Annotated in this window: 49 protein-coding genes, 1 tRNA gene and 2 pseudogenes (2 of these 52 only partly in view); 22 read left to right on the top strand and 30 right to left on the bottom strand. The window is 69.3% G+C overall.

Annotated elements, in window-relative coordinates:
• The 4 genes from LDO11_RS05360 to prmB all read right to left on the bottom strand — a co-directional run.
• Nucleotides 1–499 carry the beginning of a type IV pilus assembly protein FimV gene (locus LDO11_RS05360; protein WP_232140627.1) on the bottom strand. 1301 nt of this gene lie to the left of the window's left edge, so the window shows 499 of its 1800 coding nt (coding positions 1–499); its start codon is at nt 497–499; its stop codon lies beyond the left edge, outside the window.
• Between the two features lie 97 nt (nt 500–596).
• Nucleotides 597–1625, bottom strand: coding sequence for an aspartate-semialdehyde dehydrogenase (locus LDO11_RS05355; RefSeq protein WP_232140626.1), 1029 nt, complete (start codon nt 1623–1625; stop codon nt 597–599).
• Nucleotides 1626–1749: 124 nt separating this feature from the next.
• Nucleotides 1750–2850: a chorismate synthase gene (aroC, locus tag LDO11_RS05350; protein WP_232140625.1), complete on the bottom strand. Its 1101-nt coding sequence runs from the start codon at nt 2848–2850 to the stop codon at nt 1750–1752.
• 21 nt (nt 2851–2871) lie between these two features.
• Complete coding sequence (gene prmB, locus LDO11_RS05345) at nt 2872–3831, bottom strand: 50S ribosomal protein L3 N(5)-glutamine methyltransferase (RefSeq protein WP_232140624.1); 960 nt, start codon at nt 3829–3831, stop codon at nt 2872–2874.
• A gap of 101 nt (nt 3832–3932) precedes the next feature.
• Here prmB and LDO11_RS05340 point away from each other — a divergent pair, with 101 nt between their 5' ends.
• Nucleotides 3933–4571, top strand: coding sequence for an SCO family protein (locus LDO11_RS05340; protein WP_232140623.1), 639 nt, complete (start codon nt 3933–3935; stop codon nt 4569–4571).
• Between the two features lie 5 nt (nt 4572–4576).
• Complete coding sequence (gene asd / locus LDO11_RS05335) at nt 4577–5440, top strand: archaetidylserine decarboxylase (protein ID WP_232140622.1); 864 nt, start codon at nt 4577–4579, stop codon at nt 5438–5440.
• Nucleotides 5441–5478: 38 nt separating this feature from the next.
• On the opposite strand, the gene LDO11_RS05330 is transcribed toward asd, so the two are convergent.
• Nucleotides 5479–7044 carry a transglycosylase SLT domain-containing protein gene (locus LDO11_RS05330; protein WP_232140621.1) on the bottom strand — a complete coding sequence of 522 codons (1566 nt, stop codon included), beginning with the start codon at nt 7042–7044 and terminating at the stop codon, nt 5479–5481.
• A 124-nt stretch (nt 7045–7168) separates the two neighbouring features.
• Between LDO11_RS05330 and LDO11_RS05325 the strand changes: the two genes are divergently transcribed.
• The 3 genes from LDO11_RS05325 to greB are packed head-to-tail and all read left to right on the top strand — an operon-like array spanning nt 7169 to nt 9691.
• Nucleotides 7169–8665, top strand: coding sequence for a helicase HerA-like domain-containing protein (locus tag LDO11_RS05325; protein ID WP_232140620.1), 1497 nt, complete (start codon nt 7169–7171; stop codon nt 8663–8665).
• A 7-nt stretch (nt 8666–8672) separates the two neighbouring features.
• Nucleotides 8673–9170 carry a copper resistance protein NlpE N-terminal domain-containing protein gene (locus LDO11_RS05320; protein WP_232140619.1) on the top strand — a complete coding sequence of 166 codons (498 nt, stop codon included), beginning with the start codon at nt 8673–8675 and terminating at the stop codon, nt 9168–9170.
• Entirely contained in the window at nt 9170–9691 is a 522-nt protein-coding gene (greB, locus tag LDO11_RS05315) for a transcription elongation factor GreB (RefSeq protein WP_232140618.1), read from the top strand. Before LDO11_RS05320 ends, greB begins: the two co-directional genes overlap by 1 nt.
• A 15-nt stretch (nt 9692–9706) precedes the next feature.
• On the opposite strand, the gene LDO11_RS05310 is transcribed toward greB, so the two are convergent.
• Nucleotides 9707–10234 carry a type 1 glutamine amidotransferase domain-containing protein gene (locus tag LDO11_RS05310; RefSeq protein ID WP_232140617.1) on the bottom strand — a complete coding sequence of 176 codons (528 nt, stop codon included), beginning with the start codon at nt 10232–10234 and terminating at the stop codon, nt 9707–9709.
• Nucleotides 10235–10296: 62 nt separating this feature from the next.
• On the bottom strand, nt 10297–11682 hold the full coding sequence (gene rimO, locus LDO11_RS05305) for a 30S ribosomal protein S12 methylthiotransferase RimO (RefSeq protein WP_129136179.1): 1386 nt from the start codon (nt 11680–11682) through the stop codon (nt 10297–10299).
• Between the two features lie 140 nt (nt 11683–11822).
• Here rimO and LDO11_RS05300 point away from each other — a divergent pair, with 140 nt between their 5' ends.
• On the top strand, nt 11823–12089 hold the full coding sequence (locus LDO11_RS05300) for a hypothetical protein (protein ID WP_232140616.1): 267 nt from the start codon (nt 11823–11825) through the stop codon (nt 12087–12089).
• A 4-nt stretch (nt 12090–12093) separates the two neighbouring features.
• Entirely contained in the window at nt 12094–12522 is a 429-nt protein-coding gene (locus LDO11_RS05295; protein ID WP_232140615.1) for an HIT family protein, read from the top strand.
• 6 nt (nt 12523–12528) lie between these two features.
• On the opposite strand, the gene dcd is transcribed toward LDO11_RS05295, so the two are convergent.
• Complete coding sequence (gene dcd, locus LDO11_RS05290; protein ID WP_129136182.1) at nt 12529–13101, bottom strand: dCTP deaminase; 573 nt, start codon at nt 13099–13101, stop codon at nt 12529–12531.
• A 190-nt stretch (nt 13102–13291) separates the two neighbouring features.
• Between dcd and LDO11_RS05285 the strand changes: the two are divergent.
• Nucleotides 13292–16122, top strand: a pseudogene (locus tag LDO11_RS05285) (TonB-dependent receptor domain-containing protein); the annotation flags it as partial.
• A 102-nt stretch (nt 16123–16224) separates the two neighbouring features.
• Here LDO11_RS05285 and apbC read toward each other — a convergent pair.
• Nucleotides 16225–17073, bottom strand: coding sequence for an iron-sulfur cluster carrier protein ApbC (gene apbC, locus LDO11_RS05280; protein ID WP_129136184.1), 849 nt, complete (start codon nt 17071–17073; stop codon nt 16225–16227).
• 171 nt (nt 17074–17244) lie between these two features.
• On the opposite strand from apbC, the gene LDO11_RS05275 reads away from it, so the two are divergent.
• The 5 genes and pseudogenes from LDO11_RS05275 to rnfB form a co-directional block, all read left to right on the top strand.
• Nucleotides 17245–20058, top strand: a complete 2814-nt coding sequence (locus LDO11_RS05275) for a TonB-dependent receptor plug domain-containing protein (protein WP_232140614.1) — start codon at nt 17245–17247, stop codon at nt 20056–20058.
• Nucleotides 20059–20178: 120 nt separating this feature from the next.
• Nucleotides 20179–20607: a DUF2147 domain-containing protein gene (locus LDO11_RS05270; RefSeq protein ID WP_343226097.1), complete on the top strand. Its 429-nt coding sequence runs from the start codon at nt 20179–20181 to the stop codon at nt 20605–20607.
• 148 nt (nt 20608–20755) lie between these two features.
• Complete coding sequence (metG, locus tag LDO11_RS05265; protein WP_232140613.1) at nt 20756–22819, top strand: methionine--tRNA ligase; 2064 nt, start codon at nt 20756–20758, stop codon at nt 22817–22819.
• An 11-nt stretch (nt 22820–22830) separates the two neighbouring features.
• Nucleotides 22831–23436 (top strand): HAD family hydrolase, encoded by a 606-nt coding sequence (locus LDO11_RS05260; protein WP_232140612.1) that lies wholly within the window; start codon nt 22831–22833, stop codon nt 23434–23436.
• A 59-nt stretch (nt 23437–23495) separates the two neighbouring features.
• Nucleotides 23496–23903 (top strand): annotated as a pseudogene (gene rnfB / locus LDO11_RS05255) (Rnf electron transport complex subunit RnfB); the annotation flags it as partial.
• A 29-nt stretch (nt 23904–23932) separates the two neighbouring features.
• Here the strand turns inward: rnfB and LDO11_RS05250 are convergent.
• From LDO11_RS05250 to LDO11_RS05220, 7 genes are all read right to left on the bottom strand, one after another.
• Nucleotides 23933–25513, bottom strand: a complete 1581-nt coding sequence (locus LDO11_RS05250; protein WP_232140611.1) for a tetratricopeptide repeat-containing sulfotransferase family protein — start codon at nt 25511–25513, stop codon at nt 23933–23935.
• Nucleotides 25510–26472 carry a TraB/GumN family protein gene (locus LDO11_RS05245; RefSeq protein WP_232140610.1) on the bottom strand — a complete coding sequence of 321 codons (963 nt, stop codon included), beginning with the start codon at nt 26470–26472 and terminating at the stop codon, nt 25510–25512. The genes LDO11_RS05250 and LDO11_RS05245 overlap by 4 nt, the downstream gene beginning before the upstream one ends.
• Before the next feature lie 25 nt (nt 26473–26497).
• Nucleotides 26498–27442 (bottom strand): DUF1684 domain-containing protein, encoded by a 945-nt coding sequence (locus tag LDO11_RS05240; RefSeq protein ID WP_232140609.1) that lies wholly within the window; start codon nt 27440–27442, stop codon nt 26498–26500.
• Entirely contained in the window at nt 27442–29259 is a 1818-nt protein-coding gene (gene mutL, locus LDO11_RS05235) for a DNA mismatch repair endonuclease MutL (RefSeq protein WP_232140608.1), read from the bottom strand. The genes LDO11_RS05240 and mutL overlap by 1 nt, the downstream gene beginning before the upstream one ends.
• Nucleotides 29260–29326: 67 nt before the next feature.
• Nucleotides 29327–30940 carry an N-acetylmuramoyl-L-alanine amidase gene (locus LDO11_RS05230; protein WP_232140607.1) on the bottom strand — a complete coding sequence of 538 codons (1614 nt, stop codon included), beginning with the start codon at nt 30938–30940 and terminating at the stop codon, nt 29327–29329.
• A gap of 87 nt (nt 30941–31027) precedes the next feature.
• Nucleotides 31028–31519, bottom strand: a complete 492-nt coding sequence (gene tsaE / locus LDO11_RS05225) for a tRNA (adenosine(37)-N6)-threonylcarbamoyltransferase complex ATPase subunit type 1 TsaE (protein ID WP_435574602.1) — start codon at nt 31517–31519, stop codon at nt 31028–31030.
• Nucleotides 31516–33009 carry an NAD(P)H-hydrate dehydratase gene (locus LDO11_RS05220; protein ID WP_232140606.1) on the bottom strand — a complete coding sequence of 498 codons (1494 nt, stop codon included), beginning with the start codon at nt 33007–33009 and terminating at the stop codon, nt 31516–31518. The genes tsaE and LDO11_RS05220 overlap by 4 nt, the downstream gene beginning before the upstream one ends.
• 23 nt (nt 33010–33032) lie before the next feature.
• Between LDO11_RS05220 and queG the strand changes: the two genes are divergently transcribed.
• The gene (gene queG / locus LDO11_RS05215) at nt 33033–34109 is read left to right on the top strand and encodes a tRNA epoxyqueuosine(34) reductase QueG (RefSeq protein ID WP_129136194.1); all 1077 of its coding nucleotides are present in this window, start codon (nt 33033–33035) and stop codon (nt 34107–34109) included.
• Between the two features lie 94 nt (nt 34110–34203).
• Here the strand turns inward: queG and pgi are convergent, their stop codons facing one another.
• The 6 genes from pgi to pcnB form a co-directional block, all read right to left on the bottom strand.
• On the bottom strand, nt 34204–35727 hold the full coding sequence (pgi, locus tag LDO11_RS05210; RefSeq protein WP_232140605.1) for a glucose-6-phosphate isomerase: 1524 nt from the start codon (nt 35725–35727) through the stop codon (nt 34204–34206).
• Entirely contained in the window at nt 35727–36107 is a 381-nt protein-coding gene (panD, locus tag LDO11_RS05205) for an aspartate 1-decarboxylase (RefSeq protein ID WP_232140604.1), read from the bottom strand. The genes pgi and panD overlap by 1 nt, the downstream gene beginning before the upstream one ends.
• Nucleotides 36108–36207: 100 nt before the next feature.
• Nucleotides 36208–37059 carry a pantoate--beta-alanine ligase gene (panC, locus tag LDO11_RS05200; protein WP_232140603.1) on the bottom strand — a complete coding sequence of 284 codons (852 nt, stop codon included), beginning with the start codon at nt 37057–37059 and terminating at the stop codon, nt 36208–36210.
• A gap of 145 nt (nt 37060–37204) precedes the next feature.
• Nucleotides 37205–38005 (bottom strand): 3-methyl-2-oxobutanoate hydroxymethyltransferase, encoded by an 801-nt coding sequence (gene panB, locus LDO11_RS05195; RefSeq protein WP_232140602.1) that lies wholly within the window; start codon nt 38003–38005, stop codon nt 37205–37207.
• A 23-nt stretch (nt 38006–38028) separates the two neighbouring features.
• Nucleotides 38029–38583, bottom strand: coding sequence for a 2-amino-4-hydroxy-6-hydroxymethyldihydropteridine diphosphokinase (folK, locus tag LDO11_RS05190; protein WP_129136199.1), 555 nt, complete (start codon nt 38581–38583; stop codon nt 38029–38031).
• 6 nt (nt 38584–38589) lie between these two features.
• Nucleotides 38590–39942 carry a polynucleotide adenylyltransferase PcnB gene (pcnB, locus tag LDO11_RS05185; RefSeq protein ID WP_232140601.1) on the bottom strand — a complete coding sequence of 451 codons (1353 nt, stop codon included), beginning with the start codon at nt 39940–39942 and terminating at the stop codon, nt 38590–38592.
• Between the two features lie 153 nt (nt 39943–40095).
• Between pcnB and LDO11_RS05180 the strand changes: the two genes are divergently transcribed.
• Nucleotides 40096–40171: transfer RNA gene (locus tag LDO11_RS05180), tRNA-Glu, on the top strand.
• A 133-nt stretch (nt 40172–40304) separates the two neighbouring features.
• Nucleotides 40305–40628 carry a ferredoxin FdxA gene (fdxA, locus tag LDO11_RS05175; RefSeq protein WP_100322374.1) on the top strand — a complete coding sequence of 108 codons (324 nt, stop codon included), beginning with the start codon at nt 40305–40307 and terminating at the stop codon, nt 40626–40628.
• Between the two features lie 154 nt (nt 40629–40782).
• Here the strand turns inward: fdxA and LDO11_RS05170 are convergent, their stop codons facing one another.
• A complete protein-coding gene (locus LDO11_RS05170) occupies nt 40783–42120 on the bottom strand; it encodes a DEAD/DEAH box helicase (RefSeq protein WP_232140600.1) in 1338 nt (445 codons plus the stop codon).
• 434 nt (nt 42121–42554) lie between these two features.
• On the opposite strand from LDO11_RS05170, the gene LDO11_RS05165 reads away from it, so the two are divergent.
• Both LDO11_RS05165 and LDO11_RS05160 read left to right on the top strand, forming a co-directional pair.
• On the top strand, nt 42555–44663 hold the full coding sequence (locus LDO11_RS05165; protein ID WP_232140599.1) for a M13 family metallopeptidase: 2109 nt from the start codon (nt 42555–42557) through the stop codon (nt 44661–44663).
• Between the two features lie 149 nt (nt 44664–44812).
• Nucleotides 44813–46840: a M13-type metalloendopeptidase gene (locus LDO11_RS05160; protein WP_232140598.1), complete on the top strand. Its 2028-nt coding sequence runs from the start codon at nt 44813–44815 to the stop codon at nt 46838–46840.
• Nucleotides 46841–47087: 247 nt separating this feature from the next.
• On the opposite strand, the gene LDO11_RS05155 is transcribed toward LDO11_RS05160, so the two are convergent.
• Both LDO11_RS05155 and LDO11_RS05150 read right to left on the bottom strand, forming a co-directional pair.
• On the bottom strand, nt 47088–47741 hold the full coding sequence (locus LDO11_RS05155; protein ID WP_129136205.1) for a rhomboid family intramembrane serine protease: 654 nt from the start codon (nt 47739–47741) through the stop codon (nt 47088–47090).
• A gap of 71 nt (nt 47742–47812) precedes the next feature.
• On the bottom strand, nt 47813–48157 hold the full coding sequence (locus tag LDO11_RS05150; RefSeq protein WP_129136206.1) for an MGMT family protein: 345 nt from the start codon (nt 48155–48157) through the stop codon (nt 47813–47815).
• Between the two features lie 84 nt (nt 48158–48241).
• Here LDO11_RS05150 and LDO11_RS05145 point away from each other — a divergent pair, with 84 nt between their 5' ends.
• The gene (locus LDO11_RS05145) at nt 48242–48652 is read left to right on the top strand and encodes a hypothetical protein (RefSeq protein ID WP_129136207.1); all 411 of its coding nucleotides are present in this window, start codon (nt 48242–48244) and stop codon (nt 48650–48652) included.
• A 24-nt stretch (nt 48653–48676) separates the two neighbouring features.
• On the opposite strand, the gene LDO11_RS05140 is transcribed toward LDO11_RS05145, so the two are convergent.
• Both LDO11_RS05140 and LDO11_RS05135 read right to left on the bottom strand, forming a co-directional pair.
• Nucleotides 48677–49804, bottom strand: coding sequence for an inorganic phosphate transporter (locus LDO11_RS05140; protein WP_232140597.1), 1128 nt, complete (start codon nt 49802–49804; stop codon nt 48677–48679).
• 54 nt (nt 49805–49858) lie between these two features.
• Entirely contained in the window at nt 49859–50485 is a 627-nt protein-coding gene (locus LDO11_RS05135) for a DUF47 domain-containing protein (protein ID WP_129136209.1), read from the bottom strand.
• A gap of 365 nt (nt 50486–50850) precedes the next feature.
• Between LDO11_RS05135 and LDO11_RS05130 the strand changes: the two genes are divergently transcribed.
• Both LDO11_RS05130 and LDO11_RS05125 read left to right on the top strand, forming a co-directional pair.
• On the top strand, nt 50851–52185 hold the full coding sequence (locus LDO11_RS05130; RefSeq protein ID WP_232140596.1) for a hemolysin family protein: 1335 nt from the start codon (nt 50851–50853) through the stop codon (nt 52183–52185).
• Entirely contained in the window at nt 52175–52810 is a 636-nt protein-coding gene (locus LDO11_RS05125; protein ID WP_232140595.1) for an exopolysaccharide biosynthesis protein, read from the top strand. Before LDO11_RS05130 ends, LDO11_RS05125 begins: the two co-directional genes overlap by 11 nt.
• 9 nt (nt 52811–52819) lie before the next feature.
• On the opposite strand, the gene LDO11_RS05120 is transcribed toward LDO11_RS05125, so the two are convergent.
• The 3 genes from LDO11_RS05120 to LDO11_RS05110 form a co-directional block, all read right to left on the bottom strand.
• Nucleotides 52820–54946 (bottom strand): putative bifunctional diguanylate cyclase/phosphodiesterase, encoded by a 2127-nt coding sequence (locus tag LDO11_RS05120; RefSeq protein ID WP_232140594.1) that lies wholly within the window; start codon nt 54944–54946, stop codon nt 52820–52822.
• On the bottom strand, nt 54943–55848 hold the full coding sequence (locus LDO11_RS05115; RefSeq protein WP_232140593.1) for a phosphate/phosphite/phosphonate ABC transporter substrate-binding protein: 906 nt from the start codon (nt 55846–55848) through the stop codon (nt 54943–54945). The genes LDO11_RS05120 and LDO11_RS05115 overlap by 4 nt, the downstream gene beginning before the upstream one ends.
• Before the next feature lie 105 nt (nt 55849–55953).
• Complete coding sequence (locus tag LDO11_RS05110; protein WP_232140592.1) at nt 55954–56730, bottom strand: RNA methyltransferase; 777 nt, start codon at nt 56728–56730, stop codon at nt 55954–55956.
• A gap of 87 nt (nt 56731–56817) precedes the next feature.
• Between LDO11_RS05110 and LDO11_RS05105 the strand changes: the two genes are divergently transcribed.
• Nucleotides 56818–57162, top strand: partial view of an inositol monophosphatase family protein gene (locus LDO11_RS05105; RefSeq protein ID WP_100322360.1) — the 5' portion only. Its footprint extends 516 nt past the window's final position; the window shows 345 of its 861 coding nt (coding positions 1–345); its start codon is at nt 56818–56820; its stop codon lies beyond the right edge, outside the window.

The raw sequence follows: 57162 nt of genomic DNA, 5'->3' as shown, positions 1-57162 counted from the left end.
TTGCAGCGGCCGCTTCGGCCTCGCGCACGATGCGCCCTTCCGTCGTCGGCTGCGCCGGCCGCGGCGCCTGGATCGGCGGCTGCGCGGGCGCGGCGATGGTGTCGGGCGCATCCAGCAACGCGGAGTACTCGCGCACCAGCCGGCCCTGGCCCCAGTCGACTTCCACCAGGAAGGTCAGCAGCGGTTCCTGCACCGGCTGCAACGTGGTGACGCGGATGACCGGTCGGCCCTGTGCATCCAGCGCCACGTTGAACTGCAGGTCGGACACCGCGCCCTGCGGCGCCTGCAGGCCGATCCGCGCAAACGTCTCGGGCGATGCCAGTCGTGCGCGCAGCTGCTGCAGTTCGGCCGGATCGCTGGACACGACCGGAATTTCCGCCAGCAGCGGTTCGCCTGCCTGCGAACGCACCTGGATCTGCCCCAGGCCCAGCGCGAACGCCGGCGCACAGACGCACAGCGCCAGCCACAGCAGCAGGATGGACTGCCAGATCCTCGACATCACGACTCCCCTCGGGGCCCAGACTCTATCCGCGTGTGCCGACGCGGTGCAACGTCGGTCACGCCACGCCGCCGGGCAACGCTGCGACGGCAACCGCTCAACCGCCCTGCCCGGCCACCAGCTCGGCGATCTGCACAGCGTTGAGCGCGGCACCCTTGCGGATGTTGTCCGACACCACCCACAGGTTGAGCCCGCGCGGATGCGAGATGTCCTCGCGGATGCGGCCCACGTACACCGGGTCGTTGCCGGAGGCATGGGTCACTGGTGTCGGGTAGCCGCCCGGCGCGCGGTCGTCGACCACCACCACGCCGGGCGCGGCCTCGAGCAGTTCGCGCGCGCGCGCGGCGCCGAGCTTGTCGCGGGTTTCGATCGCCACCGCTTCCGAATGGCCGTAGAACACCGGCACGCGCACCGCGGTCGCGTTCACCTGGATGCTGTCGTCGCCGAGGATCCTGCGGGTCTCCCAGACCAGCTTCATTTCCTCGCGGGTATAGCCGTTGTCCTGGAACTCGTCGATCTGCGGGATCAGGTTGAAGGCGATCTGCACCGGGAAGCGTTCGGGCTCCGGCGTCTGGAAGCTCAGCAGCGCCGCGGTCTGGCGGCCGAGCTCCTCGAGCGCCGCGCGTCCCGCACCCGACGCCGACTGGTAGGTGGCGACATTGATGCGCTCGATGTGCGCTTCGCGGTGGAGGGGCGCCAGGGCAACCAGCATCTGCATCGTCGAGCAGTTGGGGTTGGCGATGATGCCGCGCGGGCGGTTGCCGATGGCTTCCGGGTTCACCTCGGCCACCACCAGCGGCACGTCGTCGTCCTGGCGGAACGCCGAGGAGTTGTCGATCACCACCGCGCCGGCCGCGGCGAACTTCGGCGCGTACTCGCGCGAGACGTCGCCGCCGGCCGAGAACAACGCGATGTCGATGCCGGCCGGATCGAAGCCCGCAAGCTCCTGCACCAGCACTTCGTCATCGCCGAAGTCGACATAGCCGCCGGCCGAGCGCCCCGACGCGAGCGCCACCAGCCGGCCCACCGGGAACTGCCTCGCGGCGAGGATGGACAGCATGGTTTCGCCGACGGCACCGGTGGCGCCAACGATGGCGACGTTGAAAAGACGGGATTGCTCGGACATGGGAAATCTCGAAGAAGCGGAGTTGCAGAAGTCCGGGCGGAAGCCCGGTAGATGCGGGACGCGCAGCGAGCGCGGAAGTTACTCCCCGCGGGCGCCTTGGCGTTCGTCAGCGTGGCAGAGCGGCTCAGCCACCGCCGGCAGCCGGTACGCGCGGGGGGACCACGCCCACATCCCCGCACTGCGCGCGGTGGCGCAACGCCTGGTCGATCAGCACCAGCGCCAGCATCGCCTCGCAGATCGGCGTGGCACGGATGCCGACGCAGGGGTCGTGGCGGCCGGTGGTGACCACGTCGACCACGTTGCCGTCCACGTCGAGCCCCTGCACCGGCAGCCGCAGGCTGGAGGTCGGCTTGAACGCCGTGCGGACCACGATCTGCTGGCCGGTGGAAATGCCCCCCAGCACGCCGCCGGCGTGGTTGCCCAGGAAGCCCTGCGGTGTCATCACGTCGCGATGCTCGCTGCCCTTCTGCGCCACGGCCGCGAAGCCTGCGCCGATCTCCACGCCCTTGACCGCATTGATCGACATCATCGCCGCGGCCAGTTCGGCATCGAGCTTGCCGTACACCGGCTCGCCCCAGCCGGGCGGCACGCCGTCCGCAACCACGGTGACCTCGGCGCCGACCGAGTCGCCGGACTTGCGCAGCGCATCCATATAGGCCTCGAGCGCCGGCACGTCGGCCGCGGCCGGCCAGAAGAACGGGTTGGCCTCGACCGCCGCCCAGTCGTGCGCGCTCGGCACGTGTTCGCCGAGGCGCGAGAGATGGCCACGGACCTCGACGCCATGGCGCTCGCGCAGCCACTTGCGTGCGACCACCGCGGCGGCAACGCGCATCGTGGTTTCGCGCGCGGACGCACGTCCGCCGCCGCGCGGATCGCGGATGCCGTACTTCTGCCAGTAGCTCCAGTCGGCATGGCCGGGGCGGAACTGCTGCGCGATCGCCGTGTAATCCCTGCTGCGCGCATCGGTATTGCGCACCAGTAACGCGATCGGCGTGCCGGTGGTCAGCCCTTCGTACACGCCGCTGAGGATCTCGACCGCATCGTCCTCGCGGCGCGCCGAGGTGTGGCGGCTGCGGCCGGTCGCGCGTCGTGCGAGGTCGTGGGCGAAGTCGTCGGCGGCGATCGCGATGCCCGGTGGGCAACCATCGATCACGCAGCCGATGGCCCGCCCATGCGATTCGCCGAACGTGGTAACGCGAAACAGCTGGCCGGTGGTGTTGGACATGCAGTCAGGACCGCGCGCGGATCAGAACAACGCGCCGGATGCAGCAGTCGGCGCCACCCCGGCGGCTTCCCGCTCGGCCGCCAGCGCACTGATGCGCGCGTTGTGGGTGACCAGGTCGCGGCGCTCGGCCACGAACACGCCCATCTGCCCGACCTTGAATTCCACCCACGCCAGCGGCAGCTCCGGCAGCAGCGCGTTGACCGCGCGCTCGGAATCGCCGACCTCGCAGATCAGCAGGCCGTGCTCGGTGAGGTGCAGCGGTGCATCGCGCAGGATCTTCAGCACCAGGTCCAGACCGTCGTCGCCGGCACGCAGCCCGAGCTCCGGCTCGTAGCCGTACTCGCGCGGCAGCGCGTCGGTCTCGTCGTTGGTGACGTAGGGCGGGTTGGTCACGATCAGGTCGTAGTGCTCGCCCTGCAGACCTGTGAACAGGTCCGAGTGCAGCAGCCGCAGGTTGTCGGCCAGCAGGCGCGCCCTGTTCTCTTCCGCCAGCGACAGCGCCTCGGTGCTGATATCGGCGGCGTCGACCTGCCAGTCCGGGTTGTAGTGCGCGATGGCGATGCCGATGCAGCCCGAGCCCGTGCACAGGTCCAGCGCGCGCCGCACCTCGCGCCCGCCCAGCCACGGCTCGAAGCCGGACAGGATGAGCTCGGCGATCGGCGAGCGCGGCACCAGTGCGCGACGATCGCTCTTGAAGCTGAGCCCGGCGAACCAGGCTTCCCCGGTCAGGTAGGCCGCGGGCACGCGTTCCTCGATCCGGCGCAGGAACAACCCGAGCACCTCCTCCTTCTCCGCCAGCGTCACCCGCGCCTGCCCGTACACCGGCGACAGGTCGTGCGGCAGGTGCAGCGCGTGCAGGGTGAGCTGGGTGGCCTCGTCTAGCGCGTTGTCGTAGCTGTGGCCGAAGGTGAGCCCGGCCGCGTTGAAACGGCTCGCGCCGTAGCGGATCAGGTCGATGATCGTGTGCAGTTCGTCGGTCATGCGGGATGCCGCCCGGGTACGGGCGGCCTGGGGAAGCCGGGTGACCGGAAAGTATATGGGGCGGCGGGTATCATGGGCGCAAAACCCCAGTGGACATCGCCTTGTTCAGTCGTACCACCATCGTCATCCTCGTGTTCGCGCTCGCCGCCGGCCTTGGCCTGCTGGTCGCGCAGAAGTACTTCGCCGATCCGGCCACGCGCCCGCCGCAGACGCAGGCGATCACCCTGTTCCCGCAGCCGCGCGCATTGCCACCGTTCTCGCTGCAGCAGTCCGATGGCACCCAGCTGGTGCCGGGCGAACTGCAGGGCCACTGGACCGTGGTGTTCATCGGCTTCACGTTCTGCCCCGACGTGTGCCCGACCACGCTGGCGGAGCTCGGCCAGGCGCAACGCCAGTGGGAGGACATCCCAGACGCGGTGCGCCCGCGCGTGCTGTTCGTGTCGGTGGATCCGGAACGCGACACCCCCGAACGCGCCGGCGAGTACGCGGCTGCGTTCCATGGCGACACGCTCGCAGCCACCGCCGACATCCCGGCGCTGGAAGCGTTCACGCGGTCGCTCTCGCTGGTGTTCATGAAGGTCCCGGGCCCCGATGGCGCCGCGGCCAACCAGTACACGATCGATCACTCGGCCGCGCTGGCGGTGCTCGACCCGCAGGCCCGCATGGCCGGGGTGATCTCGCCGCCGTTCGATCCGGCGGAGATCGCCGCCGACCTGCGCCTGCTCACCGGATCACGCTGACGCCAATGGCCTTCGACCCGATCACCCCGCTCACCCATGTCCTGCCGCACCGGATGCTGTCGGGGCTGGCCCGGCGCCTGGCCTATTCGGAGAATCCGCGCGTCAGGCGCTGGCTGATCCGCACCGTCGTCAGCCGTTTCGGCGTGGACCTGGCGGAAGCCATCGAGTCGGACCCGGAGGCCTATGCCAGCTTCAATGCCTTCTTCACCCGCGCGCTGCGCGAAGGCGTGCACGTGGCCGATCCGGACCCGCGTGCGCTGCTGATGCCGGCGGACGGGCGTGTCAGCCAGTGCGGCGCCATCGGCCATCCCGACGAGCGCGGGCGCATCTTCCAGGCCAAGGGCCGCTCGTTCACCGCTGGCGAACTGCTGGGCAGCGATGCCGACGCCGAGACCTTCGATGGCGGCGTGTTCGCCACCGTCTACCTGTCACCACGCGATTACCACCGCGTGCACATGCCCTGGACCGGGCAGTTGCGCGAGACCGTGCACGTGCCCGGGCGGCTTTTCAGCGTGGGTCCATCGGCGGTGGCGGCGGTACCGCGCCTGTTCGCGCGCAACGAACGCCTGGTCTGCCAGTTCGACACCGACTTCGGGCCGATGGCGATGGTGATGGTGGGCGCGCTGCTGGTGTCCGGGGTGGAGACCATCTGGAGTGGGGTCGAGATCCCGAAATACGCACGCACCGTCACCCGCAAGGATTACCGCGGGCGCGGCATCGTCATCGAGCGTTTCGCCGAGATGGCGCGCTTCAACTACGGCTCCACGGTGATCGTGCTGCTGCCACCGGGGGTGGCCGAGCTGTCCCCCGCACTGGGCCCGGAAGTGGCGGTTCGGCTGGGCCAGCGGCTGGCCACGCGCGCGACCTGAAGTCACTGCCGCGCGGCCACACCACTGCGCGGCAGACCCTAACCGCTGCAGCCGGCCAGGGTCAGTTCCTGTCCCGGGCGGATGGCATACGACGGCGCGCGCAGTTCGTTGGCGCGCGCCAGCGTGCCGAGGTCGCAGCCATAGCGCTGGGCGATGCGTCCGAGCGTCTCGCCCCGGTTGACGCGATGCCTGCGCGCGGCGGGCGTTGCATCCGCTGCCGGCCCGGTGATGGCGGATACGGGCGTCGTACTGGCTGCGCGCATCGGCTCCACCGCACCCAGCCGCACCACCGCATGGGCGGGATCGCTGCGCACCAGCTCGTGGGCGAGCTGCGCACGCGAGCCGCGCGTGCACCAGCGGTTGTAGAGGGTGGCCACGCGCGCGGTGACATTGAGCTGGGTGCCCGCCGGGATCACCTCGTCGGCGCGATAGCGCGGATTGAGGTTGCGCAGCACGCGCATGTAACCCGGCGGCGAGCCGCTGCTGCCCAGGCAGATCGTCAGCTCGTAGATCGAGGCTGGCTTCTGCAAAGCCAGCACCGCCGGGCGCGTATCGACATCCGGGAATTCCAGCCCGTAACGGCGCGGATGCAGGAACAGCCACGCCGCGGCGATCACCATCGGCACGTAGTCGCGGGTTTCCGGCGGGAACTGGCTGTAGACCGATTCGTCCCAGAAGTTGACTCCACCCTCGTTGAATACCCGACGCGCGCGGCCCTCGCCGCCGTTGTAGCCCGCCAGCGCGAGCTCGATGTTGTTGTCGAGTTCGCGCATGCGCTCGGTGAGGTAGGCCGCGCTGGCCTGGGACGCCGCATACGGGTCGTAACGGGTGTCGAACCCGGTGGCGTCCGGGCCGATGCCGAAGCGGCGGCCGGTGGCGTACATGAACTGCATCGGCCCCGCGGCGCCGGCGCGCGAGGTGGAATGCACGCGACCATTGGATTCCTTGGCGAGGATGCCGAACAGCAGCGCCTCGGGAAGCCCCGCCTTCTCGAAGCTGGGCCACATCTGCGGGCGCATGTACTGGTAGTTCTCGTAGCTGGTCAGCAGCTGCACGCGCATGTCGGTCAACCAGCGGCGGATGCCCTCCTGCACGGCCGGGTTGAACTGCACCATGGTGGCGAAACGCTGGCCATCGGTCAGCAGTGCCGCGGCCTGTGCGCCCGCTGGCACGCTGGCCCCGCCAGGCAGGGTACCCATGCCGTCGGGATCAGGGTCGAACGGATCGGCATCCTCGCCCTCGGCAGGCGCGTTCGCGGAATCCGCGCCGGCCTTGAGCAGGCGCTTGAAGGTGGTGACGTAGGCCACCGGATCGCAGCCACGCTGGCGGCCGCATTCCACCATCACGTCCTCCATGTCCTCGAGCGCGGCATCACCTTCCGCGGCGGCACCCGGTTCCTCGTTGCGCACCCGCACCATCGCCTCGCGGTAGCGCAACTCGGCCTGGTCCATGCGCACCTGCAATGCCTCCATGGCGGCACGGTCGCGGCGCGATTGCGCGGACGCGGCGGGCATCGCGAGGAACGGCGCAATGGCGACGGCAAGCAGCAGGCACACGGGGACGCGACGTGCGCGGGATGCGGAGCGGATGGATGCGCGGGACATGCGATGTTCGACGGCGACGGGAGCGGCAGGGTAGCGGCGAGCGGCGCGCGCGGGCAAACCGGCCGCGGCCAGTGCAACCACCGGCTCACGTAGAATCGTCCGGGTCAGATGCGCGGGAGCGTTCATGGATCCGATCCTCGTTGGCAGATCGACGACCACCGCCGTAGGTGCACCGGTGGTGCTGCAGCCCCGCTATGGCAACCGCCACGGCCTGGTGGCGGGTGCCACCGGCACCGGCAAGACCGTGACCCTGATGACGCTGGCCGAGGGCTTCTCGCGGATCGGGGTGCCGGTCTTCATTGCCGACGTGAAGGGCGATGTCGCCGGTCTCGCCGTGCCCGGCGAAGACACCGCGAAGCTGCGCGAACGCGTCGCCGGGATCGGCATCGACGACTATCGGCCCGAAGGCTGTCCGACGATCTTCTGGGACCTGTACGGGCGGCTGGGCCACCCGGTGCGCACCACCGTCAGCGAAATGGGACCGCTGCTGCTGTCGCGCGTCCTCGAGCTCAACGACACCCAGGCGGGCGTGCTCGACATCGTGTTCAAGCTCGCCGACGACCGTGGCCTGCTGCTGCTCGACCTCGCCGACCTGCGCGCCCTGCTGGCGCTGGTGGCCGAGGAGCGCAAGGCCGTCTCGTCCGAGTACGGGCTGGTCAGCGCGCAGACGGTGGCCGCCATCCAGCGCGCACTGTTGCGCCTGTCACAGGATGGCGGGGAGGCGTTCTTCGGTGAACCCGCTCTGGAACTGCACGACCTGATGCGCGTGGACCACACCGGACGCGGCGTGGTCGGCATCCTCGCCGCCGACCAGCTCGTGCTCAGGCCACGGCTGTATTCGACCTTCCTGCTGTGGCTGCTGTCGGAGCTGTTCGAGACCCTGCCCGAGGTCGGTGACCTCGACCGGCCAAAACTGGTGTTCGTGTTCGACGAGGCGCACCTGCTGTTCCGCGATGCCCCGGCGTCGCTGCGCCAGCGCATCGAGCAGGTGGTGCGGCTGATCCGCTCCAAGGGCGTGGGTGTGTACTTCTGCTCGCAGTTCCCCGATGACGTGCCGGGCGAGATCCTCGGCCAGCTCGGCAACCGCGTGCAGCATGCGTTGCGCGCGTTCACCCCGCGCGACCAGAAAGCGGTGCGCACTGCGGCGGAGACTTTTGTCGCAAACCCCGCGCTCGACGTCGAGCAGGCGATCGCGCAGCTCGGCACCGGCGAGGCGCTGGTGTCCACGTTGCAGGACACCGGGCGTTCGCGTGCGGTGCCTTCGCCGGTCGAGCGCACGCTGATCGCGCCGCCACGCTGCCGGATGGGGCCAATCAGCGAGTCGGAACGCGCAACCCTGCGCGCGGCCAGCCCGGTCGGTACGAAATACGACGCCGCGGTGGATCGCGAATCCGCCGCCGAACTGCTGGCACGGCGCGCGACCATGCAGACGGAAGCAGCCGAAGCGCCGAAGGCGGCAGCACGCAACGAAGGAGGCGTGGGCCAACGCATCAACGAGTGGCTGTTCGGCACCAGTCGCCGCCAGGGGGTGATCGAGGCGGCGGGCAAGCAGGCCGCGCGCACCATCACCAGCCGGATCGTGCGTGGAGTGCTCGGCAGCTTCCCCGCCGGGCGTCGCTGAGGCCGCCATGCGGATCACGCCTGTCCTGCTTATCACCCCCTCGGCCGTCGCGGCTGCGCTGTGCCTGTCGCTGCTGGCGGCCTGCACCCGCGAACCATCTGCGGAACCCGCCGCTGCCGCCGCGCCTGCGCTGGCGACGGCGCCACCGGCACCCGCCGCCAGCGCGCCCGCCGACGACCCGGACGTCCCGCCAGCGGAGGGCATTTTTGCCGGCACCCTGCCCTGCGACGGTTGCGAGGAGGCGCTGGCCGTCGATGCCACCCTGCACCTGCGCGCCGACGGCGGGTTCGAACTGATCGAACGCCAGGCCGCGGGTGGCGAAACCATCGAGCATGCCGGGGTCTGGTACGCCAGCGACGATGGCCGCGCGATCCTGCTCGCCGACGACCACGGCCATGGCCATGGCCATCGGGTATTCGAATGGCAGGGCGAGGACGCGTTGCGGCTGTTGCCCGACGCGCCGCTGGACGATGCCGAGCCGGTGCTGCTGGTGCGGGCCGACTGATGGGCCGCTGGCGACCGCCGCCGGAGAAGAGCACCGCGCTGATCACCCGTGAGGGCCACGAACGGCTGAAGCGCGAGCTGGACGATTTGTGGCGTCAGCGTCGCCCGGAGGTGGTGCGCGCACTGGCGGCCGCGGCTGCCGAAGGCGACCGCTCCGAGAACGCCGAGTACACCTATCGCAAGAAGCAGCTCGCCGAGATCGACCGCCGCGTGCGCTACCTGTCGAAACGGCTTGAACAGCTGCGCGTGGTGGATGAGCTGCCGTCGGATCCGGCCGCGGTGTTCTTCGGCGCGCGGGTGGAACTGGAAAATGCCGGAACCGGCGAAATCCACCACTACCGCATCGTCGGCCCGGACGAGACCGACGCGCGCGACGGGTTGATCAGCATCGACTCGCCGCTGGCACGGGCGCTGCTGCGCAAGCGCCGCGACGATGAGGTCGAGGCGATGCTGCCGGCAGGACCGGTGACCTTCGTCATCGTCGACGTGAGCTACGCGGACGGCACCCCCGCGCAGCCCTGAGCGTCGCCTGCGCCGTCAGCCCAGCGCCCGGATCACCGCGTCGGTGAACGCCGGGATGTCATCGGGCTTGCGGCTGGTGATCAGGTGCCCGTCGGTCACCACCTCGGCGTCGCGCCAGTCGCCACCGGCGTTCTGCATGTCGGTGCGGATGGACTGGTAGGAGGTCACCTGGCGACCCTTGACCACGCCCGCCTCGACCAGCAGCCATGGCCCATGGCAGATCGCCGCCAGCGGCTTGCGCGCGCGATCGAAGGCCTGCACGAACGCGACGGCGTCGGCCTCGGTGCGCAGGTTGTCGGGATTGATGACGCCACCCGGCAGCACCAGGGCGTCGTAGTCGTCGGCATTCGCATCGCCGAGCGCCCGGTCGACCGCCACGCTGTCGCCCCAGTCCTTTTCGTTCCAGCCGCGGATCCCGCCCGCCTCGGGCGAAATCACATCGACCTCGAAGCCGGCCTCCTTGAGACGACGGCGCGGTTCCAGCAGTTCCGACTGCTCGTAACCATGGGTGGCGAGGATGGCGACACGCTTGGCATTGGCCATGGGGGCTCTCCGGTGAAGGGGGGCAGCAGAGCCTCGCCCACGCGCGGTCTCCCCGCCGTGAATCACGCGGTGCCGAGCACCGGCAGCCGCGCGGCCTCCACCTCGCCGTAGAGATCGTGCTCGTCGCTGCCGAGGATGCGTACGTCGACGAAATCACCGGGCACCAGGCCGGACGCGCCGCCATCCTGGATCTGCACCAGGCCATCGATCTCCGGTGCATCGGCCGCCGAACGGGCGAATGCGAGGTCGCCGTCGATCGCATCGACGATGCAGCGCTGCACGCTGCCCACCCGGGCCTCCAGCCGCGCCGCGGACACCGCCGCCTGGCGTTCCATGAAGCGCGCGAGCCGCTCCTGCTTCACCGCTTCGTCGACAGGATCAGGCAGCAGGTTGGCCGCGGCACCGTCGACCGGCGAGTACGCGAACGCACCGACGCGGTCGAGCTGCGCCTCGTCGAGGAAATCAAGCAGTGCCTCGAACTCGGCGTCGGTCTCGCCCGGGAAGCCCACGATGAAGGTCGAGCGGATGGTCAGCTCGGGGCAGATCGCACGCCAGCGCTGGATGCGCTCCAGGGTGCGATCGACGGCGCCCGGGCGCTTCATCAGCTTGAGGATGCGCGGGCTTGCATGCTGGAACGGGATGTCGAGGTACGGCAACAGCTTGCCCTCGGCCATCAGCGGAATGATCTCGTCGACATGCGGATACGGGTACACGTAATGCAGGCGGGCCCAGGCATCGAGCTCCGCCAGCCCCTCGCACAGCGCCTTCATCCGCGTCTGCCACGCACGGCCACGCCACTCGCGCTCGGCATAGCGCAGGTCCACGCCATAGGCCGAGGTGTCCTGCGAGACCACCAGCAGTTCGCGCACGCCGCCGCGCACCAGGCGCTCGGCCTCGCGCAACACCTCGTCGACCGGCCGCGACACCAGGTCGCCACGCATCGACGGGATGATGCAGAAACTGCAGCGGTGGTTGCAGCCCTCGGAAATCTTCAGATAGGCGTAGTGCTTGGGCGTCAGCTTGATGCCGGTGTCGTCATCACTGCGCAACGGCACCAGGTCGAGGAAAGGATCGACGCGCGGCGGCGCGGCCGCATGCACCGCGGTCATCACGCTGGCGTAGTCCTGCGGCCCGCTGATCGACAACACGCCGGGATGCGCCTCGCGGATCAGCGCCTCGCGCTTGCCGAGGCATCCAGTGACGATGACGCGACCGTTCTCGGCCATGGCCTCGCCGATGGCATCGAGTGATTCCTCCACCGCGGCGTCGATGAAGCCGCAGGTGTTGACCACCACCACGTCGGCATCGTCGTAGCTCTGCACGAGGTCGTAGCCCTCGACCCGCAACTGGGTGAGGATGCGCTCGGAGTCGACCAGCGCCTTGGGGCAGCCGAGACTGACGAAACCGACCCTGGGGCCGGGGTTCCGGGAAGAGATGGGGGTGGACATGGGGACCGTGTGAGGTGACGCGCGCGACCGGCGATTATACGGGGCCCCGCGGTCGCCACCCGGGGCGGCCTGAAGACGGTTCAGCCACGCCATGCCTCACGCGGCGGCTAGAATCCCGGCTGTCTAAAGGGGAGCGCGGCATGGGCATGGATATCGCGATCGGCTCGACACCCGGCAGCCCCGGCGGACGGCGCTCGCAGCCGCCGGGTGCGCCCCGCGGCGGGCTCGTGGTGGTGGACATCGAACACGAGCGCACCGCGCATCCCCACGCCGAGTCGCACGCCCACGTCCATGTCAGGCACGGTTCCAGCGGCGCGGTCGATCCGCGCCACAGCGTGCCGGCAGCGGCATCGCTCGCCCACCAGCGCACGCTCGCATTCCTGCGTTGCGCCCTGCCCGAGACCTGATCGCATGGATTCCCATTACCACCTGCACCCGCAGCTCGCCACCGACAGTCACCCGCTGGCCAACCTCGCGCTCTGCGAACTGCGGCTGATCGACGACGCCAACTATCCTTGGCTGGTGCTGGTGCCGCGGGTCGCGGACGCCGTCGAACTGATCGATCTCGGCCGCGAGCATCGCCGGCAACTGACCGACGAAATCGACTTCGCGTCCCGCCTGCTGCGTGCCGCGGTGCGCCCGGACAAGCTCAACGTCGCCGCGCTCGGCAACATGGTGCCGCAGCTGCATGTGCACGTGATCGCGCGTTTCCACGGCGATCCCGCATGGCCGGCGCCCGTCTGGGGCCGCGTTGCCGCGAGGCCGTACGCGCCGGAAGCACTCGTGGACCGGATCGTCGGCTTCCAGCGCGCGATGGCCGACCTTGCCGGCGAGGGCTGACGCCGCTCAGGTGCGCGGCAGGGTCACCCCGGTCTGCCCCTGGTACTTGCCGCCACGATCGCGGTAGGACGTCTCGCAGACCTCGTCGGACTGGAAGAACAGCATCTGCGCGACGCCCTCGTTGGCATAGATGCGTGCGGGCAACGGCGTGGTGTTCGAGAACTCGAGCGTCACGTGCCCTTCCCACTCGGGCTCGAGCGGCGTCACGTTGACGATGATCCCGCATCGCGCATAGGTGCTCTTGCCCAGGCACACCACCAGCACGTCGCGCGGAATGCGGAAGTACTCCACCGTGCGCGCCAGCGCGAACGAGTTCGGCGGGATGATGCAGACGTCGGCTTCGATGTCGACAAAGCTCTTCGGGTCGAAGTGCTTGGGGTCGACGATCGTCGAGTTGATGTTGGTGAAGACCTTGAATTCGCGCGAGCAGCGAACGTCGTAGCCGTAGCTCGAAGTGCCGTAACTGACGATCCGCTGGCCTCCGGCATCCTGCTTGATCTGCCCCGCCTCGAACGGCTCGATCATCCCGCCGGGCTGCTCGGACATGCGGCGGATCCAACGGTCGCTCTTGATGGTCATCGGGTTGGCTGTGCTCGGGCGGAGGGCTGGGATTGTAGGGCGATGGTCAGCCGATGCCATGCCTCCGCATGGCCATGGCACGGTCGACGCATTGGAACTTTGTTACGACGGTGTTAACTTCGGGTTCAGGCCTCTCTTTCCAACGCCTGTTTCTCGATGCGGCTGCCGGTGACGCTGATACGGTCGCGTGCGCGAGGGCTTCGTCACCCCCTCGCCTGTCGTGGGTGTCACCGCCGAGGCTCCTGCGCGAGTGCGACACCTGCCACAGGCAGCAGCGACAGGATGAACAAGCTCCCGCAGCTGACGCCGAGCTACTCGCTGGGCAACTCCACCCGCTTCATCGGCACCGCCGGCCTGGGCCTGATGGACCTGCGCGGCATGGGCAACTCGCGCACGCTGGTGCTGGTGAACGGCCGCCGCCATGTCGGCGCCTCGCCGGGCTCGACCTCGGTCGACGTCAACACCATCCCGGTGGAGTGGATCGAACGCGTTGAAGTCATCACCGGCGGCGCTTCGGCCGTCTACGGTGCCGACGCCGTCGCGGGTGTCGTCAACTTCATCATGAAGAAGTCCTTCGATGGCTTCGAACTGCGCGGCCAGCGCGGCTCGGCCTCGGAAGGCAGCTTCGGGCGCAGCTTCGTCAGCTTCTCCGGCGGCGGCGACTTCGCCGATGGCCGCGGTACCGCGGCCATCGCGATCGAGCACAGCGAGCAGGACCGATTCAGCCGTGGCGACCGCGCCATTGGCCGGCAGTTCCGCGTGTCCGTGCCGAACCCGGACTTCGACCCCTCGCAGCCCCCCAGCGAAAGCAATCCGCAGACGATCATCAGCGGCCCGGGTGGCAACCACTCGATCTCCTACGGCGGCACCTTCACCATCGGCGCGTTCAACTTCCGCAACCCGTCGACCTGGGGCAACCGTTACATCTTCAACGATGACGGCACCTTCCGTCCCAACCGTTACGACGGCGTCATGCCGAGCAACACCTCGTGCGTGGACTGCGACTTCGCCGACCTGAACGCCGTTGCGGACCTGGAGCCCGCATTCGAGCGCCAGAGCGTCAACACGGTGCTCGGCTTCGACCTGACCGATGACCACCGCCTGTTCTTCGAAGGCAAGTACACCAAGACCGAGTCGAACTTCTACGGCCAGCCGGCGTTCGACCAGCCGATCCGTATCCGCCGCGACAACGCCTATGTGACGCCGGAGCTCGGCGCACTGATGGACGCCAACGGGCTGACCCAGCTGCAGATCAGCCGCTTCAACGTCGATGCCGGCCGCCGCGGCGAAGTCGTCGACCGCTCGACCCGCCGTGCCGTGCTTGGCGTCGAAGGCTATTTCGGCAATGACTGGTCCTACGAGGTGTCGGCGAACTACGGCGAGACCAAGATCGACCGCCTGAACCTCAACAACCGCATCAACCAGCGCTGGCATGCAGGCCTGGACGCCGTGCGTGACGCCAACGGCAACATCGTGTGCCGCGTGTCGGTCGATCCGAACGCCGTCAACCCGCATACCGGCGCGGCGTATCTCCCGATCGCCCGTGACGGGTGCGTGCCGTTCTCGGTGTTCGGCAATGGCGCGGTGTCTCCGGAAGCCGCGGCGTGGTTCAACGTGGCCGGCGTCAACGAGTCCAAGCTCTCGCAGACGGTGTTCAGTGCATCGGTCGCCAACAGCGCGCTGTTCTCCCTGCCGGCCGGCGATGTCGGCTTCGCCGGTGGCCTCGAGCACCGTACCGAGAAGAGCCAGGAGAACACCGACCCGCTGGCAGCGCAGGGGCTGACGTTCCTCAACGCCATCCCGAGCCGCGGTGGCGAGTACGACGTGAGCGAGGTGTTCGTCGAAACCTCGATCCCGCTGCTGGCTGACCTGCCGGGCGTACAGCGCCTCGCGCTCGACCTTGCGGGCCGCTATTCGGACTACAGCACCATCGGTTCGGCCAAGACCTGGAACGTGGGCCTCGACTGGCAGGTGCTGTCCTCGCTGCGCTTCCGCGGCACCGTGGCACAGGCCGTGCGCGCACCGGCGATCGGCGAGCTGTTCAACCCGCAGTCCGAGAACTTCGCGACGATCAACGACCCGTGCAACTACCTGCCGACCAACTCCAACCGGCCCGACAACGCGGCCGACCCGGCACTGCGCCGTGCGAACTGCACCGCGCTGGGTGTGCCCGAAGGCTGGATCGATACCTATTCGGCGAACCGCCCGGGCGTGAGCGGCGGCAACCCGGACCTTGCGCCGGAAACCGCGGACTCCGTGTCGTTCGGCGCCGTCTGGCAGCCGGAGTTCGTGCAGGGTCTTGGCGTGTCGGTCGACTACTGGCGCATCACTCTGCACGACGCGATCGGTGCTGTGAGCGGTCAGACCAACGCCACGCGTTGCGTCGATGCCCCGGGCGGCATCAACAATCCGTTCTGCGCCGCGATCCAGCGTGCGCCGGTCGGGGGCTACATCGACCCGAACGGTCGTGACTTCCCCGCCTACAGCATCTACCGCTGGACGGCGCTCAACGAGAACCTGGCCAAGTCCCGCCGCGCCGGCGTCGACTTCGAGGTCGACTACCGCTTCGACATGCTCGGCGGCAACACCGTCGCCCGTTTCGTCGGCACGCGGATGATCCAGTCGCGCGAATGGGCGTTCCAGGACTTCCCGGACGAGTATCGCGAGTGGGTGCGCTACTTCACCGATCCGCGCTACCGCGCCAATCTGGACCTGACGCACACCAACGGTGACTGGAAGGCCACCTGGACGATGAACTACGTGCACCACAACCTGCGCGTGGCACCGGACAGCTTCCAGTCCAACCCGGGGCAGACCAGCCCGATCCGCAACGGCACGTTCCTGTACCACAACGCGCAGATCAACTACACCTACCCGGACAGCGGCATCAGCGTCTATCTCGGCGCCAACAACCTGTTCGACAAGGATCCGCCGCTGAACTACTTCGGCGCGGATGCAGGCCAGTCCCTGTATGACAGCGTGGGCCGCTACGTGTACCTCGGCGCCACCTACCGCTTCTGATCCAACTGCGTCATTTCTCTCTTTGGAGCCCGGTTCGCCGGGCTCCTTTTTTTGGCCGCTTTCCGCCGCTTCGGCGGCTCATGGCGGCGGCCCGACGCCCTGTCAGAGCAGCGCGGCGCCAATCGGCATCGAAGCCCGCGGGCGCTTCTCCAGCTCCTCCACCAGACGGCGGGCCACATCGCGGTATGCCATCGCCGCCGCGGAATCCGGCGCGGCAACCACCACCGGCGCGCCCGCATCGCCCTGCTCCCGGATCTTCCGCTCCAGCGGCAACGAGCCGAGCAACGGCACGCCATACTCCGTCGCCATCTTCTGTCCGCCACCCTCACCGAACAGATGCTCGGTATGGCCGCAGTTCGAGCACACGTGCTGCGCCATGTTCTCGACCAGGCCGAGCACCGGGATCGACACCTTCTCGAACATCCGCAGCGCCTTGCGCGCATCCAGGGTGGCGACATCCTGTGGCGTGGTGACGACGACCGCACCGGCCACCGGGATCTTCTGCGCCAGGGTCAGCTGGATGTCGCCGGTGCCGGGTGGCAGGTCGACCAGCAGGTAGTCGAGGCCCGTATCGCCGCCCCACAGGGTGTCGTTGAGCAGCTGCTGCAGCGCGGAGGTCGCCATCGGGCCGCGCCAGATCATCGGCGTGTCCGCTTCCACCAGGAAGCCGATCGACATCGCTTCGATCCCATGCGCGCGCATCGGTTCGATGTGCTTGCTGTCGGGGCTTTCCGGCCGGCCCGAGAGGCCCAGCATCACCGGAATGCTCGGGCCGTAGACATCGGCATCCAGCACGCCGACGCGGGCACCCCCCGCCGCCAGCGCAAGCGCCAGGTTGACCGCGGTGGTGGACTTGCCCACGCCGCCCTTGCCGGAGCCGACGGCAATGATGTTGCGGATGCGCGGCAGAGGGGACAGGGTGCCCTGCGGGGCGCGGGCCTTGATCTGCATGACAGACACCGTGAAAAGAATGGGGGGCGGCCATTGTCCCACCCATTCATATGTGACACCGGCGTTTAATGCGTGTTAGGTTCGGCCCGTTGCCGGGGATTTGCGTCTTGACAACACTGCAGCGCCAAGAAAGTTCTTGGGTTTCATCTACTTGCAGAACAGGAAGACTGAATGAAAGTTCATGCAGCACGCCGATCACGGCTGACCACGGCCCTTCTCGCCGCCCTGATGATCCCCTCTGCCGCGGTCGTGGCACAGGATGGGACGCAGGATTCGCAGGACGCCCGGACCCTTGATCGCGTCACGGTGACCGGGTCGCTGATTCCCCAGGCACAGATCGAGACCTTCACACCGGTGACGGTGATCACCGCCGAAGACATCCAGGCGCGCGGCTTTGCCAGCGTCGCCGACATCCTGCAACAGAGCGCGTTCTCGACCGGTGGCGTACAGGGCTCACAGTCGTCGGCCTCGTTCACCCAGGGCGCGGAAACAATCAGCCTGTTCGGCCTTCCGCCGGGATATGTCAAATACCTGATCGACGGCCGGCCAATGGCCAACTACCCGGCCCTGTACAACGGCAGCGACACCTTCAACAACATCAGCGGCATTCCGGTCGACCTCATCGACCGCATCGAGATTCTGCCTGGCGGCCAGTCGTCGCTCTACGGGTCCGACGCGATCGCGGGCGTCATCAACGTCATCCTGAAGAAGGAGATGAACGGGTCGGCGCTCAATATCCGCGGTGGCACCTACAGCGAGGGCGGCGGCAACAGCTTCCGTGCCAGTTTCGCCACCGGTTTCCAGTCGGCGGATGGACGTACCAATGCCCTGCTGGGCATCCAGTACGAGGACCGCGACGCGATCTGGGGCTACGACCGCGAGCTCACCAGCCAGTTCAACACGAACGGTACTTCCGCGCCGCTCGCCAGTCGCGACTATCTGGTGGTCAGCCCGTTCAACAGCTACCGCTTCCTGGACCCCAACAACTGTGCCAACGTCACCGGCCAGTTCGGAGGCACCGTGGGGCTGCAACGGCGTCCCGGCTTCGGTGACGAATACTACTGCGGCTCGTTCTCCACACCCGGCTACCGCACCCTGCGCAACAGCAAGGAAGCGACCCAGGTCTACGGCAACCTGACCTTCGAGATCAATGACAGCACGCAGCTGTACGCCAATGTGCTGCATTCCGACGAAAAGGTCGGCTACCACGTCGGTTCCAACTACACCTGGTGGGGCAGCAACACCGAATCGATGGGGTATTACTTCTACGACCCGGACCTCGACGACCTCGTCAGCCTGCAGCGTGCCTTTGCTCCGGAGGACATGGGCCCCGGAGGCTTCGACAATTCGATGCAGTTCGACGAGAGCAAGTCCACCCGCGTTTCGCTGGGCGTCAACGGCGTGTTGGGCGACTCCACGTGGGACTACGACGTCGGATTCACCCGCACCGACTACGAGCTCGATGAGGTCGGCTTCGTTCGCTGGGCCGGTCCGATGGACGCCTACTTCCGCGATCGCGTGCTGGGGCCGCAGCTCGGTCTCGACCCGCTCTACGGCGCATACCCGGTCTATTCGCCGGACTACGCTGCGTTCTATCAGCCGATGTCCCCGGACGATTTCGCACGGCTGACCGGCTACGCGACATCGCAGTCGAAGACCGTCGACCAGATGTTGCGCTTCCAGATCACCAACGCCCAGCTGTTCGGGCTGCCGGGCGGCGATGCCGGGCTTGCGGTGGTCGCCGAAGCGGGTAGCCAGGAATGGCGTTACGACCCGGATCCCGGTTACCTCGACGGCACGATCTGGGGCACCACCGCGGTCTCCGGTGGCGGCGAGCGCGATCGCTATGCGCTGACCACCGAACTGCGCATGCCGGTCCTGGAGCCGTTGACGGTGACGCTGTCCGGTCGCTACGACGCCTTCAAGCCGGACGGCGGCAGCACCATCGACAAGCCGACGTACAGCCTTGGCCTCGAATACCGTCCGATCGATGAGCTGCTGGTGCGCGGCAAGTACGGCACGGCCTTCCGCTCGCCGACGCTGTCGGACCTGTACCAGGGCGAGAGCGGCTACTACACCTTCGTGACCGACTATTACCGCTGCAACCAGCTGGGCTTCGAGCCCGGCAACACGTCGCAATGCCCGGCGGCGCTGAGCAACCGGCAGGTGTTCGGCACGCAGGAAGGCAGCCTCGACCTGCAACCGATCAATGCTGACGTCTGGAGCCTGGGCGTGGTGTGGTCGCCGATCGCGCGCATGTCGTTGAACGTCGATTACCACAATTGGGATATCTCCGACGAGGTCACCCAGCAGAGCTCCAACAACCTGATGCTGCAGGAATACCGCTGCCGCACCGGCATCGACGACATCAATTCGCAGCTCTGCACCGCCACGCTGTCGCAGATCACCCGCAACCCGGCCACCAACCTGGTTACCGAGATCTACACGCCGAAGATCAACGTGTCCCGGCAGACGCTGGAAGCAATCACGGCGGGCCTGAACTACACCATGGACGTCGGCATCGGCTCCCTGTCGTTCCGCGGCAACTACACGCAGAAGCTCGACCATCAGTACCAGCAGTACGCCGAAGACCCGAACATCGACCTGCTGAACGATCCGTACTGGAGCGCGGATCCCAAGCGCAAGGCCGACGCTTCGGTGACCTGGTCCACCGACCGCTGGGCGACCACGCTGTACGCCAACTGGTTCAGCCAGACGCCGAACTATCGTGCGGAAGTGGTGGGCAACTACGATGATCCGCTGTCACGCAAGCTGCCCTCGCATCTTGTGTACAACGCGACCGTCTCGTTCTCTCCGATCGACGAGCTGCAGTTCTCCCTGCTGGTGAACAACCTGTTCAACAAGATGCCGCCGATGGACTGGTCCTACCCCGGCACCAGCGGGGCACCGTACAACTCGAACAACTTCAACGTGTACGGACGCGCGGTCTACCTCGAGGCGCGTTACCTGTTCGGGCAGCGCTGACCACCGGGTTTGCACCATCCAGCGACCCCGCTCCGGCGGGGTCGCTGTCTTCATGGACTCGCGTCGGCCAGGCGCTTATCTTTCCGGCCCAGGCGGGCCATCCGCGATACGGAGAACACAATGAAATTTTCCAAGTGGGTCCTGCTTCTGGGTCTGCTCCCGGCGCTGGCGTTCGCACAGTCCGGCCCCACCGGCCGCTGGAAGACCATCGACGACGAGACCGGCCGCGCCAAGTCGATCGTCGAGATCCGGCAGCTCGATGACGGCTCGCTGTCGGGTACGGTCGTCGAAATCCTGCAATCCGACCGCGGCCCGAACCCGACCTGCGAGAATTGCACCGGCGCCAACAAGGACAAGCCCATCCAGGGCATGACCATCCTGTGGGGATTGCGCGCCGATGGCACCAACGCCTGGGCCGGGGGCACCATCCTCGACCCGACCAAGGGCAAGACCTACCGGTCGAAGGCCCAGCTGATCGACAACAACCGACTTGGCGTTTCCGGCTGCGTGGCCTTCATCTGCCGCGAGCAGGTGTGGCAGCGCGAGTAGGGGGTCCACACCGCGGAAGTCATAGCGGCCCGGCATCTGTCGGGCCGTTTGCGTTCCAGGGTGCGCCAGACCGCCCTTGCCGGTTGTGCGGCCCGGCTGCGGCAGGGCCGCATGCGATAATCGGCCAACTTCCGTATCGATGCCGTCCATGTCGCGCCACGCCCTCGTCACCACCGCCCTGCCCTATGCCAATGGCCCGCTGCACCTGGGTCACCTGGTCGGCTATATCCAGGCCGACATCTGGGTGCGGGGGCGCAGGCTCGCCGGTGATGTGGTCCGCTTCGTGTGCGCCGACGACACCCACGGCACGCCGATCATGCTGGCCGCCGAGAAGGCCGGGGTGACGCCGGAAGCCTTCATCGCGAGCGTGCAGGCCGGCCACGAAGCCGACTTCGCCGCCTTCGGCGTCGCTTTCGACCATTACGACTCCACGCACTCAAAGACCAATCGCGAGCTGACCGCGCGCTTCTACACGCGCCTGGATGCGGCCGGCCATATCAGCCGGCGGTCGGTGGCGCAGTTCTATGACCCGGCCAAGGGCATGTTCCTGCCGGACCGCTACATCAAGGGCACCTGCCCGAAGTGCGCGACGCCCGACCAGTACGGCGACAACTGCGAATCCTGCGGCGCCACCTATTCGCCCACCGACCTCAAGGAACCGCGTTCGGTGCTGTCCGGCGTGGCGCCGGAACTGCGCGACTCCGAACACTTCTTCTTCGAGGTCGGCCATTTCGAGGGCTTCCTGCGCGAGTGGCTCGCCGGCGACGTCGCGCTGCCCGGCGTCAAGGCCAAGCTGATGGAATGGCTGGATGCCGAGGGCGGCCTGCGCGCCTGGGACATCTCACGCGATGCGCCCTATTTCGGCTTCGAGATCCCCGGCCACCCGGGCAAGTACTTCTACGTGTGGCTGGATGCGCCGATCGGCTACCTGTCCAGCTACAGGGCACTGTGCGAACGCAACGGCGAGGATTTCGAGCGCGTGCTCTCGCCCGGTTCCGACATCGAGCTGCACCATTTCATCGGCAAGGACATCGTCAACTTCCACGGGCTGTTCTGGCCTGCGGTGCTGCACGGGGCCGGCCACCGCGCGCCGACGCGGCTTCACGTCAACGGCTACCTGACCGTGGACGGCGCCAAGATGTCGAAGTCGCGCGGCACCTTCGTGATGGCGCGCACCTACCTCGACAGCGGTCTCGAGCCGGAAGCGCTGCGCTACTACTTCGCCGCCAAGTCCTCCGGCGGCGTCGACGACCTTGACCTCAACCTCGGCGATTTCGTCGCCCGGGTGAATGCCGACCTGGTCGGCAAGTTCGTCAACCTCGCCAGCCGCTGCGCGGGCTTCATCCACAAGCGCTTCGACGGCCGACTGGCCGGGGAACTCCCCGATCCCGTGCAGTACCAGCGCTTCGTCGCCGCACTGGGCCCGATCCGCGAGGCATACGCCCGCAACGACCCGGCGAGCGCGATCCGCCAGACCATGGCGCTGGCCGACGAAGCCAACCGCTACATCGACGAACGCAAGCCGTGGGTGATCGCGAAGCAGGACGGCGCGGATACCGAGCTGCAGGCGGTGTGCACCCAGGGCCTCAACCTGTTCCGCGTGCTGGCGGGGGCCCTCAAACCGATCCTGCCGCGCACCACCGCCGAAGCCGAAGCCTTCCTGTCGGCGCCCGTCGCCGGTTGGGACGAGCTCGCACAACCGCTGCGCGACCACGTCATCCAGCCCTACACGCCCCTGTTCACCCGCATCGACCCCAAGCTCATCGACACCATGACCGAAGCCTCCCGCGACACCCTCAACCAGGCCGCAGCCCCCGTCGCCACGCCTGCGCCCCAGGCGAAACCTGCGCCCGCTCCGGCGGATGCCGCCGCGGGCGCTCCCACCATCGGCATCGACGACTTCGCGAAGCTCGACCTGCGCATCGGCAGGGTGCTCGCCTGCGAGTTCGTCGAGGGCTCCGACAAGCTGCTGCGCTTCGAACTGGACGCCGGCGAGCTCGGCACCCGGCAGATCTTCTCCGGCATCCGCGCAAGCTATGGCGAACCGCAGCAACTGGTCGGCCGCAACGTGGTGTTCATCGCCAACCTCGCGCCGCGCAAGATGCGTTTCGGCCTGAGCGAAGGGATGATCCTGTCGGCCGGCTTCGATGGTGGCGCGCTTGCGCTGCTGTCCGCCGACGAGGCCGCCGCGCCCGGCATGCCGGTGCGCTGAACCACGACGCCATGGATGGCCCGTCGCGGCAGCTGGCGCTGTTCGATTTCGACCACACGGTCACCCATTGCGATACCTATTCGCGGTTCCTGCGCCGCGTCGCGACGCCCGCGCAACTGGTGCGGGCGCGATGGGCGATCGGGCCGTGGCTCGTCGGTTATCGCGCCGGCGTGGTCCCGGCGGCCGGCATCCGCCGCCGGGTGACGCGTTTCGCCTTCGCCGGTCGTGACGCTGGCGAGATCGCCGAACACGCTGTCGACTATGCGCGCGACGAACTTCCCGGGCTGGTGCGGCCGGAGGCGTTGCGGCGGATCGAATGGCACCGCGAGCAGGGCCATGCGCTGGTGCTGGTATCGGCCTCGCTCGACCTCTACCTCGCGCCATGGTGCGAGGCCCATGGATTCGACCTTGTCTGCAACCGGCTCGAACAGCTCGACGGTCGCCTGACCGGGCGCTACCAGGGCGACGATCTGGGCGCCTGCAAGGCACGCGAAATCCGCGCGCGATTCGATCCCGCGGCATTCGAGCGCGTGTACGCATACGGCGACAGCCGTGAGGACCGGCCGATGCTGGCACTTGCCCACGAACGCTGGTACCGCGGCAGGCGCATTGCCTGAACCCGGCAGGGCGCGCCCGCGGCGGCGATAATGCCCACCTGTCCGCGCACCCGCATCGAATGACCGCTCCCGCCCTGCTTGTCGAACGCCTCGACCGCCTGCTGCCGCAGACCCAGTGCGGCCAGTGCGGCTTCGACGGTTGCCGCCCGTACGCGGAGGCGATGGCGATGGGCGAGGCCGATATCGACCGTTGCCCGCCGGGTGGCGATGCCGGCGCCCGCGCGCTTGCACACGCGACGGGTCGCGTGCCGCGTCCCTACGACCGCGCTCGCGGGCTGCACAGGCCGCCGCTGGTGGCGCTGGTGGTGGAGCCCGACTGCATCGGCTGCACCAGGTGCATCAGGGCCTGCCCGGTCGACGCCATCATCGGCGGCGCCAAGCGCATGCACGTGGTCATCGAGCCGCTGTGCACCGGCTGCGAACTGTGCGTGCCGGCCTGTCCGGTGGACTGCATCGTGCTGGTGCCGCCGCCGGGCGACGCGCCTGCCGACGCCGCTCAGGCCGACGTATCGACCAGTCCCGCCTCGCGCAGCACCGCGAGCGCATCGTCGAGCCCGTCGCCGTAACGCTTCCAGCGGCCGATCGAGGTGTCGTAGATCGGCGAGCGCACCTGCACCAGGCTCGCGGTCGCCACCGGTGCCGCGTTCTTCTCGAAGGCCAGGCAGGCGTCATCCCAGGGCAGGCCGCAATGGTCGAGCAGCCGCCGCGTCTGCGCTTCCTGGTCGCGGACGACGTCCTCGTATCGCACCTCGAGGATGCGCCCGGGCAGGCGCTCGTGCCAGAACGCCATCAGCCGGTCGAACAGCACGTAGTAGCGGGCGGTATCGACGACGTCGAACGAATAGTCGTAGTACGGCGACGACAGCGCGAACAGCTGCCTGAAGTTGCCGAGCACGGTGTCCATCGGGTCGCGTCGCAGGCAGATCATGCGCGCCTCCGGCAGCGCGCGTGCGATGAATCCAGCATACAGGAAGTTGTGCGGCAGCTTGTCGATGAAGTGCGGGCTGCTGCCGGTGAGCGGGCGCGTACTGTCGATGTACTGCCGCCCGAGCACGGCCGGATCCACCTCGACCGCCCGCGTGAGCGTGTCCTCGTCGAGCATCGGCGGCGTGGTGCTTGCGGAAAGGCGCTTGAGCGCCACGCCGAAATTCTGCAGCTCGCCGGCCGAGGCGACATCCGGATGGCTGGACAGGATCCGCTCGACCAGGGTGGTCCCGGAGCGCGGCATGCCGAGGATGAAGATCGGCTCCGCGCTCTGGTGCCCCGTGCGCTGCGGTGCGGCGTCGTACGCGCGCCGCACCGCGTCGAAGACCCGCTGGTCGCGGCCGATGTCGTAGTCCAGGGTCGACCGCCAGGCGGCCTTGCCGGCGCGCAGATGCTGCAGGGAGCGCGCATGCTCGCCAAGATCCGACAGTTCCTTTTCCAGCGCGAGGTTGATGTAGAGCCTGCCCGCGGCGCCGTCGGCCGTGGCCAGCAGAGCCTGCAGCCGCTCGATGTGGTTGCTTCCGGGTTGCTGGCGTCGCAGCTGGGACAGCGCCAGGTGCGCCTTCCAGTAACGTGGGTCGAGGGCAAGGCAGGCTTCGTACTCGCGCTCGGCCCCGTCGAGGTCACCGACGAACATCAGCGCCGTCGCCAGGTTGAAGCGCATGTTGGCGGCACCCGGCTGCAGCTGCACCGCTTTGGCGAACATCGCCGCCGCATCCGCATAGGCATTGCACTGGCTGAACACCACGCCCAGCGTATCGAGCGAGATCGGATCCGAAGGGTCCAGCGTCACGGCGTGTCGCGCTGCCTCCAAGGCCTCACGCATCGCCCGTGCGCCGGACAGCACGCGCGCGAACTGGGCGAGGTAGTCCGGGCGCGTGGGACTGAGCTGCACGGCGCGTCGCAGGTGCGCATACGCGCGACGGTTGTCGTGCTGGTGCACCGCCGCCACGCCGGCGACGAAATGCACGCCGCCGTGGTCGTCGCAGCGCGGCAGCAGCGAGGACGCGAGCGCGTAGGCGCGCGGCCAGTCGCTGCGGTTCAGCGCATCGACCGCCTGCCGGTAGACGGGCGCGGGATCGGGCGGGTTCAAGGCGTCGCCGGTTCCACGCGCTCCACCTCGTAGCCACGCTGCTGCAGCTTGTGGACCACGCCGTCCTCGCCGAGCAGGTGCAGCGCGCCGACCGCGACCAGGCTGTCGCCGGGCTCGGCGAACAGCGCCTCGATCTTCGGCAGCCACGCGTCGTTGCGGGCAACGTTGATGCGGTGATAGAGCGCCGGGTATTCGGTACGCATGCGCACCGCCATCTCGTTCCACAACGTGCGCTCGTCGCCGCGGCGCCAGGCGTCATGCAGGCGGTCGAGTTCCTGCGCGCCCTTCTCGCCGCTGGAGTCCAGCGCCTCGCGCAGGAACTGGAGCTGTTCGGGGCGGTGCATGCCATCGAGGAAGGCGATCTGCGCCTCGCCGGTTTCCAGCCCGACGGTCTCCTTGCCGGCCTCGGCGGCACGCTGCGCTAGGTGGCTGTCGAGCCCGAGCGAAGGATCGAGGCCGTGGCCGGTCATCTCCACCAGGGTGACGGTCAATGCGATGAACCACGGCTCGAACCTCTGGACGCTCTGCGCGGTCAGCCCCATCGGCTGCACCCGTGCCGCATTGCCGGCCAGCCAGGTCTGCAGTGCCTTGGCGGTTTCCGGCGGCAGCTCGCTGTCGAGCAGGGTGCCGTCGGTGCGCATGCCCGCCTGCGCCATCTTCAGACCGAGCGTGGGCGAGTTCATCTCGGCCGGATCGAGTTCGAGCACCAGACGTTGCGAGGCCTGGAGTGCGTCGTCGATTGCCGGGGCGACCGGATAGTCGTCGGGCCGCAACAGATGGAAGGTGCCGAGCAGGTACACGGTGTCCTCGCCCTTGCTGGCCTTCCACAGCAACGGCACCGGCGGCGCCTTCGCGGCCGCGGTCGGCGCCGGGCCCGGGGCAGGCTGCGCGGCGGTCAAGCCACCTGCGGCGAGGGCGCCCAGCAGCGTCAGCGCGGCGAACGATGTTTTCAGGTTCATGCGAGGTCCTTTCGATCGAGGAATTTCAGAGCACTTCGCCCGGATACGCCTGTTCGCCCGCTTCGATCGCCAGCCGCAGGCGGTTGCCCGGCGGCGGAAGCGGACAGGTGGCGTGGCGGACATAGGCGCACGGCGGGTTGTAGGCACGGTTGAAGTCGAGCACGAGCCGGCCGCTGCCGTCCGGATCCGGGGCATCGAGATAGCGTCCGGCGCCGTAACTGCCATGGCCGCTGGTGCCGTCGGCGAACATCACCAGCAGGCCGTCGCCGCCGTCCACGGCCTCCAGCCGCCATGACTGGCCGTCGCGGTCGAACTCCACCGCGCCGGGGTTCGGCATCGCGTCCACCTGGCCCACGATGTTGACGATGTCGAGCGTCTGTCCGGGCGGGTGCGGCACCCACGTCGCCTGCATCCTCCATGAGGGGTCCGGCGACCAGAACCGCAGTCCGGCGAACCGGCTGCGTGCCGGCGCGTCGAGGTGGCGCACGCGCAGGGCGTGGCGGCCACCGCGTTCGATCAGGCCGAGCTCGCCGCGGCCGTTGTCGAAGCCGATCCGCGTGGGTGCTTCATCGCGATCCGGATGCAGCCGCACCCGTCCCTTCAGCGGCTCGCCGTTGACGGTCAGTGCGACACCGCGCTCGGAGGTGAGGTACACCTCGCCCGCTTCCTGCTGCACCAGCGCCAGTCGCGGCGGGCCAATGCCCAGGTCGATGCCCGCGCGCGGCCCGTTGCCGATGTAGTGGGCCCTGAGTTCGAGCCAGTGCAGCCCGACCAGGGTGGTCCAGCCATCGTCGGCCTGCAGCGCGCGCGCACGCTCCAGCCGCCACTGCTGTTCGCCGCCCACGTAGTCGGGGTCGATCGCTGCGGGGCCGATGTCGCCGCCTGCCTCCCGCGCACACGCGGCCAGCAGGAGCGGCAGTGCCAGGCACAGCCAGCCCCATCCCCACCGACGTTCCCCGTGTTTGTGCATCAGCGTCCCCGCATGAACCAGCGATCGATCTCGGCCAGGCTGAACCGCGTCCAGGTCGGACGCCCATGATTGCACTGGCCGGAGCGTTCGGTCTCCTCCATCTGACGCAGCAGGGCGTTCATCTCGGGAACGGTGAGCCTGCGGTTGGCACGTACCGAACCATGGCAGGCCATCGTCGACAGCAGCTCGTCGCGCGCACTGCGCACGCGGCGGCTGTGGCCGTGTTCGCGCAGGTCGGCGAGCACGTCGCGCAGCAGCGCCTCGGTATCGCCCTGCGCCAGCAGCGCCGGCACGCCACGCAGCAGCAGCGACTGCGGGCCGGCACGCGAGACGTCGAAGCCGAGTTCCGCCAGTACGGCGGCCTCGCGTTCGGCGATATCGGCCTCGCGTTCGGCCACCGCCACCGTCTGCGGCACCAGCAGCGGCTGCATGCGAAGGCCTTCGCTGTCGTGCGCGGCCTTCAGCTTCTCGTAGCCGATGCGCTCGTGCGCGGCATGCATGTCGACGACGATCAGGCCGTCGGCGGCCTGGCTCAGGATGTAGATGCCATGCAGCTGCGCCAGCGCGAAACCCAGGGGCGGAATGCCGCGCTCGTCGGCATCCGGCAGCGCCTGGCTGCCCGCGACCACGGCCACGCCGTCGGCGAGCGCCGGCGTCGTCGCGCCATACAGCGCCGCGTAGCCGGCACGCAGCTCGTCGACCCGCAACGCCAGATTGGACTGTTCGCGGGGCTCTACGCGGCCTGCCCAGGATGCTGGAAGCGCCGAGGTCGGGGACGGCTGCGGTGACGACGCATCCGATGCCACCGCTGCGCCGAGGCCTGCGCGGGTGTCGGCCAGCGCGCCCTGCAGGGTGCGGTAGACGAACTCGTGCAGCAGGCGTCCGTCGCGGAAGCGCACCTCATGCTTGGCCGGATGCACGTTGACGTCCACGCGCGTGGGGTCGAGTTCCAGGAACAGCACGTACGCCGGCTGGCGACCGTGGTACATCACGTCGGCGTACGCCTGTTTCACCGCATGGCTGATGCTGCGGTCACGCACAGCGCGCCCGTTGACGTAGAGATGCTGCTGGTCGGCACTGGCGCGCGAATACGCCGGCCGCGCGATCCAGCCCGACAGCCGCAGCCCCGCGGCGCTGTGGTCGACGCGCAACGCCTGGCGCGCGAATTCGGCGCCCAGGGTTTCCTCAAGCCGGCCGTCCTCGAACAGCGAGCCACCACCGCGGTAGCGCCGCAGCGGCTTGCCGTTGTGGCTGATGCGCAGCTCGACGTCAGGCCGGGCCAGCGCCAGCGAGCGCAGCCAGTCCTCGACATGGCCGAGCTCGGTGCGCTCGGCACGCAGGAACTTGCGGCGTGCCGGCACGTTGTAGAACAGGTCACGGACCTCGACGGTGGTGCCGGTCGGGTGCGCCTTCGGCTCCAGCGCGCCCAGCTGCCCGCCTTCCACCGCGAGTGCGCTGGCATGGGCGGCATCGACGGTACGCGACACCAGCAGGAAGCGGCTGACCGACGCGATCGACGGCAGCGCCTCGCCGCGGAAACCGAGCGTGGCGACCGCCTCGAGATCGTCGAGCGATGCGATCTTGCTGGTGGCGTGGCGCGAAACCGCGAGCGGAAGCTCGTCGGGCGGGATGCCTCCGCCGTCGTCGCGCACCCGGATCAGGCGTACGCCGCCTTCCTCGAGTTCGATGTCGACGCGCCCTGCCCCCGCGTCCAGCGCGTTCTCCACCAGTTCCTTGACGACGGATGCCGGGCGTTCGACGACCTCGCCGGCGGCGATCTGGTTGGCGAGGGTCTCGGGTAGCTGGCGGATGCGCACGGGGTCTGCTGCAACGGATCAACCGCGATGATAGCGGCTGCACCCGCGCGTGCGCCCCGCGGCCGGCTCAGGGGCTGCCGCCCTGCCCGTTGCTGCCTGCCGCGGCGGCAGCGCGCGCGGCATACAGCGTGCCCGGCGGCGGCTGGTTGGAGAAATAGGTGTTGACGCCGTCGAGCACCGCACGCGCCACGGTGGACTGGAAGCGCGGATCGATCAGCCGCTGCTCCTCTTCCGGGTTGGAGAGGAACGCGGTCTCCACCAGCATCGCCGGCATGTCGGATGTGCGCAGTACCGCGAAGTTGGCGCGCTCGATGTGCGGCTTGTGGTTGTTGCCGATACGCTTGAGCCCGGCGAGCACATGCTGGCCGGCATCCTCGGATGCCTTCATCTGCCCGCTCTGGGTGAGGTCGAGCAGCACCGATGCCAGCGTGCCGTCGGCTTCCTGCAGGCGCACGCCACCGATCAGGTCGGCGGCGTTCTCCTTGTCCGCCAGCCAGCGGGCACGCTGCGACGACGCCCCGCGCAGCGACAGCACGTACACCGAGGAACCCTTGGCATTGCGGTTGGGAGCGGCATCGGCGTGGATCGAGATGAACATGTCGGCGCCGGCCTGGCGCGCCAGCTGGGTGCGGCGGTTCAACGGCAGGAACACGTCGCGGTCGCGGGTCAGGTAGGCCTTGAGGCCCGGCGTGGCATCCACCTGCCGCGCGAGTTCGCGGGCGATGGCCAGGGTGATGTCCTTCTCGCGCTGGCCGGTCGGGCCGACCGCGCCGGGATCCTGCCCGCCATGCCCGGCATCGATGGCGATCACCAGCGGGCGCGTGCCGGCGGGGCTGATGGCGCGCGCGAGGGGCGGCGCCGGCGTGGCGCTGGCCTGCGGTGCGCGCGTCGCGGGCGCCGGGGATTGCTGTGGGGCCGCGGGAGTGGCCGCGGGGCGTGCTGGCGGCGGTGTGGCGGCCGCGACCTGCGCCGCGGCGGCTGCCGGAGGCGTGGCGCGGGACGCGGCGATTTCCGAGATCAGCCGCGAGGTGGCCGCACTCGACGCGGCGACGTCATCGCCTTGCGGACGGGCCGCAACCGACGCCGGCGCCGGCCGTGGCGTGGGAGGCGGCTGCACGCTCCCGGCGATCAGCCGCGAGGTCGCGTCGTTTGACGCCGCGACCGGATCGACGCTGGGCGCAGCAGGTACGGCCACAGCGGGCACCGGGGCCGGAGCCGGAGCCGATCCGGCGCCTGCCACGGCCGCGGCGACCGCCGGGCCGGACACGACATCGCCATCGTCCGGCCATTCCAGCACCAGCCGCACGCCATTGGCGGCGGGCTCGAAACGCGGCTTCAGCGCGACCACCGGCTGGTGCAGGTCGAACACGATCCGGCTGGTACCGGGCTGGGGCTGGCCGCTGCGGACCGCCTTCACCAGGCCTGCCGGCGCCGGCAACTGCAGGTTCCGTGGCAGCGTGGTGCCCGGGAGGTCGACCACCAGCCGATGCGGATCGGCGAGGTTGAGGGTACGGAACTCGACTTCGGCGGGCAGCACCAGCTCGGCGCGGGTGCCGGTGGCGCCGGCAGCGAGCTGTACACCGCCGACTTCCGCGGCTTTGGCCACGACACTCCAGACAAGGCCGGCCAGGAGGGCCAGCCCCAACAGAAGTTCCTGGATTCGAGCTCCCCGGGCGCGCATTGCCGTAGTCAAGCACCAGAGGGTTTTGTTTGCAAGATGTTTTCCCTTATGAATCCGCCACCTGCCGGCCCTTCCTGCGCCGGTGGTTCAGGAAACCGTCACAAGTGCGGCATCGTCCAGCCGATCCAGCCAGGCCCGGCCCGTGGGCGAACAGGCGTCGATGCGGATCGCGCGGCCGGCCCCTGCGATCGCCAGATGCACGGCCAGATCCGGGGCCGGCAGTGCCCCGGCCCCGCGCTGCGGCCATTCGACCAGCCACAACGCGCCTGCGGCCTCGTCCAGACCGAGGAATTCCAGTTCACCGGGATCGCCGATCCGGTACAGGTCGAGATGCAGCGCCTCCCGCCCACCGGGCAACGGATAGCGTTCGACCAGCGTATAGGTCGGGCTGCGCACCGTGCCCTGCACGCCGAGGTGCCTGAGCCAGGCGCGGGCGAGCGTGGACTTGCCCGCACCCAGGTCGCCATGCAGATGCACGACCGCGCCACCGTGCGGTTGCGATTCCGCAAGCCTCGCCGCCAGTGCGGCGGTGGCGGCAGGATCATCGAGCTGCAGCTCCAGGGTGTGGCCGGTACTCACGGATTCGCAGCCCTGCGCAGATGGGAAAACAGGTCCGACGGCAGCAGGCCACGTTCGCCGCCGCCGTCGGCCGCGCGGTCGCCGGCATGCGCGTGCAGCAACGCACCCGCGGTCGCGGCGTCGAACGGATCCATGCCCTGCGCGCGCAGTGCCGCCACGCAGCCGGTCAGCACATCGCCCATCCCACCGACCGCCATGCCCGGGTTTCCGGCCGCGATCAGCCGTGGCATGCCGTGAGGTATCGCCACCAGGCTGCCGGCGCCCTTCAGGATCACGCAGCAGCCGTAGCGCGCTGCCAGCGCCTGCACCGCAGCGTAGCGGTCACGCTGCACACCGGCGACATCGCATCCGAGCAGGCGCGCGGCCTCGCCCGGGTGCGGGGTCAGCACCGTATCGGCCGGCAGGCGATCACCACGGCGGGCGAGCAGGTTCAGCGCATCGGCATCGAGGACCAGCGACCGGCCACTTGCGAGCGCCGCCGCGTACAGCGCCTCGCCCCAAGCTGCAGTCCCCAGCCCGGGGCCCACCGCGACGACGGTGGCGGCATCGAGCAATGGCTGCAGCGAGGACACATCGTCCACCGCGTGCGGCATGGCTTCCGGGCGGCGCGCCAGCATCGGCGCCACGTGCGTTGCGCGCGTCGCCACGCTGACCAGCCCGGCACCACTACGCAGCGCGCCCTCGGCGGCCAGCAGTACCGCGCCGCCCCTGCCATGGTCGCCCCCGACGCACAGCACATGGCCCGCATCGCCCTTGTGGCTGTTGCGCGGCCGCCGCGGAAACCACCCGCCCAGCGCTGCCGGGCCGAACCACTGCGCATCGGCCTGCACCCGCGCGTGCACTGCCGCAGGCACGTGCAGCGTGTCCAGCAGGCGCTCGCCGGCATGGTCGATCGCCGGGCCGGTCTGCAGCCCCAGGTGCGCGGCAAGGAACTGCAGCGTCAGCGTGGCGCGGACAGCGCCGTCGTGCACTTCACCGCTGCCGGCATCCACGCCGCTGGGCACATCGAGCGCGAACACCGGCGCATCGGCTGCGTTGATCGCGTGCAGCAGCGCGGACAGGTCCGCATCCGGCGCGCGCGCGAGGCCGATGCCCAGCACCGCATCCACGACCAGGTCACAGGGCTCAAGCGGGCCCTCGAACGTTCCGACGTTGCCGCCTGCGGCGATGAATTCCCGCGCAGCACGTTGCGCCAGCGCGCTGCGCGGCATGTACGCCTGCGCGTGCACCACGCGCACGTCGCGACCGGCCTGCAACGCATGCCGCGCGAAGACATGGCCATCGCCGCCGTTGTTGCCGGGGCCACACACCACCACGATCCGTCTTGCCTGCGGCCAGCGCGCCAGCGCGACCCTGCAGGCGGCTGCACCGGCGCGCGCCATCAGCGCAAATCCGTCGCCACCGGCATCCTCGATCGCGGCCTGCTCCAGCACCCGCAGCGCGGCGTTGGCGTACAGGAAACCGGACGCGCCGGGTGCGGATTCGCTCATGGGCGCGATTCTATACTTCGCCGGTGAATGCGCCCGCGCCCCGTCCGATCGATCTCGACGCCCATGCACTGGTCGCACAGATCCGCGATCTTGCGCGCGATGCGGGCTTCCAGCGCATGGGCATCAGCGGCATCGAGCTCGGCGAGGACGAAGCGCACCTGCGTTCGTGGCTCGCCGAAGGTCTGTACGGCACCATGGAATGGATGGCGCGCCACGGCGATCGCCGCGCGCGACCGGCGGAGCTGGTGCCGGGCACCCTGCGGGTGATCTCGGTCGGTCTCGACTACGGCCCGGACGACCACGACGACAGCTGGCGCACACTGGCCGACGGCAGCCGTGCCTACGTCGCCCGCTACGCGCTCGGCCGCGATTACCACAAGCTGATGCGGAACCGGCTGCAGAAGCTCGCCGACCGCATCGCCGGCCTGGTCGGGCCATTCGGGCACCGGGTGTTCGTCGATTCCGCACCGGTGCTCGAACGGGCGCTGGCACGCAATGCCGGCCTGGGCTGGATCGGCAAGCACACCTGCCTGATCGACCGCGACGGCGGTTCGTGGTTCTTCCTCGGCGAGATCTACATCGACCTGCCGCTGCCCGTCGACCCGCCGGCAACCGCGCACTGCGGCACCTGCACGCGCTGCATCGACATCTGCCCGACCGGTGCCATCGTCGCGCCGCAGCGGCTGGATGCGCGGCGCTGCATCAGCTACCTGACCATCGAGCACGACGGGCCGATTCCCGAACCGCTGCGTGCGCCGATCGGCAACCGCATCTTCGGCTGCGACGACTGCCAGCTGGTGTGCCCGTGGAACAAGTTCGCCCGGCGCCACGACGAGCCCGACTTCCGCGTGCGCAACAACCTCGACACGGCGACGCTGGCGGAACTGTTCGCCTGGACCGAAGAGGAGTTCCTGCAGCGCACCGAGGGCTCGGCGATCCGCCGCAGCGGGCACCGGCGCTGGCTGCGCAATATCGCGGTGGCCCTGGGCAACGCGCCGACCACCGCGGAAACGCTCGAGGCTCTGCGCTCGCGCCGGCATTCGGGCGACGCGCTGGTCGACGAGCATGTCGACTGGGCATTGCGCCGGCACGGCGTGTAGCGGGTAGACGGGGCACGGCGCCCCGGCCGAATACGCGGGGTTATCCGATCGCCATTCTTCCCCGATCGCGCGCGACCCGCGATCGCTGCGGGCGTCAGCGCCGCGAGGCGATCTCCGCCAGCAACGCGCGCGTCACCGGGTCCTCCACCCGCGCCGGCTCGCCCTTCACCGCCGGCAGCAACTCGCCGGCGATGCGCTTGCCCAGCTCCACGCCCCACTGGTCGAAGGCGTTGATGCCCCACAGCACCGACTGCAGGTAGACGCTGTGCTCGTAGAGCGCGATCAGCGCACCCAGCGAATGCGGCGTCAGCGCGTCGAGCAGCATCAGCGTCGACGGCCGATTGCCGGGATAGCGCTTCTGCGCATCCTCGGCCGCATGGCCATTGGCCAACGCCTCGGTCTGCGCCAGCAGGTTGGACAGCAGCGCGGCATGGTTCTCGGCATAGGGGTGATCGGGCCGCACGGTGCCGATGAAGTCGGCCGGCACGCTCTGGGTGCCCTGGTGCAAGGCCTGGAAGAAGCTGTGCTGTGAATTGGTGCCGGCACCACCCCACAGCACCGGCACGGTGTCCACGTCCGCCGGTTCCCCATCGGGGGTGACCGACTTGCCCAGGCTTTCCATCACCAGCTGCTGGAGGTAGGCCGGCAGCAGCGCGAGGCGCTCGTCGTAGGGCAGCACGGCATGTGTCGGCAGGCCGAGGCCGTTGCGGTTCCACACCGCGGTCAGCGCATGCAGCACCGGCAGGTTGGCGTCGAGCGGCGCCTCGAGCACGTGCGCGTCCATCTCCGCCGCGCCTTCCAGCAGGGCGTCGAAGCCGTCCATGCCGATCGCCAGTGCGATCGCGAAACCGACCGTCGACCACAGCGAATAACGCCCGCCCACCCAGTCCCACATCGGCAGCACGCGCGCGGGATCGACGCCGAACGCCTGCGCCTTTTCGACGTTCGCGCTGACGGCATACAGACGTTCGCCCCCACCCAGCCAGTCACGCAGGATGGTGCCGTTGAGCAGGGTTTCCTGGGTGCCGAAACTCTTCGACACCAGGATCGCCGCGGTCTTCGCCGGGTCCAGCCCACGCAGGCGATGAAAAGCATCACTGCCGTCCACATTGGTCAGGAAGTGCACGCGGAAGCGCCCGCTGTGCGCATCCTTGAGGGCATCGACCACGAGCCGCGGGCCGAGATCGGACCCGCCGATGCCGACGTTGACGATATCGGTGACCGCCGACGCCGCCAGCGCATCCACCATCGACGCCATGCGCGCACGCGCACCCCGCGCCTGCGCATGTGCGTCCTGCGCCACCGGCGTGGTGCCGAGCGCGGAGCGCAGTGCCACGTGCAGGGCCGGGCGCTGCTCGGAAGGATTGACCATCGCACCGTCGAACAGCGCGCGCAACGCGTCCTGCAGGCCTGCGTCGGCAGCCAGTGCATACAGGCCGGCCAGCGCCTGGTCATCGAAGCGCTGGCGGGCGAAGTTGGCATACAGCGGACCGACACGCAGCGACAGTGCGGTTGCCCGCGCCGGATCGGCACCGACCAGCCCGGCGATCCGGGTATCCGCGAGGCGGCGCGCGTGCGGCGCCAGCGCCTGCTGAAGCCGTCGCGCCGCCGCCGACATCAGGCTGCCTGCGCCGGGATCGAGTCGTTGGTGTGCGTCATCCGGTTCTGCCGGTCGACATACACCAGGCTCGGCTTGAACACCGCGGCTTCGGCCTCGTCGCAGGCGCCATAGGCACAGATGATGACGAGGTCGCCGCAGGCCGCCTTGTGCGCGGCCGCGCCGTTGACGGAAATGATCCCGCTGCCGGCTTCGGCGCGGATCGCATAGGTCGCGAAACGCTCGCCATTGTCGATGTTGTAGATCTCGATGCGCTCGTATTCGCGGATGCCCGACAGGTCGAGCAGGTGCCCGTCGATCGCGCAGGAGCCTTCGTAATGCAGCTCCGCGTGGGTGACGGTGGCACGGTGGATCTTCGCTTTGAGCAGGGTCAGTTGCATGGCATCGGCCCGCGCGAACGGGAGCTGCGGGACGTGGGGTCCGCGGAAGCCGCCAGTATATGCACCCCCTGCCGCATCGCAACAAACACCACGGCGGGATTCAGCCGCCGCTGCCGAACCCGAGGTTGTCGATCAGCCGGGTGGTTCCAAGGCGTGCGGCCACCAGCGCCACGCGCATGTCATCGCTGTCCCCGGGTATGCCGAGTGCGGGGGTGCGCACCACCGCGTAGTCCACCCCGAAGCCGGCGGTATTCAGGGCGTCCCGCGCCTGCGCCTCCACCACCTCGCGCGGCGCGCCGGCGAGGCTCTGCCCGCGCATGCGCTGCAGGGTGGCATGGATCAACGGTGCGATGGCGCGCTGTTCCGGAGTCAGGTACTGGTTGCGCGAGCTGAGCGCCAGGCCGTCGCTGTCACGCACGATGGCACCTGCCAGCAGCTCGACCGGGAACGCCAGATCGCGCACGAGGTGGCGGATCACCGCCAGCTGCTGGTAGTCCTTGAGCCCGAACGCAGCGACGTCGGGCTGCACCTGCAGGAGCAGCCGCGACACCACCGTCGCCACGCCGTCGAAGTGCCCGGGGCGCTGCGCGCCTTCGAGCACCCCGGTCACCCCCGGCACCGACATGCGCACCGCATTGTCGACACCCAGCGGGTACATCGTCTCCACCGAAGGCGCCCACATCAGGTCGCAGCCGGCGGCGGCAAGGCCGTCGGCATCGGCTTCGGGCGTGCGCGGATAACGCGCGAAATCCTCGTTCGGCCCGAACTGGGTCGGGTTCACGAACACGCTGGTGACGACGCGATCGGCATGCGCACGGGCGAGGCGCACCAGCGAATGGTGGCCGCTGTGCAGGTTGCCCATCGTCGGCACCAGGCCCACGCGCAGGCCCTGCTGCTTCCAGCTGCGGATGCGCGCGCGCAGGGTGTCGAGGCTGTGGACGATATCGATCATGCGGCAGGTGGTGGCGGGAGGCAGGGAATTCTCGCAGATCACCTGAGGGCAGCACGCGGTCTGCGCTCAAAATCGGGATTGCGCAAAACCAACCCGCGCGTGCGTCACCGCGCTCCCTTCGATCCGCGCATCTCGCGGCAACCCGTTACCTGTACGAGTGCTCCGCCGCCGGAAAGCTGCCATCGCGCACCGCGGCGACAAAGGCCTGCACGGCACCGGCCACCGAACCGCCCTCGGCGAGGAAATCACGGACGAAACGCGGTCGGCGGTGGCCGCTGTCGAGGCCGAGCATGTCGTGCAACACCAGCACCTGGCCGTCGCAATGCGCGCCGGCGCCGATGCCGATCGTCGGCACCGCGCTTGCCGCGGTGATGCCGGCCGCCAGCGGTGCGGGCACGCCCTCCAGCACGATCAGTGCGGCGCCGGCCTCGGCGACCTGGCGGGCTTCCTCGCGCAGCCGATCGGCGGCGGCGGCCTCGCGGCCCTGCACCTTGAAACCACCCATCCGCAACACCGCCTGCGGGGTCAGCCCGAGATGCGCGCAGACCGGAATCTCGCGCTCAACCAGAAAGCGAATCACCTCGAGCTTGGGACCGGCGCCCTCCAGCTTCACCATGCCGGCGCCGGCCTGCAGCAGCCGGGTCGAGGCGTCGAGCGCGCGCTCGGGCGTGGCATCGGCCTGGAACGGCAGGTCCGCGACCAGCAGTGCGCGGCGGATGACCCTCGCAACGCACGCCGTGTGATACGCGATGTCGTCGACGGTCACCGGCAACGTGGAGGCGTGGCCCTGCACCACCATGCCGAGCGAGTCGCCGATCAGCAGCAGTTCGACGCCGTTGGCGTCGAGGACGCGCGCGAAGCCGGCGTCATAGGCGGTGAGCATGCTGAGCTTGCGGCCGGCGCTGCGCGCGGCGAGCAGGTCGGGAACGGTGATGGGCTTGTCCATGGCCGGAGTGTAGCCCTGCCCGCTTACAGGTGCCGCCCGGGCCGGGGGCCGTCCTCGTCCAGACGCACCACCCCGCCGTCATCGATGGCCGGCAACAGCTCGCGCGCAGCGCCCACGCCCGGGATCGACGCATCCGCCCACACGTCCAGCAGCGGACGCAGCGCGAACGCGCGTTCGTGCAGGTGCGGATGCGGCACGCGCAGGCCCGGCATGTCGATGCGCTGTTCGCCATAGAGCAGCAGGTCGAGATCCAGCAGCCTCGGGCCCCATCGCAATGCGGGGTCGTCAGCGCGCACGCGGCCGTGTGCGGCCTCGATGCGCAGCAGCGCATCCAGCAGCGTGCCGGGTGCCAGGCCGGTCCGCAGCCGCGCAACCGCGTTCACGAACGCAGGCTGGTCCTCGCGCCCCCAGGCCGTGCTCCGATACAACGGTGAAGCCGCCAGCAGGACGGTCCCGGGCAAGGCCGCCAGCGCGTCGAATGCACTGCGCAGGGTGGCCGCGGGTTCGCCGAGATTGGCGCCCAGGCCGATCGCGGCTTCGACCGTCGGCGCCGGCCCGTCACCCGGCGATGCGCACATGCGCTGTCAGCCAGCGTCGGCGGACGCCGGGCGACGCCGCCGGCGACGGCGCTTGCGCGGCTCATCCGCGTCGCCATCACCCTCGACATCGGTTGCCGGCGGATGCGCGGCGATCGCATGGTCGGGATCGTGCTGGGCCTCGCGCCAGAACGCGACGTCCTCGGCGTGGCTTCCCGACGCGGCGTCACGCAGCACCAGGAAGTCGAACGCGGCGCGGAAACGCGGATGCGCGAGCGTGCGCACCACCCGCTTGCGCTGGCGCAGTGGCAGGCGGGTCTGCAGCAGCCAGATCTCCTGCATCGGCAGCGAGAAGCGGCGTGGCAGCGCGATGGTGGCGAGCTGGTGCAGGGTGACCCGATCGGCGGCGCGGCGCTGCGCTTCCGCGGCATGGGTGCCCGCCGCCTGCAGGCCGATCAGCGCATGGCAGTACGCAGGCCACAACAGCAGCGCGAACAGGAACGCCGGCGACACCGGTTCGTCGGCCGCCACCCGCGCATCGGTATTGCGCAGGCCTTCGAGGATGAATTCGCGCAGCACGCCGCTGCGGTTGCGCGAAAGCGCCGCGGCGCTTTCCGGGAACAGGATGGGCAACAGCCCGTGCGCCTCGAGGCCGAGGAAACTGGCTTCGCCACGTCCCGAGAGGAACAGCTTCAGGCATTCTTCGAACAGTCGCGCCGGCGCGGCTTCGCGCAGCAGTGGCGCCAGCACCGCGATCGGCGCGGCCGTGGCCGGATCGATGGTGAAGTCCAGCTTCGCCGCCAGCCGGACGGCGCGCAGCATGCGCACCGGATCCTCGCGGTAGCGCTGCTCGGGGTCGCCGATCAGCTTGAGCACGCGGTTCTGCACGTCCTCGAAGCCGCCGACGTAATCGCGCACCGAGAAGTCCTCGATCGCGTAATAGAGCGCGTTGGCGGTGAAGTCGCGGCGGATCGCGTCCTCCTCGATCGTGCCGTAGACGTTGTCGCGCAGCAGCCGGCCACCTTCGTGGGTCTCGCGGTCGCCGCTGCCGTCGTCGGCATTGGAGCGGAAGGTCGCGACCTCGACGATCTCGCGCCCGAACACCACGTGGGCGAGGCGGAAGCGCCGGCCGATCAGCCGCGAGTTGCGGAACAGCGCGCGCACCTCGTCGGGCGTGGCATCGGTGGCGATGTCGAAGTCCTTGGGCTGCAGCCCGATCAGCAGGTCGCGGACGGCGCCGCCAACCAGGAAGGCGCCATGCCCGGCCTCGCGCAGCCGGTAGAGCACGCGCAGTGCGCCGGGGCTGATGTCCTTGCGGGAAATCGGGTGGTGTTCCCGGGCGATGGTGCGCAGCACGGGCACGGGAAGGAGCGCGGGGAGGGAATCGGGGGTCTGGGTCATCAAGTGCTTCTGGAAAAAGGTCCGCGAAAAGTTCTCTCGGGCGGACGCGGGGACGACACAACGGCGTCCTTGTGTTGCTATACTAGCAAGCTGCACGGGACATCACGCTCCGTACAGGCCGGTCGTCCAGCCGGTGGCCCCCGGGCCGACATCGCTCCCTTCGTCTAGAGGCCTAGGACGTGGCCCTCTCAAGGCTAAAACACGGGTTCGAATCCCGTAGGGAGCGCCATCTTCCGAAAGCCCGCGTCGCAGGACGCGGGCTTTCTTCTTTGTACGCGCGCGGATGCGAACCGCTCGCACCGCCGGTCGGGCACGTGGCTTAAACTTGCGGGCCTGGCTGTCGTGCTGCCACGAGGAATTCCATGCCTTTCGTCGTCACCGAGAACTGCATCAAGTGCAAGTACACCGACTGCGTCGAGGTGTGCCCGGTCGACTGTTTCCACGAAGGCCCGAACTTCCTGGTGATCGATCCGGACGAGTGCATCGACTGCACCCTGTGCGAGCCGGAATGCCCGATCAATGCGATCTACCCGGAGGACGACGTTCCCGCCGGGCAGGAACACTTCGTGGCCTTGAATGCCGAACTTTCGCGCGACTGGCCGGTGATCACCACCCGCAAGGAGCCGCCCGCCGACGCCAAGGACTGGGAAGGCAAGCCCGACAAGCTGCCGCTGCTCGAACGCTGAGCGCGGTACGGCGCGGGGAGCTTCGAACCGACGCCGACAACCCGCTTCACGACAGGGAAAAGGCCGCGCATGCGCGGCCTTTTCCTTTTTGCACCCGGGCAGATTGCCGCTTCCCCGCCGCGGCCTCAGCCGCGACCGGGAAACGGCCGGTGCATCAGCCGCGGACCGAAGGCCGCTGGCCGCTGCGCCCATCGGCGCGCGAGCCACGGGCCTGGCGCGGGCCGGCGTGTGCATGCGCACCACGCTCCTGCGGCTTGCCGTGCGCGCGATGCGCCGGCTTGCGCGCGGCGCCACCCGGGGCACGTCCGCCGCCACCACGCTTGGCCGACTGCATCGGGCCGTCGAGGCGGATCGGATGCGTCGGCGCATAGCCTTCAACTTCCACCATCGAGATGTCGGCCTTGAGCATGCGCTGGATCTGCCGCAGCAGGATCGCCTCGTCGGCCGAGACCAGCGACAGCGCCTCACCCGTCGCGCCGTTGCGGCCGGTGCGGCCGATGCGGTGCACGTAGTCCTCGGCGACCATCGGCAGGTCGTGGTTGATCACCAGCGGCAGGTTCGGGATATCGAGCCCGCGCGCGGCGACGTCGGTGGCGACCAGGATGCGCGCCTTGCCGGACTTGAACTGGTCCAGCGCCTTCTGGCGTTGCGCCTGGCTCTTGTTGCCATGGATCGCGACTGCCGGCAGGCCGGCCTTCTCGAGCTGTTCCGCGAGACGGTTGCAGCCGTGCTTGGTCTTGCCGAACACCAGCACGCGGTCGGTGTGGCGCTTGCTGAGGATGTCGACCAGCAGGTCGCGCTTGCGGCCGGAATCGACCGGGTGCGCACGGTGCACGATGGTGTCGGCAATAACGTTGTTCGACGTCACCTGCACCTGCTGCGGGTTACGCATGATCTCCAGCGCGAGCGCACGGATACGCGGCTCGAAGGTGGCCGAGAACAGCAGCGTCTGCCGCTGCGCGGGCACCTTGGCGAGGATCCGCTTCATGTTGGGCAGGAAGCCCATGTCGAGCATGCGGTCGGCCTCGTCGAGCACCAGCACCTCGATGGCATCGAGCTTGGCGTAGCCGGACTGCATGTGGTCGAGCAGGCGGCCCGGGCAGGCCACCAGCACGTCGACACCGCGCTTCAGGTTCTCGATCTGCGGCTGCATGCCCACGCCGCCGAACAGCGTCGTCACGTTGAGGCGCAGATGGCGGCCGTACGCCTTGATGCTGTCGGCCACCTGCACCGCGAGCTCGCGGGTCGGCACCAGGATCAGTGCGCGCGGCTTGCGCGGGCCCTTGGGCGGGGTTTCCTTTGCGAGACGCTGCAGCAGCGGCAGGCCGAAGGCAGCGGTCTTGCCGGTACCGGTCTGGGCGCCACCCAGCAGGTCGTGGCCGGCCAGCACCAGCGGGATCGCCTGGGCCTGGATCGGGGTGGGCGTGGTGTAGCCGGTTTCGGCCAGCGCACGCAGCAGCGCGGGCGAAAGCCCGAGGGTTTCGAATTGCATGGATGTCTCCTTGACCCATCGCACGCCTGGCCGGTCTTCCGGCGTCATGGCGCACAAAGTCCGTGCCCGCGCTATCCAGAACCGCGCTGCGGGCGACGTGATGACGGCACGGACGTTTCCGTGTCGTGTCTGCGCGAGGAAGGACGTGCGGGATAGGAGACCGGGCGCGGAGGCCGCGGCGGGCTTACCAGGATCGTCACTGTTCGAGAGCGCTTCGCGCTCGAGAGCAGGAGCAGCCGTATCGCAGAACGTCGAGGAGTCTACGTCATGCGACCGGCCCGCGACCAGCGCCACGAGGGTCCGGTCATCCTGGCGACAGCTGCGCATGCCGCCGACAGCCTACGGGCATGACGTTCGACACCACCGGCCCTGCCCTGGCGGGCGTACATTGCCGCGGCATCCACCAGCCATGCCCGCAACGGGCGGAGTCGAACATGACCGCGAACACCCCGAGAATCCTTGCCCTGTCGCTGGCCGTGTCGCTGGCGCTGGGTGCCTGCAGCCGCGATGCCGCACCCGCTGCCGACGACAGCACCGCCACCGCGCCGGCAGCCGCCCCCGCCACCCCGCGGCTGGACGACGCGAAGCTGCCACCGGTCAACCGCTTCCAGATCACCGACCTCGACGACGCCGTCGGCGCCTGCCAGGACCTCAACGCGCATGCCAACGGCAAGTGGCTGGCCGCCAACGCGATCCCCGGCGACCGCACCAGCTGGGGTTCGTTCGAGATGCTGGTGGAGCGTTCGCTGGCCGCGCAGCGCCAGCTCGCCGAGCAGGCCGCGAACGACACCGGCGCCACCGGCGTGGCCAGGATCGTCGGCGATTTCTGGGCCACCGGCATGGACGAGGCCGCGATCGAGGCGCAGGGCCTGGCACCGATCCAGGACCGCCTGGATGCGATCGACGCGCTCGCCGACGGCACGGCCATCGCCGACTACCTGCGCAACAGCGCCGCGCGTGGCGAGAGCTTCCTGGTGAGCTTCGGGCCCAATGCGGACTTCAGGGATTCGAAGGTCAACATCGCCTATGCCGCGCAGGGCGGCCTGGGCCTGCCTGACAGGACCTACTACTTCGAGGCCACCCACCAGGACAAGCTGGCCGCCTACGAGCGCCATGTCGCCCGCGTGCTCGAGCTTTCCGGCGTGCCCTCCGATGCGGCAGCCGGGCAGGCCCGTGCGGTGGTCGCGTTCGAGACCAGGCTGGCCGACAAGTCGCGTTCGCAGGTGGAACTCGCGCGCGACGCGTCGCTGTTCTACAACCCGGTCACCCCTTCCGACGCCGACGCGCTGACCCCGAACTTCCCGTGGACGGCGTTCTTCGCCGCACAGGGCATCGAGGCGCCGGAGACGTTCTCGCTGGCGATGCCCGAGTTCCACCGGGAAGTCAACCGCATGCTCAACGAGGTGCCGGTCGACACCTGGAAGGCCTATCTGCGCTTCCATACCGTCGACAGCGCCTCGCCGTACCTGGCCCGCGACTTCGCCAACGCCAACTACGAGTTCTACGGGCGCACCCTGCGCGGCCAGCAGGAGATCGAGCCGCGCTGGAAGCGTGCGCTCAACACGCTCAACGCAAGTGCCGGCGAAGCGCTGGGCGAGATCTACGTGCAGGCTGCATTCCCGGCCGAGTCCAAGGCACGGATGGAAGAACTCGTTGCCAATCTGGGCGAGGCGCTGAAGGCACGGCTGGAGAACCTCGAGTGGATGGGCGAAGAGACGCGGGAGAAGGCGATGGCCAAGTGGGAGACCTTCACCCCGAAGATCGGCTACCCCGCCAACTGGCGCGACTGGAGCGGGCTTGCCACCAGCCGCGACAGCTACATCGGCAACGTGCTGGCCGCGCGCGAGTTCAATCACCGCTGGCAGCTGGGCAAGATCGGCAAGCCGGTGGATCCGGACGAGTGGTTCATGCCGCCGCAGACGGTCAACGCCTACTACAACCCGCAGGCCAACGAGATCGTGTTCCCGGCTGCGATCCTGCAGCCGCCGTTCTTCGATCCCGATGCCGACGACGCGCTCAACTACGGCGGCATCGGCGCGGTCATCGGCCACGAGATGATCCACGGCTACGACGACCAGGGCAGCCGCTTCGGGCCCACCGGCAACTTCGAGAACTGGTGGACCGGGGCCGACGCCAGTGGCTTCCGCAAGCTCACCGACCGCCTGGTGGCGCAATTCGATGCCTACGAGGCGGCACCGGGCCAGCATGTCAACGGCACCCTGACGCTGGGCGAGAACATCGCCGATCTCGGCGGCCTGGCGGTCGCCTACGACGCCCTGCAGCGCGCACGCGAGGGCGAGCAGGATCCGAACGTGGACGGCCTCACCCAGGACCAGCGCTTCTTCCTCAACTGGGCCACGGTGTGGCGCCGCAACTTCACGCCCGAGGAACTGAAGGTGCGGCTGGCGACCGACCCGCATGCGCCGGCGAATTTCCGTGCCATCGGCGCGCCGTCGAACCTGCCGGCGTTCGCCGCGGCGTTCTCGTGCGAGGCCGGTGCACCCATGGTCCGCGCGGGCGAGGAGCGCATCGTGATCTGGTGATCCGCCCGCACGAGAGGTGTGACGCGAAAGGCCGGGCCCGTCCCGGCCTTTCGCATTGCGGGCATCGCGACTCCGCCCCGCCTGTGCGCCGTCGATGCCTCACGCGGCCGCGGCTAAACTCCGCGCAGACCGCAGCCATGGAATCTGCAATGCCGATCGCCCCCCTGTCCGCTTTCCTCCGCCCCACCCTGCTCGCTGCCAGCCTCGTCATGCTGCTCGGCACCGCCACCGACGCGGATGCCCAGCGCCGTCGCGCCGCCGCGCCGAAGCCGCCACCAGGCCCGACCGCCTGCACCGACTTCTACAGCTTCCACAACAAGGACTGGCTGGCGGCCACCCCGGTGCCGGCGCAGGGCATGGTCACCGCGCTCGGTGAGCTGCAGCAGCGGTCGCTGCAGCAGCAGCGCGAGCTGCTGGACACGGCGATGCGCCAGCCGGCCAACCCCGTGCAGCAGCTCCTCGGCGACTTCTGGGCCAGCGGCCTGGACGAGGCCGCGGTGGAAGCCGATGGCGCACAGCCGATCGCCCCGCTGCTGGCGCGCATCGACGCGATCCGCCGCGCCCGCCACATCCCGCCGGCGATCGCCGCGCTGCACCAGGTGGGCATCCCGGTGGCGTTCAACTTCAACGCCGATGTCGACCTGGGCGACCTCGGCCGCCATATCGGCTACTTCACCCAGGGCGGCCTGGGCCTGCCGGACCCGGCCTTCTACACCCGTGGCGACGCCAACAGCCAGGCGCTGCTCGGGCGTTACCGCGAGTACGTGCGCAACATCCTGGTGCTGAGCGGCGTGCCGGAAGCACAGGCGGACGCCGCCGCCGGCCAGGTGATCGAACTGGAAACGCGCATCGCGCAGAAGTCGCCGTCGCTGGTCGACAGCCGCGACCCGCGCGCCAACTACGCCCGCGTGGCGGTGCGCGATGCCAGCCGCCAGTACCGCAACCTGCAGCTGGGCGAGTTCCTGACCGCACAGGGCGTCGAGGACGACGTGGTGTCGCTGGCACCGCCGGCACTGTTCGCCGACCTCAACACCTTCGTTGCGGGCCTTCCGGTCGATCAGTGGAAGCATTACCTGCGCTTCCACGTCGGCTCCGCGATGGCGCCGTATCTGTCGAAGCCCTGGCGTGATGCCGACTTCGCCTTCCGTGGCCGCCTGCTGCGTGGCGACACCGCGCCGGCCACGCGCGAGGTGTTGACGCTCGAGGCGATCAACAAGGCCGCGGGCCCGATGCTTGCGCGCGAATATGTCGCCCGCCATCTGCCCGCGGCGACCCGCGAGCGTGCCGACACCATCGCCACCCAGGTGCGCGATGCCCTGGTGCGCAGCATCGAGCGCAGCACCTGGATGACGCCGGCCACGAAGGCCGAAGCCCGGGCCAAGGCCTCGACCATCCGCATCGAGATCGGCGCACCGGTCGAGGATCTCGACTTCAGCGTGCAGCCGATGGGCCGCGGCAGCTTCGGCGGCAACATGCTGATCGCCTCGACCTGGCAGCGGCGCGAGGAAATGAAGCGCATCGGCCGCGCCAATGCCGACCGCCGCTGGGACGTGCTGCCGCAGCAGCCGGCGCTGGCCTACGACCTCGCGCAGAACCGGCTGATCGTCTCCGCCGCGGTGCTGCAGCCGCCGGTGCTCGACCTCGCGCGCACGCCGGAATCGCATTACGGCAGCTACGGCGCACTGGTCGGCCACGAGCTGGGCCGCAGCGTGGACATCCGCGGCCGTGTCGTGGATGCCAGGCAGGACGCACGGATGTGGTGGAGCCCCGAGGACCTGTCCGCCTGGGAAGGCATCGCGTCGCGGCTGGCGGTGCAGTACAGCGCCTATCCGTATCCCGGGCTGACCGCGCTCAACGTCGACGGCACCCGCACCCGCGACGAGAATGCCGCCGACCTCGCCGGGGTGGAGCTGGCGCTGGACGCGTTTACCACCGCCAATCCCGGCGCGACGCCCGAGGCCTCGCAGCAGTTCTTCGCGGCGTGGGCGGAACTGTGGCGCCAGCAGGCGGCACCTGCCGCGGCCCAGCACGCCGCGATGACCTCGCCGCATGCGCCGGGCCACTGGCGCACCAATGGTCCGCTGGCCAACCTGCCCGCCTTCGGCACCGCGTTCGCGTGCGACCCCGGCGCGCCGATGCAGCGCACCGAGGCGGAGCAGATCCGCATCTGGCGCTGAGGGTCTGTAGCGCTCCCGCCATGGGCTGGAGCGCTCCTGCCGCCGATCAGCGCGGATGGACGCGGCCAAGGCAACCCGCAAAAAAAGAAGCGCCCCACGGGGCGCTTCTTTTTCATCCGGGAAACGCAGGCAGGAGGGCATCGCCCGCCCCGGCTCACTCCTCGCTCCGCCCCGCTTCAATCCGCCCCGCTTCAATCCGCCTTGATCGCGTCATCCGCGGCAGACCGCTTGCATCCACCGGCCACGCTCAGAACCGGCGCACATTGCCGCGCGGGCGCAGCCGCGGGCCGAATGGCGGACGCCCGCGCCACTGCTGGATCAGCAGCCAGCCGAACAGCATGCCGCCGAGGTGGGCGAAGTGCGCCACGCCCGAGCGGGTGCCGGTGATGCCCATCAGCAGCTCGATCGAGCCGTAGACGATCACCAGCGTGCGCGCCTTCATCGGGATCGGCGGGATCAGCAGCATCACCCGGCGATGCGGAAACAGCATGCCGAACGCCAGCAGCAGGCCGAACATGCCGCCGGAGGCACCCACGGTCGGGTATGCCGCGCCGCCGGACGCCAGCGACCAGCTCACCACCACCAGCTGGCACAGACCTGCGCCGACCACGCACACCAGGTAATAGGTCAGGAACCGCTTCTGCCCCCAGGTGTATTCAAGCTGCGAGCCGAACATCAGCAGCGCGAGCATGTTCACCAGCAGGTGCGCCATGTGGGCGTGCAGGAAGCCGTAGGTCAGCAGCTGCCACGGCATGAAGCCCAGCCCGCCGACATCGGCGCCGCCGAGCGGCCACAGCATCAGCGGCGCGAACAGCACACTGCCCAACAGCAGCTGGGCCACGAATACCGCACCGTTGAGGATCAGCAGGATCTTCGTCGCGGGGGGGAGATTGAGGAACATCCGGGCTCCTGGTGAACGGCGCCATGATACCCGCCGCCAGTGAGCGCCGGCTCACCGCACGGATCCCCGTGTCACCCGCCCGGACCCCAGACGCGGCTGTCGAGGTCGGCCTTCACCGCCTGTCCGCGCACGCGCCCGGCCTCCATCCGCACGCCTTCGGCGCGCAGCCGCTGCAGCTGTTCGGTCCAGCCCGGGCTGCCCTGCGGGAACGCGATCCGCCCGTCGCTGCGCAGCACGCGGTGCCATGGCAACGATGGATCGGTGTTGGCGGCCAGCACGGTCGCCACCAGCCGCGCGCGCCCGGGCAACCCGGCGCGGCGTGCCACTTCGCCGTAGCCGGCAACGCTGCCGGGCGCGATCGCCCGCACCTGCGCGAGGATGCGCCGTACCCGGTCCGCCGCCGTGTCATCCGTCACCCGCTCTGTCCCCCGTCATGGCCGCACGGACGATTCCGGGCCTAGGATAGGCGCAAGCCCGGCGGCCGGGCCTGGAGATCGGCCATGCAGACCTTCGAACGCATCCGCAGCCAGCTGCGCAGCGCGGACTTCAACATCACCATGCAGGAGCCGTACGTGGTCTGCGTGGAACTGTCGCTCGACAACGGGCACCGCCACCAGGCGATCTTCCTGTCCGAGCTGCACGACGACGACGGCCGCGAGTACCTGCGCGTGAGCACCGCGGTTGCGCCGATCACCGGCGTGGATCCGCGCCGCGCGCTGGCATTCAACTGGCAGAGCCGGGTGGGTTACCTCGCCATCGGCGAACTCGACGGCGTGCCCTACCTGCAGCTGTGCGAGAACCGCCCGTACAGCTGCCTGGATGCCGCGGAGCTGTCGCGGCTGGTGCTGGAGATCGGCGGCATGGGCGACCGCCTGGAACGCATGCTGACCGCGGACGGCGACCTGCTGTAGCAGGCCGCCGCGGCGCACCGGGGCTTATGCCCAGCCGAAGTTCTGCAGCAGACGGAACAGGCCGTAGGCCATGCCGCCCGACATCGGGATGGTCAGGATCCACGCCCACACCATCTTGTTGACCACGCCCCACTTGATCGCATTGAGGCGCTTGGCCGTGCCCACGCCCATGATCGCCGACGAGATGTTGTGCGTGGTCGACACCGGGATGCCCAGCGACGACGCCGCCAGGATCACCGACGCCGCACTGGTCTCGGCAGCGAAGCCATGGATCGGGTGCAGCTTGACCAGCTTGTGGCCCAGGGTCTTGATGATCCGCCAGCCGCCCGCGGCGGTGCCGGCGGCCATCACCACCGCACAGGTGATCTTGATCCACAGGTCGATCCCGCCCTCGGTCAGGGCCTCCTCCGACGGATGCAGGAAGCCCAGCGCCCACGGCAGGTTGTCCAGGGTGCCGGCCGCCTCGGCGCTGACCAGGGTCAGGGCCACGATGCCCATGGTCTTCTGCGCATCGTTCATGCCGTGCGCGAAGCCCATGCCCGCGGCGCTGACGATCTGCGCCTTGCCGAAGAAGCTGTTGACCCAGCGCGGGCGCGCCAGGCGCCTGAGCCAGCCACCTGCCGGCGCCATCGCCGCGATGACCGCGAACAGCACGCCCATCATCAGGAAACCGGCGGTGAAGCCGAGGATTGGCGAGCCGACCATCGGCACGATCACCTTCCACAGCACGCCGGCGCTGCGCCAGATCTGCTCGGCCGGCTCGGACCAGATCACCACGTCGAAATCCATCCCGGCCGCCGCCAGCGCGGCACCGATCAGGCCGCCGATCAGCGCGTGCGAGGACGACGACGGCAACCCGAACCACCAGGTGATCAGGTTCCAGATGATGCCGCCCAGGAGCGCACAGAGGATCAGCTGCGAACCGACGTCGACCACCCCGGCATCGATCAGCCCCGAAGCGATGGTCTGCGCGACCGCGGTCCCCGCCAGCGCGCCGATCAGGTTCATCGACGCGGCCAGGCTGACCGCCTGCAGCGGGGTCAGCACCTTGGTGGCGACGACCGTGGCGATGGAATTGGCGGTGTCGTGGAAGCCGTTGATGTATTCGAACACCAGCGCGGTCAGCACCACGATCAGGACGAGGGTCAGCATGGGGCGTGCTCCCGGCGCGCGGGCATGCGGAGGATCATGGCGTGCACTCCCGGCTCAGGAATTCTTGAGGACGATCTCGTAGGCGACCACGCCGGCCTCGCGGCAACGGTCGATCGCCTTTTCGAGGATCTCGAAGAACTCCTTGAGCAGGAACATCTGCACCGCATCCAGGCGGCCGGAATAGATGTCGCGGTAGAGCTCGAGCATCAGCCGGTCGGCCTCGTTCTCCAGCGCGCGCAGCTCGTCGCTGAGCTGCTTCATCGGCTCGAGCTTCATCTTCGGCAGCAGCTTGACCATCTTCACCACCACCCCGGCGGCCTGCTCGAGCATCGCCGCGCGCGGGGCGAAGTCGATGTGCTCGAGCTGCTGCAGCGCCAGCGCGTAACGGTCGGCGAACTTCTCGATCTGCTTGGGGATCTTGTACAGCGCCGAACCCAACGCCTCGATGTCCTCGCGCTCGATCGGGGTGATGAAGCTGTCGACCAGCGCCTGGCTGATCTTGTTGGAGGCCTCGCGCTCGCGCAGGCGCGCCAGCTTGAAGGCGTCCAGCGCGGGCGCGCGGTCGCTTTCACGCAGCATCTTGTGCAGCGCGGTCGCGGCGTCGTGGGCGGCCTGGGCGGCCTCTTCCAGCAGCGAGTAGAACTGGTTGCCGCGGCCGAACATGGTTTGCAGGGAGAACATCCGCTCAGTGCCTCGCGAAAGCCCGGAACGGGAGGCCGGGCGCGTCGGGCGCGAATTATGACGTTTTCATTGCATCGATGGGGACATCGTCATACCGGGCGGGCCCGCCATCCCCCGCGTCTTCCCGGCCGGCAGCCGCTGCCGCGCACAGGGCCCGCAGGAAGAAACGGCGTAACAAACTCCAAGTAGCGAGGCGGGACAGCTGCGACGGCCTGCAGCCGGCAGCTTCCACGGCACGCTCACGCGCGCTGGTATCATGCGCTTCCGCGCAAGCCGCGCCCTGCGACCCCGATGGACGAAGACTCCAGTACGCCGCCGAGACCTTCCGGCGGCCTCCCCGCTCTCCCCGATCAGGAATCCGGCCCATGCTGGAACTGCTGATCGTCCTGCTCCTCATCGCCTGCAACGCGTTCTTCGCGCTGTCGGAGATGTCGGTGGTCACCTCGCGCAAGGGCCGCCTCAAGCAGCTCGCGCAGACCCAGCGCACCGCCCGCCACGCGCTGGATCTCGCCGAGCATCCCGAGCGCTTCCTGTCGACGGTGCAGGTCGGCATCACCATGATCGGCATCCTCACCGGCCTGTTCGGCGGCGAGGCCATCGGTGCGCGCATCGGCGGCCGCCTGCTCGCGGCGGTGCCGGCACTGGGCGCGCAGATGCCGTTCTTCGACAGCACCTGGGCGCATGCGCTCGGCATGGTGCTGTCGATCGGCCTGATCACCTACCTCACCATCGTGTTCGGCGAACTGCTGCCCAAGCGCCTGGCACTGCTGGCGCCGGAACGCCTGGCCTCGGTGATCGCGCTGCCGATGATGTGGATCTCGCGCGTGGCGGCCCCGGTGGTCTGGCTGCTCAGTGCCAGCGTGCGCGGCATGCTGCGCCTGCTGCGGCTGGACCGCACCGAGGCCGCGCAGGTCAGCGAAGAGGAGATCCGGCTGCTCGTGAGCGAGAGCCACGAGCAGGGCGTCATCGACGATGACGAGCGCAACATGATGAACCGGGTGCTCAACCTGGGCGATCGCGATGCCGACAGCCTGATGACGCCGCGCACCCGCATCACCTGGCTGGATGCCGCCAAGAGCTTCGAGGAGAACCTGGCGACGATGCGCGCCACGCCGTTCTCGCGCTATCCGGTACTTCGCGGCAGCGATGCCGACGTCATCGGCGTGCTCGAGGTGAAGTCGCTGATCGACCGTCTCGACGAGCGTGAGTTCGAACTCTTCAAGTACCTGCGCGAGCCGCTGTTCGTCTCCGATTCGACGCCGGCGATGAAGCTGCTGGAGATCTTCCGCGAGGACCAGCAGTCGCTGGCACTGGTGGTCGACGAGTACGGCGACATCACCGGGCTGATCTCGGTGAACGACCTGCTGGAAGCGGTGATCGGCCGCACCCAGACCCGCGACGGCGCCGATGCCACCCCGCTGGTGGTGGAACGCGAGGACGGCACCCTGCTGGTGGATGGCGCGCTGACCATCGACCACGTGCGTGAACTGTTCGGCGGCGGCGCGTTGCCCAACGAGGAGCTGCACGACTACCACACGGCCGCGGGCATGACGATCGCGCAGTTCGGCCGCATCCCGCACACCGGCGAGTCGTTCCAGTGGGCCGGCTGGCGCGTGGAGGTGGTGGACCTCGACGGTCCACGCGTGGACAAGCTGCTGCTGCAGCGCCTGCCCGCGCCGGCGGCTGGCGATGACGACTGAGGAACCCGCGGCGCGCCACTCCGACGCCGGCCTGCGGGCGCTGCTTGCCGCGTTCTCGACGGGCGACCCCGACGAGCTGCTGAAGCTGCGCGACCTGCTCGCCGGGCTCGGCAAGCGCGTGTTCGGGATGCTGCTGTGCGTGGCCGCGCTGCCTGCCTTCATCCCGATTCCCGGGCTGGCCGGCGCGGTCAGCGGGCCGCTGGTGATGCTGGTCGGCGTGCAGCTGCTGATCGGGCTGCGCAGGCCATGGCTGCCGCGCTTCATCGCCGAGCGCGGACCGCACCGCCACAGCCTGGTGCGTTTCGAGCGACGCGTTGCCCCCCTGCTTGCTCGGATCGAGCGCGTGGTGCGCCCGCGCATGACCGCGGTGCTCGACAGCCGCCCGGGCACCATGTTCACCGGCCTGCTGCTGGTGGTACTGGGCCTGCTGCTGGCCTTGCCGATCCCCTTCACCAATTACCTGTTCGGCGTGCTGATGCTCGCCTACGCCCTCGCGCTGATCGAGCGCGACGGCGCCTTCATGCTGGCGTGCTGGTTCGCCGGACTGGTCGCCATCGCGGTGTTCGGGGTGCTTTCGGGCGCGCTTGCCGCCACCGCCGCGAGCTGGGTCGACGGCCTGTTCTGACCGCCCGCCTCAGCGGCACAGCGCGATCAGGTCCTGCAGCGGCATCGGGTGGCCCAGCCAGTAACCCTGGGCGAAATCGCAACCGCGCTCACGCAGCAGATCGGCCTGGGCCTCGGTCTCCACGCCCTCGGCCACCACGGTCATTCCCAGCGAATGCGCCATCGCGATGATCGCCGTGGTCAACGCCAGGTCGTCCGGATTGCGCGACGCTTCGGCAATGAAGCTGCGGTCGATCTTGACGCCGTCGATGGGCACGCGGCGCAGATGGCTCAGGCCGGAGAAACCGGTGCCGAAGTCGTCCAGCCACACCTTCACCCCGCGCCCGCGCAGCCGCCCGAGCAGCCCGCTCACGCGCAACTCGTCGCCGATCACCGCGGTCTCGGTCAGCTCCAGGTGCAGCAGCGCCGGCGGGTGGCCGGTGTCGGCGAGGATCTCCTCCACCTGCGCGGCGAAATCGCCGCCCCGCAATTGCCGTGGCGACACGTTGACCGCGAGGAACAGTCCGTCGGGCTGCCCGCACTCGTCGCGCCAGCGCACCGCATCGCGGCAGGCGGTGCGCAGCACCTGCGGCCCGATCGTCTCGATCAGCCCGCCCTGCTCGGCCACTTCGATGAACACCGACGGCGCGACCATGCCGTGCGCCGGGTGCTGCCAGCGCAGCAGCACCTCGGCGCCGACCAGCCGGTTGGCGCCGAGGTCGAACACCGGCTGGTAGGCCAGCGACAGCTCGCCGCGGTCCCAGGCGCCGCGCAGGTCCTGCTCCAGGCGCACCCGGCGCTCCACCGCCTGGTCCATCGCGCGGCTGTAGAAGCGGTAGCAGTTCTTGCCGGCGACCTTGGCCTGGTACATCGCGATGTCGCCGTTCTTCATCAGCGCGGTGGCACCGCTGGCGTCGTCCGGGAACAGGGTGATGCCCACCGAGATGCCGAGGTGCACCGGCCGTCCACGGACCATGATCGGCCGCGCCAGTTCCTCGACCAGCACGCCGGCCAGCAGTGACGCGGTCTCGCGCAGGTGCCCGGCGCGTTCGTCGCCCTCGAGCAGGATGACGAACTCGTCGCCGCCGAACCGCGACAGCGTGGCGCCACCGCCGAAGCGTTGGACGGTGTCGCGGATGCGTTCGGAGAACTGCACCAGCACCTCGTCGCCGGCGTCGTGGCCGAGGGTGTCGTTGACGCGCTTGAAGTCGTCGATGTCGGCGAACAGCAGCGCCAGCGCACGCGCGGCGCCGCCGGACTCGATCAGGCGCTGGTCGAGCACTTCGCGGAACGCCAGCCGGTTGGACAGACCGGTCAGCGCATCGGTGTAGGCCATCCGGCGGACGTCGCGGTCGTGCCGGCGGACGCTCTCGCTCATGCGCCGGAACGCGCGCACGAGGTCGCCGATCTCGTCGCGGCGCCGGCTGTCGGCGACGTCGACATTGAAGTTGCCGGCCTCGATCTCGCGCGCATAGCCGGCCAGCTGGCGGATCGGCCGCACCAGCGCGCGCTGGGCGAGCAGGCTCAGCAACACGCCGAGCGTCACCAGCGCCGCCAGCGACAGCGCGACCCCCTGCAGGTGGCGGCCGCTGATCTCCTCCAGCGAGCGGCTGAGGATCTCGTTGGCCGCCTCCTCGTCGGCAGCCACGTTGCGCAGCGAATAGCCCACGCGCAGGCCGCCCAGGCGTTCGCCGCCCAGCGCGATCGGCACCGCGATGTCGAGCACGTCCTCGTCGGACTGCACCACCGGCGCACGCGCGGCCAGCGCGGCTGCGGCGAACGGGTCGTCCATCGCCTGGCCGAAGCTCATGATGTCCGGCGAGCCGTCGTGCAGCACATCGCCGGTGGGCGTGTAGACCACCACATAGCTCACGTCCGGCTGCCTGCGGATGGTCGCCAGGATCTGCCCGATCGCCTCGAGGTCGAAGTAGTACAGCGGATTGACCAGGCTCTCGGCGACGCGCTCGACGGTGGCGCGCCCCTGTTCGGCCAGCCGCGTGTGCACCAGTGCGTGCATCGAGCCGCGGCTGTGGGCGAGCATCTCGCGCTGCATCGCACCCTGGCGCTGCAGGATCAGGCCGACCACCACCAGGGTGATCACCGTGGCCACCAGGATCACCGTGATCAGGCGCGCATGCAGGCCGTAGCGCAGGCTCACTCGACCTCCTCCACCACGCGTGCCACCGTCCGGCGCAGGTAGTCGAGCCCGGCCTCGTTGCGCGGATCGAGCGCGATGAAACGCGTAGTGCCGAAGAAATGGTCCAGCGCCTCGCGGGCGGCCGGGTCCGCGGCGGCCTCCAGCAGCACCTCGCGCAGCCGCGCGGCGACCGCAGGCTCGAGATCGCCACGCACCATCTCCAGCGCACGCGGGAATTCGCCGGTCTCGTGGATGATGCGCAGGTCGGGGCGGAAACTCGGCGACATCGTAGTCGGGCGCGCCCAGTCCAGGCTGCTCATCGCGCCCGCATCCACCAGCCCCTTGTGCACCCAGATGGCGATATTGCTTTCCGATCGCCCGAACACGAAGCCCACGCTGCCGGGCGCACCGTCGTCGGTGGGCGTGGGCAGCATCTCCATGGCCAGACCACGATCGAGCAGCTCCATCGCCGGCACGAAGTAGGCGCTGGTGGAGGCGCGGCTCTGCAGTGCGATGCTGCGGCCGCGCAGGTCCTCCAGCCGGGTGATCCCACTGTCGGTGCGGGCGAAGAACACGGTGTGATAGCGGCTGACGCCGTTGCGCTCGGCCAGCAGCAGCGCCCGTGCGCCGGCCTTGCGCTCCAGCAGCATCGCGCTGCCGGCGGTTTCGGTGAACCAGTCGACGCGCCCGCGGCGCAGGTAGCTCGCCATCTGCGCGGCATCGCGCGCCATCAGGATGCGGCCGCCGGTGATGCCGACGTCGCGCATCCGCGGCACCACGTAGTCGAGCAGCGGGCGCAGCTGTTCGTAGTGCTGGCGCGGGTCATCGCTGACGCGACCCAGCACCAGCTCGCGCGCCTGCGCGGCGGCGGTGAACGCCAGCAGCAACATGAGGGCAAGCCCGCAGATCGGGCGAGGGACCATACGTCGTGCTGCGGGCAAGTTGGGCTCGGACGTGCGTGCGGGTGGCGCCAGCCTAGCCGATGCCCTCGGGGCCGACAACGCGCCGACGACGGCGCCGCGCGTGCGTCAGTCGCGGTCCCCGCGGGCCGCCGCCAGCCGTGCCATGCGCTGGGCATCGGCGAGCACTCCGCGCAGCAGCCGGACCTCGCGTTCGTCGGGCTGCGCACGCAGGAACAACCGCCTGAGCTTGTGCATCGCGGCGTCGGGCGTGCGCCCCTTGTGGAAGTCGATCGCATCCAGCGTTTCCGCCAGCTGGCCGAAGAAGCCTTCCATCTGCGCGTGGCTCGCCGGCGGCTCCCGATGCCCGAGCGGCGACAGCGCGGCTTCACCGGCGCGATCCGCCAGCATCGCGATGCGCAGCTCGTACGCCAGCACCTGCACCGCCTGGGCGAGGTTGAGCGAGCTGTACTCCGGGTTGGCCGGGATGTGCACGGCGGCGTGGCACAGCTGCAGCTCGTGGTTCTCGAGCCCGGTGCGCTCGCGGCCGAACACCAGCGCGATCTCTCCATCGGCGGCCTGCACCAGCGCCTGTGCCGCGGCTTCGCGCGGAGCGAACTGGGCCAGTGCGATGCGGCGATCGCGCGCGGTGCAGCCCGCGACCCAGCGGCAATCCGCCACGGCATCGGCCAGGGTGTCGTGGAGCGTCGCGGCTGCCAGAACATCATCGGCGCCTGCCGCCATCGCATCGGCATCGGCATGCGGGAAGCGCTGCGGCGCCACCAACGCCAGGCGCGACAGGCCCATCGTTTTCATCGCCCGCGCGGCGGCGCCGATGTTGCCCGGATGCTGCGTGCCGACCAGCACGATGCGAATGCGTTCAGTTGTGGTGACGGCGGAATCCATGGGCCCAATGGTAAACTGCGCGACCGGCCACGACGCCGGCACGTTCTTTTTCCCTGTCGATCCCCACCGCGCCCGGAGCCGTCCGCGATGCTACAACCTGCTGTCAACATCATGGTCAAGGCGGCGCGCGCCGGCGGTAACGTGCTGCTGCGCCACATGCACCGGCTCGATGCCCTCAACGTGGTGGAGAAGGACCGCCTCGACTACGCCAGCGAAGTCGACGGCCTGGCCGAAGAGGCCATCGTCAAGGAACTGCGCCGCGCCCACCCCGACTACGCCATCCTCGGCGAGGAAGGCGGCGCGCAGAAGGGCCGCGGCGGCAACAACCGCTACACCTGGGTGATCGATCCGCTCGACGGCACCAGCAACTACCTGCGCGGCCTGCCCCACTGGTGCGTGTCGATCGCGCTGGTGGAGAACGGCGAGCCGCTG

Source organism: Alterluteimonas muca (genome assembly GCF_021191595.1).
In the GTDB taxonomy this organism is placed as follows: Bacteria; Pseudomonadota; Gammaproteobacteria; order Xanthomonadales; family Xanthomonadaceae; genus Luteimonas; species Luteimonas muca.
Note: the sequence above shows the minus strand (reverse complement) of the source record. Positions and strands in the feature narration are given on the sequence as shown.

What these genes read in the sequence shown, in the direction of transcription:
- fdxA (WP_100322374.1), top strand. Translation starts at nt 40,305, where the DNA reads ATGCCTTTCGTCGTCACCGAGAACTGCATCAAGTGCAAGTACACCGAC.
- pcnB (WP_232140601.1), bottom strand. Translation starts at nt 39,942, where the DNA reads ATGACCCAGACCCCCGATTCCCTCCCCGCGCTCCTTCCCGTGCCCGTG.
- apbC (WP_129136184.1), bottom strand. Translation starts at nt 17,073, where the DNA reads ATGCAGATCAAGGCCCGCGCCCCGCAGGGCACCCTGTCCCCTCTGCCG.
- pgi (WP_232140605.1), bottom strand. Translation starts at nt 35,727, where the DNA reads ATGTCGGCGGCGGCGCGACGGCTTCAGCAGGCGCTGGCGCCGCACGCG.
- LDO11_RS05295 (WP_232140615.1), top strand. Translation starts at nt 12,094, where the DNA reads ATGGATTCCCATTACCACCTGCACCCGCAGCTCGCCACCGACAGTCAC.
- LDO11_RS05245 (WP_232140610.1), bottom strand. Translation starts at nt 26,472, where the DNA reads ATGAACCTGAAAACATCGTTCGCCGCGCTGACGCTGCTGGGCGCCCTC.
- LDO11_RS05325 (WP_232140620.1), top strand. Translation starts at nt 7,169, where the DNA reads ATGGATCCGATCCTCGTTGGCAGATCGACGACCACCGCCGTAGGTGCA.
- LDO11_RS05310 (WP_232140617.1), bottom strand. Translation starts at nt 10,234, where the DNA reads ATGGCCAATGCCAAGCGTGTCGCCATCCTCGCCACCCATGGTTACGAG.
- LDO11_RS05155 (WP_129136205.1), bottom strand. Translation starts at nt 47,741, where the DNA reads ATGTTCCTCAATCTCCCCCCCGCGACGAAGATCCTGCTGATCCTCAAC.
- LDO11_RS05270 (WP_343226097.1), top strand. Translation starts at nt 20,179, where the DNA reads ATGAAATTTTCCAAGTGGGTCCTGCTTCTGGGTCTGCTCCCGGCGCTG.
- greB (WP_232140618.1), top strand. Translation starts at nt 9,170, where the DNA reads ATGGGCCGCTGGCGACCGCCGCCGGAGAAGAGCACCGCGCTGATCACC.
- prmB (WP_232140624.1), bottom strand. Translation starts at nt 3,831, where the DNA reads ATGACCGACGAACTGCACACGATCATCGACCTGATCCGCTACGGCGCG.
- LDO11_RS05125 (WP_232140595.1), top strand. Translation starts at nt 52,175, where the DNA reads ATGACGACTGAGGAACCCGCGGCGCGCCACTCCGACGCCGGCCTGCGG.
- panD (WP_232140604.1), bottom strand. Translation starts at nt 36,107, where the DNA reads ATGCAACTGACCCTGCTCAAAGCGAAGATCCACCGTGCCACCGTCACC.
- panC (WP_232140603.1), bottom strand. Translation starts at nt 37,059, where the DNA reads ATGATCGATATCGTCCACAGCCTCGACACCCTGCGCGCGCGCATCCGC.
- LDO11_RS05130 (WP_232140596.1), top strand. Translation starts at nt 50,851, where the DNA reads ATGCTGGAACTGCTGATCGTCCTGCTCCTCATCGCCTGCAACGCGTTC.
- dcd (WP_129136182.1), bottom strand. Translation starts at nt 13,101, where the DNA reads ATGACCATCAAGAGCGACCGTTGGATCCGCCGCATGTCCGAGCAGCCC.
- LDO11_RS05140 (WP_232140597.1), bottom strand. Translation starts at nt 49,804, where the DNA reads ATGCTGACCCTCGTCCTGATCGTGGTGCTGACCGCGCTGGTGTTCGAA.
- LDO11_RS05145 (WP_129136207.1), top strand. Translation starts at nt 48,242, where the DNA reads ATGCAGACCTTCGAACGCATCCGCAGCCAGCTGCGCAGCGCGGACTTC.
- panB (WP_232140602.1), bottom strand. Translation starts at nt 38,005, where the DNA reads ATGGACAAGCCCATCACCGTTCCCGACCTGCTCGCCGCGCGCAGCGCC.
- LDO11_RS05220 (WP_232140606.1), bottom strand. Translation starts at nt 33,009, where the DNA reads ATGAGCGAATCCGCACCCGGCGCGTCCGGTTTCCTGTACGCCAACGCC.
- asd (WP_232140622.1), top strand. Translation starts at nt 4,577, where the DNA reads ATGGCCTTCGACCCGATCACCCCGCTCACCCATGTCCTGCCGCACCGG.
- folK (WP_129136199.1), bottom strand. Translation starts at nt 38,583, where the DNA reads ATGTGCGCATCGCCGGGTGACGGGCCGGCGCCGACGGTCGAAGCCGCG.
- LDO11_RS05320 (WP_232140619.1), top strand. Translation starts at nt 8,673, where the DNA reads ATGCGGATCACGCCTGTCCTGCTTATCACCCCCTCGGCCGTCGCGGCT.
- LDO11_RS05110 (WP_232140592.1), bottom strand. Translation starts at nt 56,730, where the DNA reads ATGGATTCCGCCGTCACCACAACTGAACGCATTCGCATCGTGCTGGTC.
- rimO (WP_129136179.1), bottom strand. Translation starts at nt 11,682, where the DNA reads ATGTCCACCCCCATCTCTTCCCGGAACCCCGGCCCCAGGGTCGGTTTC.
- LDO11_RS05330 (WP_232140621.1), bottom strand. Translation starts at nt 7,044, where the DNA reads ATGTCCCGCGCATCCATCCGCTCCGCATCCCGCGCACGTCGCGTCCCC.
- LDO11_RS05300 (WP_232140616.1), top strand. Translation starts at nt 11,823, where the DNA reads ATGGGCATGGATATCGCGATCGGCTCGACACCCGGCAGCCCCGGCGGA.
- LDO11_RS05230 (WP_232140607.1), bottom strand. Translation starts at nt 30,940, where the DNA reads ATGCGCGCCCGGGGAGCTCGAATCCAGGAACTTCTGTTGGGGCTGGCC.
- LDO11_RS05240 (WP_232140609.1), bottom strand. Translation starts at nt 27,442, where the DNA reads ATGCACAAACACGGGGAACGTCGGTGGGGATGGGGCTGGCTGTGCCTG.
- LDO11_RS05115 (WP_232140593.1), bottom strand. Translation starts at nt 55,848, where the DNA reads ATGGTCCCTCGCCCGATCTGCGGGCTTGCCCTCATGTTGCTGCTGGCG.
- LDO11_RS05135 (WP_129136209.1), bottom strand. Translation starts at nt 50,485, where the DNA reads ATGTTCTCCCTGCAAACCATGTTCGGCCGCGGCAACCAGTTCTACTCG.
- LDO11_RS05170 (WP_232140600.1), bottom strand. Translation starts at nt 42,120, where the DNA reads ATGCAATTCGAAACCCTCGGGCTTTCGCCCGCGCTGCTGCGTGCGCTG.
- LDO11_RS05355 (WP_232140626.1), bottom strand. Translation starts at nt 1,625, where the DNA reads ATGTCCGAGCAATCCCGTCTTTTCAACGTCGCCATCGTTGGCGCCACC.
- LDO11_RS05165 (WP_232140599.1), top strand. Translation starts at nt 42,555, where the DNA reads ATGACCGCGAACACCCCGAGAATCCTTGCCCTGTCGCTGGCCGTGTCG.
- LDO11_RS05160 (WP_232140598.1), top strand. Translation starts at nt 44,813, where the DNA reads ATGCCGATCGCCCCCCTGTCCGCTTTCCTCCGCCCCACCCTGCTCGCT.
- LDO11_RS05275 (WP_232140614.1), top strand. Translation starts at nt 17,245, where the DNA reads ATGAAAGTTCATGCAGCACGCCGATCACGGCTGACCACGGCCCTTCTC.
- metG (WP_232140613.1), top strand. Translation starts at nt 20,756, where the DNA reads ATGTCGCGCCACGCCCTCGTCACCACCGCCCTGCCCTATGCCAATGGC.
- aroC (WP_232140625.1), bottom strand. Translation starts at nt 2,850, where the DNA reads ATGTCCAACACCACCGGCCAGCTGTTTCGCGTTACCACGTTCGGCGAA.
- LDO11_RS05260 (WP_232140612.1), top strand. Translation starts at nt 22,831, where the DNA reads ATGGATGGCCCGTCGCGGCAGCTGGCGCTGTTCGATTTCGACCACACG.